This is a genomic window from Shinella sp. GW821-FHT11G07 (assembly GCF_058808115.1).
Genome location: NZ_JBXARJ010000014.1, coordinates 1 through 56,889, shown reverse-complemented (window position 1 = coordinate 56,889; position 56,889 = coordinate 1). Strand labels below are relative to the sequence as shown.

The 56,889-nt window shown below is 62.0% G+C and carries 53 protein-coding genes and 2 pseudogenes (1 of these 55 only partly in view); 26 read left to right on the top strand and 29 right to left on the bottom strand.

Annotated elements, in window-relative coordinates; translation table 11 throughout:
• From AC1RT2_RS24210 to AC1RT2_RS24185, 6 genes are all read left to right on the top strand, one after another.
• Positions 1-705: the 3' portion of an amino acid ABC transporter permease/ATP-binding protein gene (locus AC1RT2_RS24210; RefSeq protein ID WP_493106000.1), read on the top strand. It extends 1,074 nt beyond the left edge of the window; the window shows 705 of its 1,779 coding nt (coding positions 1,075-1,779); the start codon falls outside the window, past its left edge; its stop codon occupies positions 703-705.
• 79 nt (positions 706-784) lie between these two features.
• Positions 785-1,729: an ABC transporter substrate-binding protein gene (locus AC1RT2_RS24205; protein ID WP_493105998.1), complete on the top strand. Its 945-nt coding sequence runs from the start codon at positions 785-787 to the stop codon at positions 1,727-1,729.
• A gap of 73 nt (positions 1,730-1,802) precedes the next feature.
• Entirely contained in the window at positions 1,803-2,741 is a 939-nt protein-coding gene (locus AC1RT2_RS24200) for an ABC transporter substrate-binding protein (RefSeq protein ID WP_493105996.1), read from the top strand.
• Between the two features lie 15 nt (positions 2,742-2,756).
• Entirely contained in the window at positions 2,757-3,833 is a 1,077-nt protein-coding gene (locus AC1RT2_RS24195) for an LLM class flavin-dependent oxidoreductase (RefSeq protein ID WP_493105994.1), read from the top strand.
• Complete coding sequence (locus AC1RT2_RS24190) at positions 3,834-4,430, top strand: 2-hydroxychromene-2-carboxylate isomerase (RefSeq protein WP_493105992.1); 597 nt, start codon at positions 3,834-3,836, stop codon at positions 4,428-4,430.
• Positions 4,431-4,456: 26 nt separating this feature from the next.
• A complete protein-coding gene (locus AC1RT2_RS24185; protein ID WP_493105990.1) occupies positions 4,457-5,647 on the top strand; it encodes a cystathionine beta-lyase in 1,191 nt (396 codons plus the stop codon).
• Positions 5,648-5,726: 79 nt separating this feature from the next.
• Here AC1RT2_RS24185 and AC1RT2_RS24180 read toward each other — a convergent pair whose 3' ends face one another.
• A complete protein-coding gene (locus AC1RT2_RS24180; protein WP_493105988.1) occupies positions 5,727-6,047 on the bottom strand; it encodes a 4Fe-4S dicluster domain-containing protein in 321 nt (106 codons plus the stop codon).
• Positions 6,047-7,657: an FAD-dependent oxidoreductase gene (locus AC1RT2_RS24175; RefSeq protein ID WP_493105986.1), complete on the bottom strand. Its 1,611-nt coding sequence runs from the start codon at positions 7,655-7,657 to the stop codon at positions 6,047-6,049. Before AC1RT2_RS24175 ends, AC1RT2_RS24180 begins: the two co-directional genes overlap by 1 nt.
• A gap of 86 nt (positions 7,658-7,743) precedes the next feature.
• On the opposite strand from AC1RT2_RS24175, the gene AC1RT2_RS24170 reads away from it, so the two are divergent.
• Positions 7,744-8,550: a phosphate/phosphite/phosphonate ABC transporter substrate-binding protein gene (locus AC1RT2_RS24170; RefSeq protein ID WP_493105984.1), complete on the top strand. Its 807-nt coding sequence runs from the start codon at positions 7,744-7,746 to the stop codon at positions 8,548-8,550.
• Here AC1RT2_RS24170 and AC1RT2_RS24165 read toward each other — a convergent pair.
• Genes AC1RT2_RS24165 through AC1RT2_RS24145 form a run of 5 tightly spaced genes read right to left on the bottom strand, consistent with a single transcriptional unit; the run spans position 8,532 to position 13,877 of the window.
• Positions 8,532-9,485 carry an oligopeptide/dipeptide ABC transporter ATP-binding protein gene (locus AC1RT2_RS24165; RefSeq protein ID WP_493105982.1) on the bottom strand — a complete coding sequence of 318 codons (954 nt, stop codon included), beginning with the start codon at positions 9,483-9,485 and terminating at the stop codon, positions 8,532-8,534. The two genes, AC1RT2_RS24170 and AC1RT2_RS24165, sit on opposite strands and share 19 nt — an antisense overlap.
• The gene (locus tag AC1RT2_RS24160; RefSeq protein WP_493105980.1) at positions 9,485-10,459 is read right to left on the bottom strand and encodes an ABC transporter ATP-binding protein; all 975 of its coding nucleotides are present in this window, start codon (positions 10,457-10,459) and stop codon (positions 9,485-9,487) included. The genes AC1RT2_RS24165 and AC1RT2_RS24160 overlap by 1 nt, the downstream gene beginning before the upstream one ends.
• The gene (locus AC1RT2_RS24155) at positions 10,456-11,289 is read right to left on the bottom strand and encodes an ABC transporter permease (protein WP_493105978.1); all 834 of its coding nucleotides are present in this window, start codon (positions 11,287-11,289) and stop codon (positions 10,456-10,458) included. Before AC1RT2_RS24155 ends, AC1RT2_RS24160 begins: the two co-directional genes overlap by 4 nt.
• A gap of 2 nt (positions 11,290-11,291) precedes the next feature.
• On the bottom strand, positions 11,292-12,269 hold the full coding sequence (locus AC1RT2_RS24150) for an ABC transporter permease (RefSeq protein ID WP_493105976.1): 978 nt from the start codon (positions 12,267-12,269) through the stop codon (positions 11,292-11,294).
• A 42-nt stretch (positions 12,270-12,311) separates the two neighbouring features.
• On the bottom strand, positions 12,312-13,877 hold the full coding sequence (locus AC1RT2_RS24145) for an ABC transporter substrate-binding protein (RefSeq protein ID WP_493105974.1): 1,566 nt from the start codon (positions 13,875-13,877) through the stop codon (positions 12,312-12,314).
• A 244-nt stretch (positions 13,878-14,121) separates the two neighbouring features.
• Between AC1RT2_RS24145 and AC1RT2_RS24140 the strand changes: the two genes are divergently transcribed.
• Entirely contained in the window at positions 14,122-15,147 is a 1,026-nt protein-coding gene (locus AC1RT2_RS24140; protein WP_493105971.1) for a fatty acid desaturase, read from the top strand.
• 135 nt (positions 15,148-15,282) lie between these two features.
• On the opposite strand, the pseudogene AC1RT2_RS24135 reads toward AC1RT2_RS24140, so the two are convergent.
• The 8 genes and pseudogenes from AC1RT2_RS24135 to AC1RT2_RS24100 form a co-directional block, all read right to left on the bottom strand.
• Positions 15,283-15,396, bottom strand: a pseudogene (locus AC1RT2_RS24135) (arsenical resistance protein ArsH); the annotation flags it as partial.
• Between the two features lie 55 nt (positions 15,397-15,451).
• Complete coding sequence (gene arsC, locus AC1RT2_RS24130; RefSeq protein ID WP_493105969.1) at positions 15,452-15,832, bottom strand: arsenate reductase (glutaredoxin); 381 nt, start codon at positions 15,830-15,832, stop codon at positions 15,452-15,454.
• Between the two features lie 2 nt (positions 15,833-15,834).
• Positions 15,835-16,893 (bottom strand): annotated as a pseudogene (gene arsB / locus AC1RT2_RS24125) (ACR3 family arsenite efflux transporter).
• Entirely contained in the window at positions 16,893-17,420 is a 528-nt protein-coding gene (locus tag AC1RT2_RS24120; protein ID WP_493105967.1) for an arsenate reductase ArsC, read from the bottom strand. The pseudogene arsB and the gene AC1RT2_RS24120 overlap by 1 nt, the downstream one beginning before the upstream one ends.
• A 15-nt stretch (positions 17,421-17,435) precedes the next feature.
• The gene (locus tag AC1RT2_RS24115) at positions 17,436-17,738 is read right to left on the bottom strand and encodes a GNAT family N-acetyltransferase (RefSeq protein ID WP_493106209.1); all 303 of its coding nucleotides are present in this window, start codon (positions 17,736-17,738) and stop codon (positions 17,436-17,438) included.
• A gap of 135 nt (positions 17,739-17,873) precedes the next feature.
• Complete coding sequence (locus tag AC1RT2_RS24110) at positions 17,874-18,227, bottom strand: ArsR/SmtB family transcription factor (protein ID WP_493105965.1); 354 nt, start codon at positions 18,225-18,227, stop codon at positions 17,874-17,876.
• A gap of 294 nt (positions 18,228-18,521) precedes the next feature.
• Complete coding sequence (locus AC1RT2_RS24105; protein ID WP_493105963.1) at positions 18,522-20,333, bottom strand: SLC13 family permease; 1,812 nt, start codon at positions 20,331-20,333, stop codon at positions 18,522-18,524.
• Positions 20,334-20,455: 122 nt separating this feature from the next.
• Positions 20,456-20,977 (bottom strand): DUF1269 domain-containing protein, encoded by a 522-nt coding sequence (locus AC1RT2_RS24100; protein WP_493106207.1) that lies wholly within the window; start codon positions 20,975-20,977, stop codon positions 20,456-20,458.
• Positions 20,978-21,667: 690 nt separating this feature from the next.
• Between AC1RT2_RS24100 and AC1RT2_RS24095 the strand changes: the two genes are divergently transcribed.
• From AC1RT2_RS24095 to AC1RT2_RS24080, 4 genes are all read left to right on the top strand, one after another.
• On the top strand, positions 21,668-21,895 hold the full coding sequence (locus AC1RT2_RS24095; protein WP_493106224.1) for a hypothetical protein: 228 nt from the start codon (positions 21,668-21,670) through the stop codon (positions 21,893-21,895).
• 79 nt (positions 21,896-21,974) lie between these two features.
• Positions 21,975-23,159, top strand: coding sequence for a M14 family metallopeptidase (locus AC1RT2_RS24090; RefSeq protein ID WP_493105961.1), 1,185 nt, complete (start codon positions 21,975-21,977; stop codon positions 23,157-23,159).
• A 37-nt stretch (positions 23,160-23,196) separates the two neighbouring features.
• Positions 23,197-24,639 (top strand): metal-dependent hydrolase family protein, encoded by a 1,443-nt coding sequence (locus AC1RT2_RS24085; RefSeq protein ID WP_493105959.1) that lies wholly within the window; start codon positions 23,197-23,199, stop codon positions 24,637-24,639.
• Between the two features lie 18 nt (positions 24,640-24,657).
• On the top strand, positions 24,658-25,497 hold the full coding sequence (locus tag AC1RT2_RS24080) for an alpha/beta fold hydrolase (RefSeq protein ID WP_493105957.1): 840 nt from the start codon (positions 24,658-24,660) through the stop codon (positions 25,495-25,497).
• 15 nt (positions 25,498-25,512) lie between these two features.
• Here the strand turns inward: AC1RT2_RS24080 and AC1RT2_RS24075 are convergent, their stop codons facing one another.
• Positions 25,513-26,205 carry an META domain-containing protein gene (locus AC1RT2_RS24075; RefSeq protein WP_493105955.1) on the bottom strand — a complete coding sequence of 231 codons (693 nt, stop codon included), beginning with the start codon at positions 26,203-26,205 and terminating at the stop codon, positions 25,513-25,515.
• 344 nt (positions 26,206-26,549) lie between these two features.
• Between AC1RT2_RS24075 and AC1RT2_RS24070 the strand changes: the two genes are divergently transcribed.
• Entirely contained in the window at positions 26,550-27,611 is a 1,062-nt protein-coding gene (locus AC1RT2_RS24070) for a helix-turn-helix domain-containing protein (protein WP_493105953.1), read from the top strand.
• Between the two features lie 606 nt (positions 27,612-28,217).
• Complete coding sequence (locus AC1RT2_RS24065) at positions 28,218-29,267, top strand: helix-turn-helix domain-containing protein (protein WP_493105951.1); 1,050 nt, start codon at positions 28,218-28,220, stop codon at positions 29,265-29,267.
• Positions 29,268-29,331: 64 nt separating this feature from the next.
• Here AC1RT2_RS24065 and AC1RT2_RS24060 read toward each other — a convergent pair whose 3' ends face one another.
• Positions 29,332-29,505, bottom strand: a complete 174-nt coding sequence (locus AC1RT2_RS24060; RefSeq protein WP_493105949.1) for a hypothetical protein — start codon at positions 29,503-29,505, stop codon at positions 29,332-29,334.
• 23 nt (positions 29,506-29,528) lie between these two features.
• On the opposite strand from AC1RT2_RS24060, the gene AC1RT2_RS24055 reads away from it, so the two are divergent.
• Positions 29,529-30,659 carry an efflux RND transporter periplasmic adaptor subunit gene (locus AC1RT2_RS24055; RefSeq protein WP_493105947.1) on the top strand — a complete coding sequence of 377 codons (1,131 nt, stop codon included), beginning with the start codon at positions 29,529-29,531 and terminating at the stop codon, positions 30,657-30,659.
• Positions 30,656-33,802, top strand: a complete 3,147-nt coding sequence (locus tag AC1RT2_RS24050; protein ID WP_493105945.1) for an efflux RND transporter permease subunit — start codon at positions 30,656-30,658, stop codon at positions 33,800-33,802. Before AC1RT2_RS24055 ends, AC1RT2_RS24050 begins: the two co-directional genes overlap by 4 nt.
• Before the next feature lie 34 nt (positions 33,803-33,836).
• Here the strand turns inward: AC1RT2_RS24050 and AC1RT2_RS24045 are convergent, their stop codons facing one another.
• The 9 genes from AC1RT2_RS24045 to AC1RT2_RS24005 all read right to left on the bottom strand — a co-directional run bounded on the left by AC1RT2_RS24045 (position 33,837) and on the right by AC1RT2_RS24005 (position 41,785).
• The gene (locus tag AC1RT2_RS24045; protein ID WP_493105943.1) at positions 33,837-34,874 is read right to left on the bottom strand and encodes an urea transporter; all 1,038 of its coding nucleotides are present in this window, start codon (positions 34,872-34,874) and stop codon (positions 33,837-33,839) included.
• 107 nt (positions 34,875-34,981) lie between these two features.
• Positions 34,982-36,685, bottom strand: a complete 1,704-nt coding sequence (ureC, locus tag AC1RT2_RS24040; protein ID WP_493105941.1) for an urease subunit alpha — start codon at positions 36,683-36,685, stop codon at positions 34,982-34,984.
• 9 nt (positions 36,686-36,694) lie between these two features.
• A complete protein-coding gene (locus AC1RT2_RS24035) occupies positions 36,695-37,000 on the bottom strand; it encodes an urease subunit beta (protein ID WP_493105939.1) in 306 nt (101 codons plus the stop codon).
• Positions 37,001-37,010: 10 nt separating this feature from the next.
• Positions 37,011-37,313, bottom strand: coding sequence for an urease subunit gamma (gene ureA, locus AC1RT2_RS24030; RefSeq protein WP_493105937.1), 303 nt, complete (start codon positions 37,311-37,313; stop codon positions 37,011-37,013).
• Between the two features lie 23 nt (positions 37,314-37,336).
• On the bottom strand, positions 37,337-38,161 hold the full coding sequence (locus AC1RT2_RS24025) for an urease accessory protein UreD (protein ID WP_493105935.1): 825 nt from the start codon (positions 38,159-38,161) through the stop codon (positions 37,337-37,339).
• Between the two features lie 128 nt (positions 38,162-38,289).
• Entirely contained in the window at positions 38,290-38,808 is a 519-nt protein-coding gene (locus AC1RT2_RS24020) for a YqhA family protein (protein WP_069061875.1), read from the bottom strand.
• Positions 38,809-38,872: 64 nt separating this feature from the next.
• The gene (locus tag AC1RT2_RS24015; protein WP_493105933.1) at positions 38,873-39,556 is read right to left on the bottom strand and encodes an urease accessory protein UreF; all 684 of its coding nucleotides are present in this window, start codon (positions 39,554-39,556) and stop codon (positions 38,873-38,875) included.
• A gap of 83 nt (positions 39,557-39,639) precedes the next feature.
• Positions 39,640-40,218 (bottom strand): HupE/UreJ family protein, encoded by a 579-nt coding sequence (locus AC1RT2_RS24010; protein ID WP_493105931.1) that lies wholly within the window; start codon positions 40,216-40,218, stop codon positions 39,640-39,642.
• Positions 40,219-40,348: 130 nt separating this feature from the next.
• Positions 40,349-41,785: a GntP family permease gene (locus AC1RT2_RS24005; RefSeq protein WP_493105929.1), complete on the bottom strand. Its 1,437-nt coding sequence runs from the start codon at positions 41,783-41,785 to the stop codon at positions 40,349-40,351.
• Between the two features lie 631 nt (positions 41,786-42,416).
• Between AC1RT2_RS24005 and AC1RT2_RS24000 the strand changes: the two genes are divergently transcribed.
• Positions 42,417-43,415, top strand: coding sequence for an AraC family transcriptional regulator (locus tag AC1RT2_RS24000; protein WP_493105927.1), 999 nt, complete (start codon positions 42,417-42,419; stop codon positions 43,413-43,415).
• A gap of 587 nt (positions 43,416-44,002) precedes the next feature.
• Entirely contained in the window at positions 44,003-45,073 is a 1,071-nt protein-coding gene (locus AC1RT2_RS23995) for a helix-turn-helix domain-containing protein (protein WP_493105925.1), read from the top strand.
• An 89-nt stretch (positions 45,074-45,162) separates the two neighbouring features.
• On the opposite strand, the gene ureG is transcribed toward AC1RT2_RS23995, so the two are convergent.
• Entirely contained in the window at positions 45,163-45,774 is a 612-nt protein-coding gene (ureG, locus tag AC1RT2_RS23990; RefSeq protein ID WP_493105923.1) for an urease accessory protein UreG, read from the bottom strand.
• A gap of 253 nt (positions 45,775-46,027) precedes the next feature.
• Here ureG and AC1RT2_RS23985 point away from each other — a divergent pair, with 253 nt between their 5' ends.
• The 3 genes from AC1RT2_RS23985 to AC1RT2_RS23975 all read left to right on the top strand — a co-directional run bounded on the left by AC1RT2_RS23985 (position 46,028) and on the right by AC1RT2_RS23975 (position 50,387).
• Entirely contained in the window at positions 46,028-47,587 is a 1,560-nt protein-coding gene (locus AC1RT2_RS23985; protein WP_493105921.1) for a Do family serine endopeptidase, read from the top strand.
• Between the two features lie 548 nt (positions 47,588-48,135).
• Positions 48,136-48,666 carry an HdeD family acid-resistance protein gene (locus AC1RT2_RS23980; RefSeq protein WP_493105919.1) on the top strand — a complete coding sequence of 177 codons (531 nt, stop codon included), beginning with the start codon at positions 48,136-48,138 and terminating at the stop codon, positions 48,664-48,666.
• 41 nt (positions 48,667-48,707) lie between these two features.
• Positions 48,708-50,387 (top strand): alpha/beta hydrolase, encoded by a 1,680-nt coding sequence (locus AC1RT2_RS23975; protein WP_493105917.1) that lies wholly within the window; start codon positions 48,708-48,710, stop codon positions 50,385-50,387.
• Positions 50,388-50,404: 17 nt separating this feature from the next.
• Here AC1RT2_RS23975 and AC1RT2_RS23970 read toward each other — a convergent pair whose 3' ends face one another.
• Together AC1RT2_RS23970 and AC1RT2_RS23965 are read right to left on the bottom strand one after the other, a co-directional pair.
• A complete protein-coding gene (locus AC1RT2_RS23970) occupies positions 50,405-51,454 on the bottom strand; it encodes an AI-2E family transporter (RefSeq protein ID WP_493106205.1) in 1,050 nt (349 codons plus the stop codon).
• A gap of 233 nt (positions 51,455-51,687) precedes the next feature.
• Positions 51,688-51,945 carry a YMGG-like glycine zipper-containing protein gene (locus AC1RT2_RS23965; RefSeq protein ID WP_069061887.1) on the bottom strand — a complete coding sequence of 86 codons (258 nt, stop codon included), beginning with the start codon at positions 51,943-51,945 and terminating at the stop codon, positions 51,688-51,690.
• Between the two features lie 888 nt (positions 51,946-52,833).
• Between AC1RT2_RS23965 and AC1RT2_RS23960 the strand changes: the two genes are divergently transcribed.
• The 5 genes from AC1RT2_RS23960 to AC1RT2_RS23940 all read left to right on the top strand — a co-directional run bounded on the left by AC1RT2_RS23960 (position 52,834) and on the right by AC1RT2_RS23940 (position 56,805).
• Positions 52,834-53,208, top strand: coding sequence for a VOC family protein (locus tag AC1RT2_RS23960; protein ID WP_493105915.1), 375 nt, complete (start codon positions 52,834-52,836; stop codon positions 53,206-53,208).
• Positions 53,209-53,582: 374 nt separating this feature from the next.
• Positions 53,583-54,440, top strand: coding sequence for a LysR family transcriptional regulator (locus AC1RT2_RS23955; RefSeq protein ID WP_493105913.1), 858 nt, complete (start codon positions 53,583-53,585; stop codon positions 54,438-54,440).
• A gap of 211 nt (positions 54,441-54,651) precedes the next feature.
• On the top strand, positions 54,652-55,449 hold the full coding sequence (locus AC1RT2_RS23950) for a transporter substrate-binding domain-containing protein (protein WP_493105911.1): 798 nt from the start codon (positions 54,652-54,654) through the stop codon (positions 55,447-55,449).
• A gap of 43 nt (positions 55,450-55,492) precedes the next feature.
• The gene (locus tag AC1RT2_RS23945; protein ID WP_493105909.1) at positions 55,493-56,161 is read left to right on the top strand and encodes an amino acid ABC transporter permease; all 669 of its coding nucleotides are present in this window, start codon (positions 55,493-55,495) and stop codon (positions 56,159-56,161) included.
• On the top strand, positions 56,158-56,805 hold the full coding sequence (locus tag AC1RT2_RS23940; RefSeq protein ID WP_493105907.1) for an amino acid ABC transporter permease: 648 nt from the start codon (positions 56,158-56,160) through the stop codon (positions 56,803-56,805). Before AC1RT2_RS23945 ends, AC1RT2_RS23940 begins: the two co-directional genes overlap by 4 nt.
• Positions 56,806-56,889 lie beyond the last annotated feature (84 nt).

Genomic DNA, 56,889 nt, shown 5'->3' with positions numbered 1-56,889 from the left:
CTCGACAATGTCGACCTCATCCTGCCGGCCGGAAGCGTCACGGCCATTCTCGGCCCGTCCGGGTCCGGCAAATCGACGCTGCTGCGCACCATCAACCATCTCGAACGGGTCGACAGCGGGTTCATCGCCATCGATGGCGAGCTGGTCGGCTACAGCCAGAAAGGCGATACGCTCTATGAACTGAAGGAAAAGGACATCCTGAAGCGCCGCGCCGATATCGGCATGGTGTTCCAGAGCTTCAACCTCTTTCCGCATCTGACCGTGCTCGAAAACCTCATAGAGGCGCCGATCCAGGTGCGCGGAACGAGCCGAGAGGAGGCGATCCGCTTTGCCGGCGAGCTTCTCGCCCGCGTCGGCCTCAGCGACAAGATCAACGCCTACCCCCGCCAGCTCTCCGGCGGCCAGCAGCAGCGCGTCGCGATTGCCCGCGCGCTCGCCCTGAAACCCAAGGTGCTGCTCTTCGACGAGCCGACCTCCGCGCTCGATCCGGAACTCGTCGGCGAAGTGCTCGATGTTATCAAGGAACTGGCGCGCACTGGCACGACGCTTGTCATCGTCACCCACGAGGTCGGCTTTGCCCGCGAAGTCGCCGATACCGTCGTCTTCATGGAAGAGGGGCAGATTCTCGAAACCGGTACGCCGGCACACATCTTCAGCCGGGCCGACCACCCGCGAACACGCGAGTTCCTCGCAAAAGTCCTCTAGCAAAATTCCAGGGCCGGAAACGGCGACGGAATGGAATTGACCGCAAACACAACCACAGGATGAAAAAAGGAGACGGGACATGACATTTCTTCACAAGGCAAAACTTCTGATGGCAGGTGCGGTCGCGGTGACGGCGCTTGGTCTGGCGACGGCACAGGCGGCTGAAAAGTTCGACCTCAGCCCGGACACGTCCAACCGTGTGCGCGCGGAAAAGAACGAGGAAGCGATCAAGGCGCTCTCGCCCGACTTCAAGTTCGTGACCCCCGGCAAGTTCACCGTCGCCATCAATGCCTGGGATCCGCCGATTGCCACCTTTGCAAACGATGCGAAGACGATCGTCGGCGCCGATCCCGATCTCGCGACGCTCCTGGCGGATTCGCTGGGGCTGGAGGTCGAAATCGTCTCGGTCGCCTGGGCAGACTGGCCGCTCGGCGTGTCTTCCGGCAAGTACGACGCTGTGATCAGCAACGTCACGGTCACCGAAGAGCGCAAGGAGAAGTTCGATTTCTCCACCTACCGCAAGGACGTGCTCGGTTTCTACGTCAAGGCTGACAGCCCGATCACCGAGATCAAGGATCCGAAGGATGTCGCCGGCCTGAAGGTCATCACCGGTGCCGGCACCAACCAGGAGAAGATCATCCTGGAATGGGACCGCCAGAACGTCGCCGCTGGCCTGAAGCCGGTTGAAGTCCAGTATTTCGATGATCGCGCGGCCGCCGAGCTGGCGCTGTCGTCGGGCCGCGCGGATGTCGAGTTCAACCCCAATGCGACGCTGGCCTATGGCTCGGCCGTCAAGGGCCAGACCAAGCTCGTCGGCATCGTCAGCGGCGGCTGGCCGCTGACCGCCGAGATCGCCGTCACCACCCGCAAGGGCGCCGGCCTTGCCGATGCGATAACGGTCGCGATCAACGGCCTCGTCAAGAGCGGCAAGTATGGCGAGGTGCTGAAGCGCTGGAACCTCGAAGCAGAAGGCATCGACCAGTCCTTCACCAATCCGGCCGGCCTGCCGAAGAGCGGCTCCTGATCTCCCAAGCATCAGGACCGGCGCTGCTTGCGGCGCCGGTTCGAACGGCATTCCATAGCATGGAGACGATGACATGACATCCAGACCGGCTTTCCGCACGCTCGCGCTCAGCGCGCTTGCATCCATCTTCGCCCTGATCGGCCCGGCGCACGCCGAAGAGGCCTTCGACCTCAGCCCGCAGCAGGCTGGCCGTATCCATGTGGAGCGCAACGACAAGGCGATTGCCGCCATCGCCCAGGATTTCACCTTCGTCACGCCCGGAAAATTCACCGTTGCGGTGAGCCCCGGTGGCCCGCCGCTCGCAACCTATGCCATCGATGCCAGAACCGTCGTCGGTGCCGATCCGGACTATGCGTCCGCGGTGGCCGAGAGCCTCGGGCTGGAACTGGAGCTTGTACCTGTCGCCTGGATCGATTGGCCGCTCGGCCTGACATCCGGCAAATATGATGCCGTCATTTCCAATGTCGGCGTTACCGAGCAACGCAAGGAAAAATTCGATTTCTCCACCTACCGGCAGGGCCTGCACGGCTTCTTCGTAAAGTCCGACAGCCCCATCGCCGCGATTGCCGAGCCGAAGGATGCGGCGGGCCTCAGGATCATCGTTGGTGCCGGCACCAACCAGGAGCGCATCCTGCTGCGGTGGAACGATCAGAATGTCGCCGCCGGCCTGAAGCCGCTGGAGCTGCAATATTACGACGACGAAGCCGCAAGCCTGCTCGCTGTGTCCTCCGGCCGGGCGGATGTGATCGTGCAGCCGCATGCGCAGCTCGTCTACATCGCGGCTCGCGATCACAACATCAAGCGCGTCGGCACCCTGAGCGCTGGCTGGCCGGATCGTTCGGACGTTGCGATCGCAACGAAAAAGGACAGCGGACTGGCGGAAGCGTTGACCGTCGCCACCAACGGCCTGATCGACAGCGGCGTCTACGCCAAAATTCTCGATCGCTGGCAGCTGAGCGAGGAAGCGCTGCCCAAATCGGAGACCAATCCGCACGGCCTGCCGAAATCCTGAGCGAAAGACAATACGATGAGCCTCCCAAGACCCGCCATCCGCCATATCGGCTTTCTTTCGCCGGGCAATTATCCCGCTGATGATCCGCTGTCAGGGCTTGAGAAGACGCTGCAGCTCCTCGAATTCGGCGAGGCACTGGGTTTCGAAAGCGCGTGGGTCCGCCAGCGGCATCTGGAACCCGGCATTTCGTCAGCAACGGCGTTTCTCGCGGCCGCGACGCAGCGGACGAGCCGTATCCAGCTCGGAACGGCTGTCATTCCGATCGGCTATGAGAGCCCGTACCGGCTGGCCGAAGATCTTTCGATGGTCGATGTGCTCTCAGCCGGGCGCTTGAACGTAGGCTTGAGCGCCGGTCGCCCGCTGCATGCCGATCTCATCGGGCCGCTTGCGTTCGACGGAGACTGGGAGAGCTATGATTTCTCGCACGAACGGGTGCTGCGCTTCGTCGAAAACCTTCGCAGTCCCCTGATCGGCGACGATAGCACATTCATCAAGACGCCCTTCGGCCCCCAGCGGCCGCGGTTGCAGCCCCATGCCAGAGGGCTGACGGATCGTATCTGGTACGGCGGCGGTTCGCTGCGGTCTGCTGGCTGGGCGGGGCGGAACGGTTTCAACCTCCTGATCGGCAATGTCACGACGGGCGAAGACACCGATGACTTCTTCGTCGCACAGCTGCGCCAGCTTGAAACCTACAGGGCAGCGGCCGAGGGCGGCCGACGGGTTGCGCTCGGCCGCGTGATCGTGCCGCTGGATGGTGCCGACGCGAAAACGCGAAAGCGCTATCTCGACTATGCGGCGGGGCGCACCGAACGCACGCTGACCCCGCAGGGCGAGCGGCGAACGCTCTACGCCCAAGACCTCGTCGGCACGTCCGATCAGATCCTCGAGCGGCTGTTTGCCGACCCGATCCTACCGCATGTCAGCGAACTGCGGCTCGAGCTTCCCTATGAATTCGAGGACGAGGAATACCGCCAGATCGTGCACGATTTCGTCACGCGCATCGCCCCGGAACTCGGCTGGTCCAGGCGCCCGCCGGAGAGCGGCGTGAACAACAACAGGCCGCTGGTGCCTTCGCGAGCAGGGATTTTGTAAGTGACGAAAACAGTCGATTATTTCTTCTCCATCGGATCGCCCTGGTCTCACCTCGGCTTCGACACCTTTGTCGATCTCGCCGCCCGTAGCGGCACCCGGATCAGGCCCTATCTCACCACCGTCATAGAAGAGAACGGCGGCATCTTTTCCCGAAACCGCCCGGATATACGCCGGGCCTATGGTACACGCGATCTGCAGCGGTGGGCGCGCGCCCGCGGCAAGCCTCTGCTGCTCGATAACAGGCAGGACCTGAGCGACCCGACGCCGGCATCGTTGATCGTGATTGCCGCCCTGCTTGACGGGCAGGACTGGATCGCGCTGACAAGCGCCTTGCAACATGCTTTCTGGGCCGAGGCAAAGGACATCGGCAATCCGCATGTTCGCGAGGCCATCGCGAGCGCCTCGGGCTTTGACGGCTCGGTGTTGGGCCGGCGGGAAAGTGATGAAGACGTCAGGGCAAAATGGTCGGCTGATCGAAGCCATGCGGCTGCGAGTGGCGTCTTCGGTTTCCCGTCCTATCGCTATGATGGCGAACTCTATTGGGGACAGGACAACCTGCCTTTCCTGGAGCGCCATCTGGCCGGTGAGCGGCCCTGAAATCAAATGCCGAGGAGGGTATTTTCATGAACGACAAAGCAGACGCTGCCACGCAGCAAGGCCCACAAACGCGCCTGGTCAGGTCGGGATACGATTCCGTCAGTCAGCGTGCTTTCATCAATCCCCCGGTCGTGCACGGTTCAACCGTGCTGTTTCCCGATGCGCATACAATGGAGACGCACGGGCAGAAATATACCTACGGCACCCGCGGAACGCCGACGACGGATGCCCTTTGTGCGGCGATCAACGAACTGGAGGGTGCCGCGGGCACCATCCTCGTCCCGTCCGGTCTTGCCGCCGTCACGGTTCCGCTGCTTGCCTATCTCTCATCGGGTGACCATGCGCTGATCGTCGATTCCGTCTACGGCAATGTCCGAGAGTTCTGCGATTCCATGCTGCCGCGTTTCGGTATCGAGGTGGATTATTATGATCCGGCAATCGGGGCCGAAATCGAGGGCTTGTTCAAGCCCAACACGCGCCTCGTGCACACCGAGGCACCTGGATCCAACACGTTCGAAATACAGGATATTCCTGCGATCGTTGAAGCAGCCCATCGCCATGGCGCGATCGTGACCATGGACAATACCTGGGCGACGCCGCTTTACTTCAAGCCACTGGATTTCGGCGTCGACGTTTCCATTCAGGCTTCCACCAAATATCCCGCCGGTCACGCGGATATTCTGTTCGGGACGGTGTCTGCCAACGCCCGGCACTGGCCGCTTCTGAGAAAGGCGAACGGCTTGCTTGGCCTGTGTGCTGCACCTGATGATACCTATCAGGTCCTGCGTGGTTTGCGCACGCTCGGTGTTCGCCTCGATCGCCATCAGGCAAGCGCTCTCGACATTGCCAGATGGCTTGAAAGCCGCGCCGACGTCGCGCGTGTGCTGCACCCCGCGCTGCCGAGTTTCCCTGGCCACGATATCTGGAAGCGCGACTTCAAGGGTGCCAGCGGCGTCTTCTCCTTTGTTCTTCGCGTCGAGCATGAAGAGCAGTTCAAGGCGAAGGCCCAGGCTTTTTTGGACACGTTGTCCATCTTTGGCTTGGGGTATTCCTGGGGTGGGTTTGCGTCCCTGGCGCTTCACGTATCCCTGAACGAGCGCAGGGTGACGACGGCGCCGACCGATGGACCTGTGCTGCGCCTGCAGATCGGGTTGGAGGATACCGACGACCTCAAGGCGGATCTCGATCGGGCATTTGCAGCCGCTCGCGCCCTCTAGCCGGGCGGCCGATCCCGCTGGCAGCCCTTGATGGGCTTGCCGGCGGGCACTTGCAGCCTTTGTCCTGTCGTGCCGGCCGCTATTGCGGCAGACGGAAATGGTCGTCGATGTAGCGGCGGTCACGCGTCTCCTTGTGCCAGCCGATGGCTTTTCTGTAGCTGCCGAAGAGATTGCCGGCACGCACGCCTTCCACGGTCAATTTATGCACGGCCTCGGCATCCGGATCGACATAGAGCGCATCCACGGGGCAATAGAGTTCGCACATGAAACAGGTCTGGCAGGAGTCTTGCCGCAGGATCAGTGGCGGGCCGTCGGGCACCGCTTCGAAAACATTGGTCGGGCAGACCTGGACGCAGAGATTGCAGTCCGTGCAGGCATCGGTATCGAGAACTTCGATCATTACTCCGCTGCCTCCGCATATCCGGCAGATCGGATCGGTTCCGACCGCACCAAGATTGCCTCAAGACCGCTCAAGACCAGGCGGTGATGCTGTTGAGGGTCCTGCTGGGGAAAATCATCGCGCCGGTGCATGCCGCGCGTTTCGGTGCGCGCCAGGGCCGCGCGGTACATGAAGCGCGCCGTCGCCACCATCGCCTGGGCCTGACGCAATTGCAGGGCGGTCGCCTCGTCCGCCGTTGCCGTCGCAACATCCTCCCACAGGCCATCAAGCCGCTTGAGAGACGATGAAAGCCCGGCGTGAGTCCGGAAGTAGTTGATGTCGAGTGGAAAGACCTCGTCCTGGACCGCCTTGATGATGGCTTGTGGGTCTAGGGTGCTTGGGTGGCTTGCAACTGTTGAAGGGGTCCCCGCCGTTTTGTTGGCGGCGTTGGTGTTGCCGAGGGCAAAGGCTGCCGCCGACGCGCCGGCGAAGGTGCCGGAGGCGATTGCCCAGGCGGCGTTGTGGCTGCCGCCGCCGGTGAAGCCACCGCAGATCGGCTCGCGGGTGGCATTGTCGCCGGCGGCATAGAGGCCGGGGACGGTGGTGGCGCAGTCGAGTCCGGTCAGTCGAAGGCCGCCGGTGCCGCGAACGGTACCTTCGAGGCGCAGCTTCACCTCGAAGAACTCGGTGAAGGGGTCGATGCCGCGCCGGTCGAACGGCACGAAGAAATTCGGCTGCGCGCGCCGCAGAATCGCCCTGACCTCATCGGTATCCGTGAGATCGAGCCGGGCATAGACGGGTTCCGTGAGCAGCATGCGCGCGATGATCGAGCGCCCGCGGGCGGACCCTGCGCCTTCGATCAGGCTTCCGTCCTTGTGGTAGAATTGCGCGAAGCGATAGAGCGCCGTCTTGGTGATCGAGGCGAAGGCCGGCGATATGGCGTAGGCGGAGGAGAATTCCATGCCGGAGAGTTCGGCGCCCGCTTCCGCGCCCATCAGGTAGCCGTCGCCGGTCAACACGTCGCAGCCGAGCGCCTTGCTCATGAAGGCGCAGCCCCCGGCCGCAAGCACAACCGCCCCGGCGCGGACCGTCCAGTGCCCGCCCGCCTGCCGGCGCAGCCCGCTTGCGCCCACGACGTTTCCACGGTCCGTCAGCAGATGGGTGCCGGGATGGTGATCGAGAACGGTGACGCCGGCATTCTTCACCCGGCGCCGCAACAACCGCATATATTCCGGTCCCTGCACGGAGATGCGCTGCTGGTCGCCCTCCTCGTTGCGGGGGAAAGGATAACCCCAGTCCGCCAGGCGATTGACGCTTTCAAAGGTCTTGTCGAGGACGGGTACCATCCACGCGCGGTCGGAAAGATAGCCGCCCATTGCCTCGCGGCTTGCCATCGCCGTTTCGCGTTCTGCCGGGTTCGGCGGCACATACCAGATCTGGGTGCCGGCGGAAGCAGTGGCGCCGGAACTGCCGCAGTACCCCTTGTCGACCAGCACGACCCTTGCCTTGGCGCCGGCCGCTTCGAGGGCTGCCCAGCATCCCGCCGGGCCGCCGCCGATCACGAGCACGTCACAGGTGATCTCGGTTGCAGTTCCAGCGGTGGAGCCGGCGTCTTGCACGGGCAGCTTCATGGCAGAAATCCTTTCAGACAAGAAATTTTATTGCAGTTTAAATCTATGTATTGCATAGGTTTTTGAATTGTTTCCGGAGTTCGGTCATGCCCATTGCCAGCCTCGCCATGTATGTCAGCCCAGAGCCGGTCGCGCAGGCGACGCGGCTGTTCTGGGACGCTCTCGGCAAGCGCCTCCGGGACCTTGGGCTTGATGCGCCGGAGGCGCTTGACGACGATGTCCGCTACGACGAAGCGTGGCTTCGCCCGGACCTCCTGTTCGGCCAGACCTGCGGCTACCCCTACGTCCAGCATCTGCGCGGCAAGGTGCAGCTGGTCGCTTCGCCCGTGTATGGGCTTCCCGGCTGCGATGGCCCACTCAAATGCAGCTTCATCATCGTCAATGCAGCGTCCTCCGCACAGTCGATCGAGGATCTGAGGGGCGGGCGAGCCGCCATCAACGAGCCCGGCAGCAATTCCGGCTACAACCTCTTCCGCGCCTTTGTGGCGCCGCACGCGGTCGAAGGCCGGTTCTTCGCATCCGTGCTGGAGACCGGCGGCCATCGGGCGAGCATCGATGCTGTTTCGAGCGGGGCGGCCGATATCGCGGCGATCGACTGCGTGACCTTCGGCAACACCCTGCGTTTCGATCCCGAGCGCGTTGCGGGCGTGCGCATCCTGGCGGAAACGGCGAAGGGGCCGGGCCTGCCCTTCATCACGGCCGCGTCTACCCCGGCAAGGGACCTGGTGACCTTGCGCCGCGCGCTGGCGGAGACGATCGCCGATCCGGCACTTGCTGACGTTTGCGACACGCTTTCGCTGCGTGGCATCAGCCTGCTCGGCGATGCCGACTACGAGGTTTTGGCGGAGCTGGATCGATATGCTGCACGTCATGGCTACCCCGCCATCGCTTGAGGCAGGGCGGTCGGTTCCGCGGCGAGCGGAAAGTGGCAGGCGACACTGCGCCCATCTGTTCCCCCCTGAAGTACAGGCACCTCACCCGCGCATTTCGGCTGGGCAAGGGGACAGCGCTTGTGGAAGCGGCATCCGGACGGTGGATTGCTCGGGCTCGGCAATTCGCCCGACAGCACGATGCGCTCGCGTCGACGCTTGGGATCGAGCGTGAGGTTGGCGGCAAGCAGCGCCTGCGTATAGGGATGCGCGGGATCGCGAAACAGCGCGGCCGTCGGCCCGCTCTCGACGATCTGGCCCAGATACATCACGGCGACCCGATCGGTCACGCGCCCGACTACGTTGAGATTGTGGGAGATGAGCAGGTAGCTGAGCCCCAGCCGATCGCGGAGCGCCCGCAACAGATTGAGCAATTCCCCCTGGATGGAGATGTCGAGACCGGCCGTCGGTTCGTCGGCAACGATGATGGAAGGCTCGGCCGCAAGTGCGCGCACGAGCGCCACGCGCTGTGCCTGCCCGCCGCTCAGCTGGTGCGGATAGCGCGTGAAAAGCTGTTCGCCGAGGCCGATGCTGTCTGCGAGGGACGCGGTGCGTGCCCAACTCTCCGGCGTGTGCACCCCTTGGATTTTCAAGGGCTCGGCCAGGAGCGCACGCACGGTCATACGGGGCGAGAGCGAGGCGGCCGGGTCCTGAAACAGCAGCTGGATCCGGCGCTTGGTCGCGCTCTGGGGCAACGCCTCGCCTTCAACGATCAACGTGCCGCCTGCAAGCGGCTGGAGCCCGACGATGGCGCGCGCGACGGAGGATTTTCCACAGCCGCTTTCGCCGACGAGACCAAGCGTTTCGCCACGCTTGAGCTCCAGCGAAATGCCGTCGACGGCTGTCAGGCGATCGTAGCGGACCACAGCGTCCTTCAGGGTGAGAATGGGTGCTGCCATCACGCAGCCTCCAGCCAGCAGGCGAAAGCATGCTCGTTAGCGATCTGCCGGCGCGGTGGCTTTTCGCTGCAACGGTTGTGGCTTGCGGGACAGCGGCTGGCGAAGATGCAGCCTTCGGGCCGACGAGCCGGATCGGGCACGTTGCCGGGGATCGTCGCCAGGTCCTGCGCGGGATCGAACGCGGCGTAGGGGTCGATCTCGCAGGCCAGCAGCGCGCGGGTATAAGGGTGGCGCGGACGATGCAGAACATCGCGGACCGGGCCGCTTTCCACGACTGTTCCCGCATACATAACGATGACGCTGTCGCAGAGTTCGGCGATCAGCCCCATGCTATGGCTGACGATCAGCATGGAGGCGGCGGTGCGCTGTCTCAGCCGACGCAACACGTCGACGACCTGCGCTTCGATCGTCGCATCAAGCGCCGTCGTCGGCTCGTCGGCGATCAGCAGCTTCGGCTCGACCAGAAGCGCCATGGCGATCACCACACGCTGGCGCATGCCGCCGGAAAACTCGTGCGGGTAGCGGTGCATGCGCGCCGATGCATCCTGCACGCCGACATCGGCGAGTACGGTTTTGGCGCGCGCCCAGAGCGTACGCCGGTTATCCCTAGGAAACCGCCTGCGCTGGATATCGACGAGCTGGGTGCCGATGGTGAACATCGGGTTGAGCGCGGTCATCGGATCCTGGAAGATCATCGCGATGTCGGTGCCGCGCAGCGCCGTCGTCTCCTTGTCGGCGAAGGCCGTCTCGCGCCCGTCGAACAATGCCCGACGAGCGGAAACCTCGGCATTGTCGGCGAGCAGGCCGAGCATGGCGAAGGCCACGGTCGACTTGCCGCTGCCGCTTTCGCCGACCAGGCCGACGGATTGCCCGCGAGCGATCGTGATGTCGACGCCATCGAGGATGTGGGCCGCACGCCCGGCACCCCGGTACGACACGTTCAGGCCTTCGATGCTGACAAGCGGGTCCGTCACAGCACCCTCCTCAGCTTTGGGTCGAGTGTATCGCGCAAGGATTCGCCCAGCAGCGCGAAGCCGAGCGTGGCGAGGATCAGCGCCAGGCCGGAAAAGGTGGCAAGCCAGATCGAGCGGTCGAGATAGGTGTAGCCGTCGTTGAGCAGGTTGCCCCAGCTTGCCAGCGGCGGGCGCACGCCGAGGCCCAGAAAGCTCAAGCCCGCCTCGATGGTGATGACGACGGGGATGTCCATGCAGGCCAGCACGAAGATCGGGCCGATGATGTTCGGCGTGACGTGATGCAGCACCACCCGCCAGGCCTGTGCCCCGAGCACGCGCTCGGCCTCGATGAAGGGGCTGTTGCGGATCGCGATCGTCTGGGCGCGAGCGACCCGGCCAAAATGTGGAATGAAGACGATGCTGACGAGCAGCACGACGTTGCCGAGGCCGGGGCCGAAGACGGCGACCAGCGCCAGGGCCAGGATGATGCTTGGAAACGAAGTGACGATATCGAAGATGCCGACCACCACGAGGTCGATGGCGCGTGGCGAGAGCGCAGCCGCAATCCCGAGCGCCACACCGGTCGTCAGCGAGATGGCGATGACCGAGAGCGATATGCCGAGCGCGACGCGCGTGCCGTATATGATGCGGCTCAGGATATCACGGCCGAGATGGTCGGTTCCGAGCAGATGCTGGAACGACGGGTCCATCAGCCGGTTGGCCGGTGCGATGGCGTTCGGGCCATAGGGTGCGATGAGCGGTGCCGCGATCGCCACCAGACAGAGCAGCGTCACCGCAAGAAGCGCGAACGTGCCGCCGGGGCGACGGGAGAGATCTCGGAAGAGGTCCATTGTCATGCTCCTCTTCCGGAGACGAGGCGGGCGCGCTCGCGCGGATCGAGCAGGCTCTGCGAGAGGTCGGCAATGAGGTTCGTCAGCACATAGAGAAGCACGATGACGAAGACACCGCCTTGTACGACCGGGTAATTGCGCGTGCGGATGGCATCGTAGATCAACGAGCCGAGACCGGGCCGGTTGAAAATCACCTCGGCAAAGACCGCGCCGCCCAGAAGCTCGCCAAATCCCATGCCGAGCACCGCGACGGTGGGCAGGATCGCCGGCTTCAGCGCAAATTTCACGAGGATCTTCGTTTCGCTGACGCCATAGGCGCGCAGGGTGCGGATATGGTTTTCGCCGAGCACTTCCAGAAGCGAGGCGCGCAGAAGCCTGGCGATGTAGCCGATCCAGCCAGCGGCAAGGGCCGTGGTCGGAAGCACCAGATGCCACAGTTGGTCGCCGAGATCGCCGCTTTCGCCGGCCCCCAGTACGGGAAACCAGCGGAGCGTGACGGAGAAGGTCATCAACAGGAAAACCGAGACGACGAAACTCGGCGTCGAGATGAAGCCGACGCTCAGGAACGCGATCAGCCGATCCACCTTGCCGCCCGGCCAGCGGGCGGAGAGGAGGGCGAGCGGCACGCCCAAGGTAGTCGCGCAGAGCATGGCGGAGATCGCAAGGGCCGCGGTATTCGGCAGCGCGGATGAAACGAGGGTGAGCACCGATCGGCCGTTGAAAACATCTTCGCCGAGATCGCCGGATAGGAGTCGGCCGAAGAAGGCAAAGACTTGCTCGATCAGCGGTTTGTCGAGACCGATGCGGGCATTGAGGGCGGCGACGGCCTCGGGCGTGGCGCGCGAGCCGAGGATCACGGTGGCGGGGTCGCCGGGGATCAGGCGCGTCAGCGCCATCAAAAGAACGACGGAGCCAGCGACGGCGAGCATTGCCGTCGCCAGCTTGAAGGCGAGATGAATCTGGAGGGATACGCTTCTCATCGAAGCGCATCCCGATCCGTCAGTCCGGAAACAGCCACCGGATCAGGCCGTCGCTTCCGTGAAAGCGGTGTAGAGCCAGTTGTTGCCATTCGGCAGGACACCGGGCTTCAGCCACTGGCGCGAGGCGAAGGCGTTGAGGTTGTGGGTGATCCAGATGAAGGCGGCGGATTCGTCGAGCAACTTCTGTGCTTCGATATAGATCTGCTCGCGCTCGGCCGGGTCGACCGTCACGCCGCCCTTTTCATGCAGGGCGTCGAAATCGGCATTCTTCCAACGCTGCCAGTTCCACTGGCCCACCTGCGCGGAGGTGAACCACTGCGTCTGGAAGCCGGGATCGAACTTGCCGTTGTACTTGATCAGCGACAGTTCAAGATCCTTGCTGGCATCGTTTTCACCCAGCGCCCAATAGGCGGCGGATTCGAGCGCCTCGATCTCCACCTCGATGCCGACTTCGGCAAGATTGGCCTGGATGATCTGGGCAATCGCCTCGTAGCGCGCATTGGCCTCGATCGTCAGCTTCGTCTTGAAGCCGCCGGAATGGCCGGCCTCGGCGAGCAGAGCCTGCGCTTTTTCCAGGTCGCGGGCATGGACCGGTGCATCCTTCCAGTAACCGAGCAGCGTCGGCGCCAGGAGCGCGTTGGCGCGCGGATAGATGCCGGAATAGGCGCCCTGCAGGATCGCGTCGATATCGACGGCATGGCGGATCGCCTGGCGCACGCGGATGTCGTCGAACGGCGCCTTTTCGATGTTCGGGCCGAACCAGACATAATCGATGGCGGGAATTTCCGTCACGCTTGCATCCGGCAGGTCGGCGAGCGTCTTGCCGCTTTCAGGATCGATGGCGGTGAAGTCGATCTCACCCGACTGGAAGGCGATTTCTGCAGTCTTCTGCTCGCCGATCGGCTTGCCGACGATTTGCTGGAAATGCGGCTGGATCGGCCCCTTGTAGTCGGGGTTGATCTCGAGAATGAACTGTTCGCGCGGCGTCCACTCCTTCAGCACATAGGGGCCGCTACCGATCAGCTTCGTGGCGATCGCCTTTTCGCCGAGCGCTTCGAAAGCCTTTTTTGAAAGGATGCGGCCCGAGCCGTCTGCGAGCGCGATCGTATAGAGCGCCGGTGCCGGGTTCTTCAGGATGATGTGGCCTTCGAGCGGGCCGGTCACCTCGACGCGATCGAGCGCGGACCAGTCCTTGGCGTAGGTGACAGGCTTGCCTTCGGCATCCGGCTTGATGAAGCGCTCGAAAGAGAATTTCACATCTTCCGCCGTCAGGTCGCCGTAGCCGCCGGTAAAGGCAAGGCCGCCGCGTAGCTTGAAGCGGATTTCCGTATCCGACACCTGCTCCAGCTCTTCGGCGGCATCAAGCTCCCATTCGGTCGAGCCCGGCTTGAAGGAGATCAGGCCCTGTTGAACCGACCAGATGACGTTGAGATCGACGGGGCCGGAACGGTTGGCCGGATCCAGATTGGAAAGATCCTTGTCGACGCGCACGACGATCTTCGTGCGGTCCGCATTGGCAAAGGCGGGGTGAATGCCGCCGAGCGCCACGAGGGTTGCGATGGAAGCGCCGCCGACCAGCACCTGACGACGGGTGGGGTTGAATGTCATGGTTGTCCCTCCGGTATTGAGCAACCAGCCACGAGGCGGGGAGGGTGCTCGTCAATTTGATGGAGGGATTAGATCGAATATTCTATAAAATACATAGAATAAATATTTCACCACAATGCCGTTTTGCGCAACCCGTTTTTCCTTTTTCGCCTGTCTGCTGCAAAGCCATGCGGCGCGGCATCGGGCGCTCGGCTTTTATACTGACGCTTGAAATTGATCGCTTTTCTCCCGCCGGAACCAGTTCATGTCCAGCCGCCAGTCGCCTGATGCCCTTCCTTCGCAATCCACCCTATCCGCCATCACCCGCATCGAATGGCAAACGGTGGCGCTTGCTGTCGTGATCTATGGCGGCTTTTTCGCTGTGACGTGGTTCTGGCAATCGCTGCCCGTCGTGGCCGTGATCGCCCTCGGCGGCTGGCTGGTCGCCTGGCAGGGCTCGCTGCAGCACGAGGTCATCCACGGCCACCCCACCCGCAGCCGCGCCATAAATGACGCCATCGGCTGGCCGCCGCTCTCCCTCTGGCTGCCCTATGCGATCTATCGCGAAGGACACCTGACACATCATCGCGACGAACACCTGACCGACCCGATCGAAGATCCGGAATCCTCCTATTTCACCCAGGCGGCCTGGGAACGCATGGGCGGTATCGGTCGGCGCCTTGCCGCATGGAACACCACCTTGCTTGGACGGCTGACACTCGGCCCCCTCGTGATGATCGTGAACTTCCTCGTGCAGGAAGCGGCGGCCGTTATAAATGGCGACCGGCAGAAGGCGGCTCTCTGGGTGCGCCACGCAATCGGTATTGCCGCTGTCATGGTGTGGGTACTCGCCGTTTGCGATATGCCGCTCTGGCTCTATCTCTTCGGCTTCGTCTATGTCGGTGCAGCGCTTTCCAGGTTGCGGTCCTTTGCCGAACACCGCTACGCCGACCACCACGACGAGCGCACCGCAATCGTTGAAAACAGCCCGCTATTCGGCCTGTTGTTCCTTTACAACAATCTGCATGTGCTGCATCACAAGCGCCCTGGCATTCCATGGTACCGCATACCGCCGCTTTACCGTCGGCACAGGAGCGCGCTTATCGAGATCAACGGTGGCCTGGTCTACGATGGCTATCTCGACGTAGCCCGCCGTTTCCTGCTGAATCCGCACGATGAACCCCTTCACCCTCGCCACCAACTGTCCGATCGCGAGACTGTTGACGAAATGCCGGCGCGAGAAGAAACGCGGTTGGCCGACACCGGATTGGCAACGGCGCTGCGTGCCTGAAAGCGAGATACATCGCGATGGCCAGGTGGCGTCGGCGTAGTTCACGCGCCTTGCCGGTGGCAACCGCTGTGAGTGTGCGGATCGCGTGGGATCAGGCGATAGGGGGCCGCTGCCCATTCCCTGCGGCGGGGCCCCGGTATACGACACCTCACGCAAGGAGCCGTAAAGGATCAGGATACGGGGCTTGTGCGTCGAGACGACCGGGCGCAGGGCATCGAGATCGGTTGAGTGCACGTGCTGATCCTGCAAGGCGGGGAATGTGTCAGGCAATGCGCTTTCCTTCCTGGTCGAGGATCTGCTCGCCCTATTCCTTGAAGAACGGCGCCGTGAAGGTGTCGGGAAGGATGTCGAGTACGAGGTCGGAAGGTCGAGCGAGCCTGGTACCCAGCGGTGTCACGACGAACGGGCGGTTGATGAGGATCGGCGTCTCGATCATTGCGTCGAGCAGTTGCTCGTCGGTCACATCAGGATTGTCGAAACCGAGTTCGACATAGGGCGTGCCCTTCTCGCGGATCGCTTCCCGAACCGTCAGGCCGGCATCCGAGATCATCCTGGCGAGACGCTCGCGCGCCGGCGGGTCCTGGAGATACTCGATGACGGTGGGCTCGATCCCGGCGGCGCGGATCAGCGCCAGCGTATTGCGGGACGTCCCGCAGGACGGATTGTGGTAGACCGTGGCGTCCATGGTCAATGCCTTTCGGTGATGGTGGTTCGGGATACGGACGGCGCGGCCTCATACCAGTCCTTCGAGCGGTTCACGATCCAGACGACCGAGAGCATGACTGGAACCTCGATGAGCACGCCGACGACGGTCGCAAGCGCTGCGCCGGACTGGAAGCCGAACAGGCTGATGGCGGCCGCGACGGCCAACTCGAAGAAATTGGAGGCGCCGATAAGCGCCGACGGCCCGGCGACGCAATGGCGTTAGCCCGACATGCGGTTCAGGATGTAGGCGAGACCCGAATTGAAGTAGACCTGGATCAGGATCGGCACGGCGAGCAAGCGGATGATGGCCGGCTGGGCGATGATCTGCTCACCCTGGAACGCGAAGAGAAGAACCAGCGTCGCGAGGAGCGCCAACAGCGAGATCGGTTGGAGTTTTGCGAGCGTGCGGTCCAGCGCCCCCATCGTCCCGTCGGCGGTGAGGCGGTGCCTGATGATCTGCGCGATGACGACGGGCACGACGATGTAAAGGATGACCGAGAGAACAAGCGTATCCCAGGGCACGGTGATGGCGGAGAGACCGAGCAGTAGTCCGACGATCGGCGCGAAGGCCACGACCATGATCGCATCGTTAAGCGCAACCTGGGAGAGGGTGAACAGCGGCTCGCCGCGCGTCAAGTTGCTCCAGACGAACACCATTGCCGTGCAGGGGGCGGCGGCCAGAATGATCAGCCCGGGGATGCATGAGTCGATCTGGTCCGCGGGAAGATAGGGGCGGAACAGCCAGCCGATGAAGAGCCAGCCGAGCAGCGCCATGGAGAACGGCTTGACAGCCCAGTTGATGAACAATGTCACGCCGATGCCGCGCCAGTAGATGCCGACCTGCGCCAGTGAGCGGAAATCGATCTTCAGCAGCATCGGAATGATCATCAGCCAGATCAGGATCGCCACGGGGATGTTCACCTTGGCGACCTCGGCCGCGCCGACGATCTGGAAGACCCCGGGCATGAGATGGCCGAGAGCCACGCCGACGATGATGCAGAGGAAGACCCAGATGGTGAGATAGCGTTCAAAGGTGGACATCAGGCCGGCTTTCCTTCGGGGTTGGTCGACCCCTCCATCGCACCGATCTGGCGGAGCTTGGTTTCGAGCGCCATGCGGTCGATCGAGGTGAGCGGAAGATTGATGAAGGTCGCGATGCGGTTCTTGAGGAAGCGAGCTGCCTGTGCGAAGGCACGCTGGATCTCGACTTCAGTTCCAACGACGGCGGCCGCGTCCTCGACGCCCCAATGGGCCGTCATCGGATGACCGATCCAGACCGGGCAGGCTTCGCCCGCGGCGCTGTCGCAGACGGTGAAAATGAAGTCCATCTGCGGAGCACCTGGCTCCGCGAACACATCCCAGCTCTTCGACGAGAAGCCTGTCGATGGGTAGCCAAGAGCCTCAAGCTCCTTCAGGGCGTACGGATTGACCTCGCCCTTCGGCTGGCTGCCGGCGGAGAACGCTTTGAACTGTCCGCCGCCTTCCTTGTTGAGAATGGATTCGGCGAGAATAGAACGGGCAGAGTTGCCCGTGCAGAGGAACAGCACGTTGTAGGTCTTGTCGATCATGGCGTTGGTCCGTGGCTAGATCGGCGTCCGGTTGAGCCTCATGATGGTGGCTGACGATGGGCAGATGGAAGAAAGCTGGCGGGTATCGCGCACCGCGGCGGGCACGCTCTCCTGTTCGACTTCAGAAAACCCAAGTCTGCCGAAGAACGGCGCCGCACTTTTTGTTGCAAGAAACCCGTGGCTCGCGCGCGCAACGCTTGCCAAGGTCGCCTCGACGACAGCTTTGCCGAGGTCGCTTCCGCGCCGATCGGGGAGCACGACGACTGACCGGAGCAGATAGTCGTCATCGCAGCGATCGACACCCGAGAACCCGACAATCCGGCCATCCTCTGATAGGATCTTGAAGAAGGTTCGGCCATCGTTATCGATGGGCAGCTATCGGAAGGTGTGCTCCCATAAAGGCCGCCTTGAGGTCGGCATCGTTGCCCGCGATTCGTTCCAGCCTGATGTCGCTCATGACACCTTCGCCTCCGGGCTACAGCATGGCGTAAGCTCGGCGATAAGCGGGGTGCAAAGCTCCGTCGAACCGCCGCAGCAGTCCTTGAGCAGGAATAGCGTCAAGTCGCGCAGGCCGCTGAGGTCGGCGCGATAGATGATTGACCGGCTTTGCCGCTCGCTCGTGACCAGCCCCGCCCGCGAAAGCGTTGCAAGATGCGCCGACATGGTATTCTGTGGTACGTCAATGAGGCGCGCAAGTTCGCCTGCGGGTACGCCATCGGGCTCGTGCCGAACGAGAAGACGGAAGGTCTCCAGCCGTGTGGTCTGGGCCAAGGCGCCGAGCGCCGCAATTGCTGCTATATTATCCATATATCCAGAATATAGGATATGTTTTGGTTGTCAACTGAAGATGCCGTCGGCATCTTGCGATCAGTCGAGCACGAAATCGGGTCCTTCCAATGCTCCGCATTGAAAGAGCCTTTATAGGAACTCAATGGGCTCGCCGCGCGTTCTGAATCTATGACCATCGACATCCATTGAAGGGCCGACCTTAGCGGCCATCGGCTAATCCTCCATCATAGCATTCGCGAAACCAGTAAAGCCGACCCGATATCGGTGCTTTTGGCGTCAAATTCGGGACGTAAGATCAACTATGCCAAAGTGCTAGAGCGGCCAGATCAACGGGACGATAAAAACGGCCACGATGAAGAACCAGGCCATCAGGGGCGTACCGAGCTTCCAGTAATCGCCGAAGTGATAGCCACCCGGTCCCATCACCATCATGTTCGTCGTCGTGGCGATCGGCGTCATGAACGATGCAGAACCGGCGATGCAAAGGCTCATCAGAACCGGTTGCGGCGCGATGTGCATACCCGCCGCCGCGGCCATCGCAATCGGAATGACCAGCATCGTGGTCGCCGTATTGCTCATGACCTGCCCCAAAAATGCCGTGAGCAGGAAAAGCCCCGCAAGGAGCGCCGTCGGTCCGGCGGAACCGATTGCGGACACAAGCTGATCGGCCACGAAAGTCGCCGTGCCCGACTCCATCATCGCCGTCGAGATCGGCATCATCGCCCCGACCAGGATCACCGTCGTCCAGTGGACGGCACGGTAGGCCTGGTCAACTGTGACCACACCCGCCCCGACGAGGACACAGGCAGAGACAAGGCCTGCGACGGCCGGCGGCACGATGTTGAACGCCAGCATGACGACAAGCCCGAGGAGCGTGGCGACGGCGATCCCCGCCCCCGGTCCCATGGGCACGGCCTGCCGGCGGACGAGATCGGGCGAATCGACGACGAGCACATCAGGATCGTCCAGCCGCCGGTCGAGGGCCTCCCAGCTTCCTTCGAGAAGGATGGTGTCGCCCGCCTTCAGCTCCGGTTTTGAGTAATCGATTTCCTCGCCGCCCCGCTGCACCGCCAGGACGATCAGGTCACCATCTTCCGTCGCCAGGCCGGGATACATCGGCTGCCCGATCAGGCCGGAACGCGGCGGGATCATCACTTCGGCCAGCCCCGACCGGCGATTGAAGGCTGGGTTTCCGCCTTCCGACGAGGCGTCTTCGCGAACGGCCAGATGCAGGCGAGACGCCGCTTCCGCGACGGATTGCGCGGCACCGCGAACAAGCGGGTAATCTTCCGAGGTGATCGTGCGACCTCGAACCGGAAGACCGGACGCGGAGGTCTGCACGGCCATAACCTGCAGGTCGCCGGAGCCTGCCAGATCAATGTTCTCCGGTGACAGGCCGACAAGTGGGGAACTCTTTCTGACGCGCAGCCGAAACAGTCCATCGCTCAAACCGTAGTGCTCGACGAGGGTCTGGGCGTGCCGGCTGAAATCGGCGGGCAGCCGAGCACCGCTCTGGCTGGGCAGCAGGCGCTTGCCGAAAAGGAGGACGATGAGAACCGTCCCGGCAAGCAAGGGTACGCCAACAAGGGCAAATTCGGCGAAAGCGAACCCTTCCAGGCCCGCATCTTCCAGCGCCTCCGAGACAAGAAAGTTCTTCGGGGCACCGGTCAGAAGCAGGTTGGCCCCGGCATGCGCGGAAAAGGCCAGCGGCATGAGCAGTTGGCCGGGCGACTGGCCCATGCGCACCGCCGCTATCACCGCGACGGGCATCAGCGCCGCAACCGCACCGCTTCCGCTGACGAGCGACGTCAGACCGCCGACCGCGATCATGAGAATGAGGAGAAGCCGGGTGCTATTGTTCTCGCCTGTCCGTGCCATGAGGACTTGGCCTGCCCATGCTGTCACGCCTGTCTTTTCGAGCGCGGCACTCACCACGAAGAGACTGGCGATGAACAGGACGGCACGATCGCCGAACCCCGCGAAAGCCTGATCGAGGGTGACAAGGCCAGCGACCCACAGGGAAAGAGCCGCAAGGCAGGCGACGGCAATAGGCGGAAGCCTGTTCCACGCAAACAGCGCAATCGTGGCAAAGATGATGAGACCGGTGCTTTGAATTGCGGTCACACCTCGTCCCCCTGCTCGTGGTCCCAGGGCTCAACGACCCCTCGACCTGTTTCAGTCTCTGCAAACCGCGAGGAGACAGGAGGCTGGTACGCCCAGCCTCCGTCAACTGCGATTGGCTCCGGTCACGCGGCCGCTGCTGGAGCCGCCTCGACCTCGGCCTGGGCAGCGGACAGCGCTTCGCGCAGCGCGGCTTCCTTGGTCTCGTCGAACGATGTCTGCAAAAGCTCGCCGCCCACGCCCTTGAGATCGGCCAGAACTTTGTCGGTCGTCATCTTGCGAACCAGCAGAAAAAGACCCGCCGTACCCGGCTGAAGCGCGCCCGCCGCGTCCTTCATGAACCTGTCGTTGATACCGACATCACTAAGTTGGCCGCCGAGCGCACCGGAAGCCGCACCAAGCGCCGTTCCAACCAGCGGCATCAGGAAGATGGCGCCGATCAACGTGCCCCAAAGAGCGCCGGACACTGCGCCCCGCGCGGTAAGATTGACAAGCTGGTTCAGCTTGATCTGACCCTTCTCATTCTTGACGACGACAACGGCATCGCCAAGTTCGATCAGATATTCCCGTTGAAGCGACAGCACTTTCTGGCGCACTTCCTCTGCCTTGTCTTCCGTCGGAAATGCGATGAAAACCAGATCGCTCATGTCGAGATCCTCTAGTTGAAACTCATTGAGCCGCCAGCCTCGCTGGATGTCATGCACATGCCAACCCTCGCCTCCGGTCAGCAGGCGCGATGGGCCTCACATACAGGCCGCCACCAGAGACGCTAGCAATTGACGCGTCGACAAGGATGAGCGGTGAATCCCAAAATTACGCCGGTCGTCCCGTTTTAACCTCGGCACCTCCTTCCAAATCGGCCGGAGAATGTCTGTCTGGCGACTGCCGGCGATATCGAAGATCAGGATCGGGCGGTCATGACGAAGGTTGCGGCGGAACCGAGCGCATCCAGCGCCGTCCTCTGGCGCAACACCGACATCGGTGACAACCTGCCCGTCCAAAAAACCTGTCGCCGATCAGGCGCGCGACGTTGGGACTGGTGGCATAGAGAGCGTGATTGATCCGGTAGGACCCGTTGTCCAGATCGCGCTTGTCGTCGAGGAACCGCCCGCGCGACACTAGCGCGGACCGTCGGCACGGAACGCAGCGGTGATATCCTCCCGGCATTTGCGACAAAGTCTCGCTCGGGATTTCCGGGAACACGCCGCGGAAGCGGGCGTGTGCCCGCTTCACGCCACGGCATCTCTGGTGCCCGCGCCCGATTAAGACCGTGCGCCATAGAACAAATTGCCGCCCCGACTCCGGGACGGAATGTGCAGCTTCGGGACGCCAGGCTCATGACTTATCGCACTGCCGGGCTAATCTCGGGCGGTCGGACCGGGCTTCTCAAAGGAATAGCGGACACAGCGGCGGCCTTCCTGACACCGATCGCAACTCCAACGAACGTGATGGTCATGGGGCCTGGCGGGTACACGTTCAGCGAATACTGGAAGCTGGGCCTGCCGCTGCTGGCCTGGTTCTTCGTGGTTTCCGTCTTCGTCGTCCCGCTGATCTGGTCGTTCTAGACCGGTTGGGCGTGAAGGACCGAGAATTTCTCTACGCCGGCCGATGGCCGATGAAAAGACAGGATGGAGGAGTGCAGCGATGACCGATCAAGGCAATGAGGGACTGGATCGCCGCAGTTTCATGATCGCCTCGGTTGCCACGGTGGGGGCGGCCGGGCTCATGGCTACGACGTCGAGCGCCCAGACGTCCTCCAGCGACGCAACGGCGTCCGCACAAGGCACCGTCTATACCGGCGATGTCATTGACGGAAAGCGGGTCATAACTTCGCTCGACATTGCGGACCTCGAACCGGGAAAGACGCACAGGCTCTATTTCAAGGGCGTGCAGATGCCGACCGGTCAAACCTGGTATGTGTCGGTCATGGTGGCGAAGGGTGCTGCGCCCGGAAAGCGGCTCGGCCTGATCGGCGGTGTGCATGGCGACGAGATGAACCCGATCCACATGATCCAGACGGTGATGAACCAGCTCGATCCGGCCGCCATGTGCGGATCGGTGATGGCCGTCTTCGACGTGTCGCGTCCCGCCGTGGAGGGGATGGCGCGCCGGTGGCCGAATTCGGGCCGGGGCATCGACCTCATCGACATCAACAGGCTGTTTCCCGGCCGCGAGGACGGCCCTGACGCGCCGCTTCGTCATGCCGGCCTCGTCTTCAACCGCCTGCTTCGCCCCAATCTCGACTATGGGCTGGATTTCCACACCGCCGCGACCGGCATGGACGCGACCGCATTCCATCTGGCCCGAATGGATATTCCGGAGGTGCGCGCGATGGCGGAGCTCTACCCGATCGACCAGATCTTCGACAACAAGGCCGAGCCGGGCCTCCTCTCCAACGCGCTCATCGATGCCGGCATTCCGGCGCTCACGCCCGAAATCGGCCTGCCGCGTATCTTCGACCACGATATGATCGCCCTGTTCGTGGAGGGGACGATGAACGTGATCAAGCATCACGGCATTCTGCCGGGACCGATGGGTCGCACCGGCAAGGATTCGAATGTTTTCATCGCGGACGGCCTTTTCCCGGTGATTGCGACACACGGGGGGTTCATCGAGCTCCTGGTCAAGCTCAACCAAGCCGTGGAGATAGGCCAGAAGGTCGCGATCCAGAGAAACACATTCGGCGAGGTGGTGGCGGAATACGCCGCAGCGCGTAGCGGCAGGGTCGGCGCCAGACGCACGGATGCGACAGCCGAGCCCGGAACCCCGATCATCTTTCTCCTGTTCGACAGCGCGAGCGCCATCGGAGGGGATGTGGTGGTCGAGTAGGCCTGTCACGATTTGACGGAAGCAGAGAGGAAAGCCCATGTTGCGGATCGGAAAGAAGTATCGCCATCTTGTCCATGATGCCGGCTGCGGTTGCTTCAGTCCGGACCTGCAGAAGGCCTCTCGCCGGCTGGATGCCTTGTCGCGGCGCGGCTTTCTATCCGGGATGGCCGCGGCCGCCGTAGCCACCACCTTTCCCGCACAAGGCTTTGCCCAGGCGGTAGGCCAGCCGACCAGGACCCTGCTTCGCAAGGCGCGCCTTTTCGACAGCAAGGCCGGTTCAGTCACCGACAATATTCAGGTCCTCGTGGTCAACAACCAGGTCGCCGGGATCGACCGTAGCAATGCACCGCCGCCAGAAGACGCGACCGTTCTCGATTGCCGGAACGGCGTCATCATTCCCGGACTGATCGATGCGCACTGGCACACCATCTTTGCCGCGGTTCCGTTGAATCTCCTGCTCGGCGGGGATCCCGGCATCATCTATGCGGCCTCGACGGCCGAGGCCGACCGCACGCTGATGCGCGGCTTCACGACTGTTCGGGATCTCGGCGGGCCTGTCTTTTCGTTCAAGCAGGCCATCGACGCCGGCTTGATCCCGGGACCGCGGATCTATCCGTCCGGGGCCATGATCACTACGTCCGGAGGGCACGGAGACCTGCGTCTTCCGCACGAGATCCCAAGGGACGGCGGCAGGCTGAGCGGGGGCGAGATCCTGGGCGGTTCTGCGATCGCCGATGGTATCGACGATTTGAAGCTTCGCATCCGGGAGCAGTTTCTGCAGGGAGCCTCGCAGATCAAGCTTGTCGGCAGCGGCGGGGTGTCGTCCCCCCGCAGCCCGCTGGACATGACGACGTTCAGCGAGGAAGACCTGCGCGCGGCCGTCGGCGTCGTGGACGATTGGAACTCCTATATCGCGATCCATGCCTATACGCCACGCGCCGTGCAACGCGCCCTCAAGGCCGGCGTGACGTGCATCGAGCACGCGCACCTCATGGACGAGGAAACAGCCGTCATGATCGCCGAAAAGGGGGCGTGGCTCAGCATGCAGCCATTCCTGACGATGGCGGACGCGGCATCGCAAAGTGGGCCGGGTCTTGAACGCATACAGCAGCTCTTCGTCGGAACGCCGCGGACCTATCAGCTTGCGCGCAAGCACGGCATCAAGACGGCCTGGGGCTCGGACGTCCTCTTCTCACCGGAACTCGGCCCCCGCCAGAACATCATGCTGACACATCTGAGCAACTGGTATAGCAACGCCGAAGTGCTGCAAATGGCGACCTCCCGCAACGCGGAGCTGCTCGGGCTTTCCAATCTACGCAATCCCTATCCCGGCAAGATCGGGATCATCGAGGACGGTGCGTTCGCCGACCTTCTCGTGGTGGACGGCAATCCGGTCGACGACATCAAGCTCCTGGAAGATCCACAGAAGAATTTCACGGTGATCATGAAAGATGGCCGTGTGCACAAGAACACTCTCTGAGAACAACGAGGCGTTTGCGTGTTTCCACCGCGCCTGATCAAAAAACCGAAGAGCAGCAGCGCGACACGCCTGCTGGCGGGCTTTTTGCGGCGCCTGAAAACGGCGGTGTTTGCCTTGCCAGCGGTTTGTCTCGCGCTGGCCGCAGAACCTGCCATGGCGATAAATTCACATCATGGCGACCAGGAATGCGTCATCCTCGTGCATGGCCTCGCCCGCGGCTCAGGCTCGTTCTGGCTCTTGGAGAAGACACTCGCACAGCGCGGCTATCACGTCGTGAGTGCCGAATATCCATCGACTACTGCGAAGATATCAGAACTCGCGGACCATATGGGCGCGGCTGTGGAACGATGCGGATCGCGTCCTGTCCACTTCGTGACGCACTCGCTGGGCGGGATCCTCGTCCGCTACTGGCTCGCCGGTAATCCCCGGCCGGAACTGGGGCGGGTGGTGATGCTGGCGCCTCCGAACCACGGCTCGGAGATCGTCGACGTGTTCGGCGACCTGCCGCCGTTCGAATGGATCAATGGTCCGGCCGGACTTGAGCTCGGGACGGGATCCGATGCAATCCCGAACCTCCTGCCCATGCCCGACTACCCGGTCGGCATCATCGCGGGCGACATCTCTGTCAACCCCATCTTCAATTCGGTGCTGCCGGGGCCGAACGACGGCAAGGTTACCGTCGAATCGACCAAGCTCGAGGGTGCCGCCGATCATCTCGTCGTGCACGCGACACACACTTTCATGATGTACAATCCGATCGTCGTGGTCGAGGTGCTGAATTTTCTTCGCACCGGCGCCTTCGAGCATGGCCTTTCGTTCGCGGTGGCATCCAGACAGCTCGTGGCAATCTTCGAATGAAGGCCCCCGGCGGGTCTATTTCCGCAGGCTCACCAGCGCGCCGCTCGACCCGACGAGCTGTACTTGCGTCGGCGACAGGACCTCGAAGCGGGTCACGCCGTCGAAGGCAGCCAGAAGCGCGCGCTCCTGAGCCATCAGCGGTTGATCGCAAAGCATCATCGAGGCACCGGTCTCCGAGAGCTTCAAGCCCTCTCCCGATCGCGTGAAACCGCCGAAGAACCGGTTGCACGATCCATTGCCGTGAATGCGGCCGTCCGGTGCGAAGGTCAACGTCGGCTCGGATTTTTCGACGATCGCTTTTCCGCCGATGGCGTCGATTTTCCAGTCTCCGTGAAGCAGGCTTGCGGGATCGCCTCCACACCCAGCCAGGCGACGTTCGCCTACGACCAATGTCACCGTCTTCGGATAGGGCATTCCCGTCATCGTATCGGAGCAACCCTTGTCGGCAACCGTGAGGGCAAAAGCCTCTCCTCCGACAACGGCGGCATAAGTTGCGCCGTTGTCGGCCGCGACCGATGCCGGAACGGGTTCGATGGAAAAGGTCTCCCCATCCTGATCACGGAACGTGATTGCGTTTTCAGTGATCTCAAGCAGCCAACCCGGCTCGTTTCCACGGGCGCTGAACGTCGCCGCCTGCGCCACGCCAAGGCTCAAGGCGAGCACCGCACTCATGCAGAAGATGGAGTGGGTCGCAACAGTCTTGATCATTGTCAAAGCCTCCGGGCGAGCAATGGTGTTTCATGAACCATAGCCGGGGATTAGTCGACGCGACGCGACGGTTTATGTGCGCACGGGGCCTGAAATAGATACGCTGGTCCCGCAATTGGGATTCCTTGCTCACCTTCACCGCGATACGTTGTTTATTGACTGTGCCGTTCCGCACCCGCGGTTCACGGAGGTTAATTATTATTAATGACGTTCGCCCGCGATTTATTTCCAGTATAAAACCAGCATTGCAACCGCGAGGCGAATAAGCTTTTCTCTTGATTGGTCCATACGCGTAGACAGTGGCAGGCTTCGCGCCTGCCAACTCTTGAATTCGGGGAACTATCATGGACGCACGGGTGGAACGGAAACCGGCAGATCCTTTCCTGGACGAGCCTCTGCAATGCGCGATCGAATGTGATACGGCCTGTGCATCTGCGCCCGAACGCTTTGAGTTCTTTCGCAGCTGGCATTCGGACATTGTTGATGTCAGCCTGCGGTGTGGTGAAACCGTCACCTTCGAGGCACAGGAAAAGATCTGGCAACTCGGCGACTTCGCATTTGCCGCGATCGACTCCTCCCCGCATCATCTCCTCCGCTGGGAGCACAAGAGAAAACCGGCCGTCGACCATTGGCTCGTTACCGTGAAATCCTCTGCGGAAATCGACGCGGCCGATGAAAAATCCCGGCGAACGCTTCGCATGAAGAATCTGGCGGTACCCGATGTCTGCGAAACGGAAGGCAGCTTCACCGCCCTTTTCCTTCCCCACAGCGCAGTCGCGGCCCCGCTTCACCCCGAGATCACCGACAGCGCCGCCGAATTCCTCGCAGACTATTTGCTCCTGCTTCATCGCAATCTTGCCAATCTCAAGCAAAACAACGTTTCCGGGATCGTCGCCGCAACAACGCACATCGTCGCCGCAACGCTCACCCCTTGCCGCGAAAAGCTGGAGGAGGCGCAAGCTCCGATCGACGCCGTGATCATCACCCGCGCCATTCGCGTGATCGATGCAAGGCTCGCCGATCCGGAACTGACCCCGGACGATCTCTGCCGAAGCGTCGGCGTGTCCCGATCCCGCCTCTATCGAATCTTCGAGCCTGCCGGGGGTATCTCGAACTACATCCGCCGCAAGCGCCTGCTTGAGACGCGCCGCGCACTCGCGGACAGTGCGGACGCGCGCTCGGTCTCACATGTTGCCGAGAGCATGGGGTTCATGGACCCGTCGACCTATAGTCGCATGTTCAAACGGGAATTCGGCCTATCCCCAAAGGAAGCGCGGGCCCTCGGATGGCAGGGAGTACAGCATTCGACCTGGCTGAGTATAGACCAACCCGTAGGCAACGCCAGCACACTCAACAGCCTCCTCATCAACAACTCGCTGGGGCTATCGATAAACGCCAGTTGCTGAAAATGCAGCGCACCCGCCTGCAACGGGCAGGGCCGGGCGCCGCCTCGGCCAAGAATTGGACGTTACGCTGGTAATTGGGATTCCATGTATATGTTCAAATCCAATGGCAGGACTAATCTCGCTCGCAGTGTCCGACCCTAACGATCCAAACTCTCGATCTTTTCCTTTTTTCTTGAATTCGTTTTGCGCAGAGACGGCAAGATCGGTTTTCGGGACCCTGCTTGGTTGGCACTTTTTGAAGAGGCTCACACCGCACTAGGAGCTCGTCATGGACGCAAGCGAGCATTCGGCACTCTGCCTAGCGACCGGCGCATCTGCGTCCCGGCTGTCCAGTAATACCGAACCCGCCGGCGTTGTCGCTGGCGGCCTACGGCGCCAACGGTTGGCGAACGCCCACGGCATCCTGGCAAACAATTCTGACAGACGGACGATTTCAAGCAGCCGGATGTTAAACGTCTCTCCCGAGACCGCACGTAAACGCGGCCGGCAAGGTTCCAGATGCCCTGCGCGGCGCCCCATCCACGAAGCTTCCAAACTGTCGGGCCATCTTCTGATCAACATTCTCTTCGGCCGCTCGCTGGCGTCCAAACGGTAGGGTGGTTTTCCATGGAGAGCAGGGCTCAAACCGTCACCGAGGCCAGCGAACAAGCGCCCCTGAAGTGCGCCATCGACATTGACACGTCCGCGGCACCACCGGCCGAACAGTTCGATCTATACAGGACCTGGCACGCCAGCCTGGTAGACATCACGCTTCTGCGGGACAAGTTCGAAACCTTCGCTGCCCGCCAGCGGGTTTGGCAACTCGGCAATCTTGCCCTGCTGGCGTTGGAGTATCCCGGCACCGGTTATCGCCGACGCTGGAGCACCAAGAAGAGTCCGGTTTTCGATCACTGGGTCCTGAGCATCCCGTATACGCTTTCTTCAAACAGGGGGCCGAGACAAGTCGGGAAGCTGCGCTGGCATTGCCTTGCAGCACCGCATGAAGACCAGAGCAAGGACGATGGCTTCCTTGCACTTTTTCTTCCAAGGGATTTTGCATTCTCGCAGCCCTTCGATCTCGCCATCCGCCCGGAAATGGCAACCTTCATCACCGATTACATCCAGCTTCTCCATCACTCGCTTCCGGACAGAGCCGAGCGCGACACCGAATACATCGCTGTTGCGACGACCAGCCTGCTCACCGCCTGCATCACCCTATCCCACAATCATGTTTTCGAAGCGGAAGGACCGATCAATGCGGTAATCATGGCGCGGGCAAACAAGCTTATCGCTGCACAACTCACCGATCGCGATCTCTCGCCGGAAAGACTGTGCCGGGATCTGAACGTCTCGCGGTCCCGGCTGTACCGGATTTTCGAGCCGACCGGCGGTATCTCCAACTATATCCGGCGCCAACGTCTGCTGCGCACCAGGGACGTCCTCGCCGACGATACGGACAGGCGCTCGATCTCGGCGATCGCCGAAGAGTGGGGTTTCATGGACGCATCCACATACAGCCGGACCTTCCGGCGCGAATTCAACATGACGCCGAAGGAGGCTCGTGAGGCGGGCTGGCTCGGGATCAAGCATCCACGGATCCGGCCCGCGGATATGCACGGCAGCGCCCCGTCCTTGGACTCCCTCCTGATGAACAGCTACCTCGCTGGACACCCATAGCAGCCCCGGCGGAGCCTGCCGGGCCCAAGGATGTTGAGTGGCTCAATCGACGTCCCTGTGCAGTTTATCCCGGCTCCATGCACTGCATCCATTTTCCTCCCAATGAGGGCAAATCCCGGGATTTAAAGGCATTTTCCGCTTTCCGGCTCGCGCCATGCAGAAATATGCTTTGCAGTGCCGACACCCGGAACGCGACGGTCGTCTCCGGGTTTTCATTCCCGGCTTCGGCCGCGGACATTGACCTTTTCCGGAGTGGAACGGATGGGAATCCCCGATAGCTTTTCTGGCCTCCTCCTCGCCTCACTGGTCGCAGCCTCGCAGTTCATATCGGTCCCCGCACGCGCCGATGACGTGCCGAAGGTAGCAACGATCACCGTTGTACTGGAGGACGTTTCGCCGAAACACGAATTCGTGGGGCGCGTGGAAGCCCTCAATGCCGTCGACATCCGTTCCCGCATCGACGGTTTCATTGACGAACGGCTGTTCGAGGAAGGTTCCTCCGTCGAAAAAGACCAGGAGCTGTTCCGGATGGACAGCCGGGCGCTCGATATCGCGCTAGCCGACGCAAAGGCCTCCCTTGCGCGCGCCGAGGCAGCCTTGCTCGATGCCGACCGGCAACTTGCGCGCAACCGCTCCCTCAACCAGACGGTCGCCCGCGCGACGCTCGAGCAGAGTGAGACCGCGCGCGATACGGCCGCTGCAAGCGTTCTCTCCGCCGAGGCAGCGGTGCGTCAGGCCGAGCTCAATCTCAGCTACAGCCGCATCACCTCGCCCTTGAAGGGACGCATCGGGACGGCCGCTTTTGCGGCCGGGAGCTTCGTCAACTCCGCATCGGCCGCATTGGCGCGTGTCGTGCAGATGGACCCCGTTCGGGTCGTCTTCTCGGTGAGTGACCGCGCCCTGCTCGAACTGCGGGAGGCGGCCGGCGGGGTGAGCAAGGACGACCTTGCCAGCCGGTACGCGACGACGCTGAGGCTATCGACCGGACAGGCCTATGCGCACAAGGCGCCCATCGCGTTTTTGGGAAGCGAGGTCGATGAGCGAACCGGGACCCTCCCGGTGCGGACGCTGTTTCCCAACCCGGATTTCCTCCTGATCCCTGGCCAGTTCGTGACGGTCGTCGTCGCCGAAACCGCGCGGATCGAACGACCGACCGTCCCCTTCGGCGCAGTGCAGCAAGACCGGGAAGGCAAATACGTCATGCTGGTCGACGCAGACAAGAAAGTCGTCCAGCGCCGGATCACCGTATCCAAGCAGGCGCAAGGAAGCTGGATCATCGACACCGGGTTGGAAGGCGGTGAAAGCCTGATCGTCGACGGGCTTCAGAACATCACAGTCGGATCCCATGTCGAAGTCGTCGAGGAGATGTCCCAGCCGGCGGTGTCCAAATGAACATTTCCGCCCCCTTCATCGGCCGCCCGCGCTTCGCAATGGTCATCGCCGTCGTCATGCTGATTGCCGGCGTGGTCGCTCTGCTGCAGATTCCGGTGGCACAGTTTCCCCAGATCACGCCGCCGGAAGTCCAGGTCTCCGCGAGTTATCCAGGCGCCAACGCGACGGTGATGACCGACAGCGTCGGCGCACCGATCGAAGAACAGGTAAACGGCGTCGAAGGCATGATGTACATGTCATCGTCCAGCACCGACAATGGCACCTATAGCCTGACCGTGACCTTTGAGGCGGGGACGGACCCCGAGATGGCCCAGGTCAACGTCCAGAACCGCGTGGCTCTCGCAACGCCTCGCCTTCCAGCCGCCGTTACCCAGGCCGGGGTGACGGTCCGCAGCCGGTCGTCCAGCATGCTGCTCGGCTTGGCAATCTATTCGCCGAAAGGCACCCGGGACGAGGTCTTCATCAGTAACTACGCGTCTGTGAACATTCGCGATGCCCTCGCCCGCCTTCCCGGCGTCGGCGAAGCCGGCGTGTTCGGGCCGACCTACAGCATGCGCATCTGGATGAACCCGGACCGTATGGAGGCACTGGGCATCACGGCAGCGGACATCAGCGCTGCGATCCGGGCCCAGAATGCGCAGGCCTCGGCCGGCCAGATCGGCTCGCCTCCCGCGATGACAGGCCAGCAGCTGCAGCTTACGGTGACGGCGCGCGGGCGGCTCGCCAGCGAGACCGAATTCGGCAACATCATCGTCAGGAGCAACCGGGACGGCGGTGTCGTCCGGCTTCGGGACGTCGCGCGCGTGGAACTCGGTGCCCAGTCCTATGACACGGCTTCGACGCTCAACGGTCATCCAAGCGCGACCGTCGTCGTCTATCAGTCGTCCGACGCCAACGCGCTTGCAGTCTCGACCGCCGTGCTCGCCGAACTGGAGAGGCTTTCGACGCAGTTCCCGGATGATGTCGCCTATACGCTGGTCTTCGATACGACCTCCTTCGTGCGGGAGACCATCCGCGAGATTTTCGAGACGCTCGCAATAACCTTCGTGCTCGTCGTGGCCGTGGTCTTCGCGTTCCTGCAGGACTGGCGCGCAACCGTCATCCCGACCCTGACGATCCCGGTCTCGCTGATCGGCGGCTTTGCCGTTCTCTATGTGCTCGGTTATTCGGCAAACACGATCACGCTCTTCGCCGTTATTCTGGCGATCAGCCTCGTGGTGGATGACGCCATCATCGTCGTGGAGAATGTCCAGCGGCTGATGAACGAACAGGCCATGGACATTCGCACCGCGACCCTCACCACCATGCAGCAGGTCACGGGTCCGATCGTCGCGACGACGCTGGTTCTCGCCGCGCTCTTCGTTCCCGTCGCATTCCTGGCCGGCATCACCGGCGAACTCTACCGCCAGTTCGCGGTCACGATCCTGGTGACGATCGTCTTCTCGACGATCAATGCCCTCACCCTGAGCCCGGCGCTCTGCGTGCTCATCCTCAGGCCCGCCCCGGAACGCAAGACCGGGATCTTCGGCAAGCTGAACAGCGGCCTGGATGCGTCCCGTCGCTTTTATCTGCGGCTGTTCACGATCTTCGCGCGCCGTCTTGCGCTCGCCGGCATTCTCTTCGTCGCCGTCCTTGGCGGCATCTACGGCTTCTATCGCGTTCTGCCGACGGGCTTCGTCCCGGCCGAGGACCAGGGATACATGTTCATGAACGTGCAGCTTCCGAACGCTGCATCCCTGGAACGGACGCAGCAGACGATAGCGCAAGTCAGTTCCCTGCTTCAGCAAACACCAGGGATCGCCAACACGATCGGCATTGCCGGTATAAGCATCGTTGGCGGCGGCGGCTCGAACAGCGGCATGATCATTTCCGCGCTCGAGCCGTGGAGCGAGCGCGGAACCGACCAGAGCGTCTTTGCCCTGATCGACCGGCTGCGCCCCGAACTTGCAGCGATCTCGACAGCGTCGATCGTGCCCTTCAACCCGCCCGCCATCCCCGGGCTAGGCACGACCGGCGGCTTCGACTTCCGTCTCCAGGCCCGTGCCGGACAAAGCCAGCAGGAGCTCGCCGAGGTCATGCGCGACCTGATCATTCGCGCAAACCAGACGCCCGGACTTGCCGGCGTGTTCAGCACCTTCTCGGCCGATGTCCCGCAGCTCTATCTGGATATCGACCGAAAGCGGGCCGAACTCTACGGCGTTTCGCCCGCGGCGATCTTCAGTACGCTGCAGGCGCATCTCGGATCCGCCTATGTCGATGACTTCAACATCTTCTCCAGGGTGTACCAGGTCCGACTGCAGGACGAACCGGCCTTCCGCCAGCGCATCGAGGACATTCAGCGCCTGCGGGTGCGAAGCCAGTCCGGCGACCTCGTTCCGCTGCAGAGCATGGTTTCGATCTCGACGATCTACGGGCCGAGCGCGGTCAACCGGTACAATCTGTTTTCCTCCGCATCGATCAACGGACAGGCCGCAGCCGGCACCAGCACGGGTCAGGCGCTCGAGATCATGGGTGGATTGGCGGCGGAGGCGATGCCGTCCGGCTTCGGCTTCGAATGGACGGGGCTTGCGCTTCAGGAGAAACAGGCAGGCAACGAGACGGTACTCATCCTCATCATGGGGATCGTGTTCACCTACCTCTTCCTCGTCGCGCAATACGAAAGCTGGAGCGTGCCGGTCGCCGTCATGCTGTCGGTTACCGTCGCCGTCGTCGGTGCGTTAGGGGCTCTTGTCGTCGGAGGGATCGATCTCAACATCTACGCCCAGATCGGCCTCTTGCTGCTCATCGGGCTGGCGGCCAAGAATGCCATCCTGATCGTGGAATTCGCAAAGGAGCGCCGCGAGGAAGGCATGAGTATCCTCGAGGCGGCGACTGAAGGCACGTCCCAGCGCTTCAGACCCGTGCTGATGACGGCCCTCGCATCGATCCTGGGCGTGATTCCGCTGGTGATCGCGTCCGGTGCCGGAGCGGGCAGCCGCCAGGCAATCGGGGCCACAGTTCTCGGCGGCCTGCTGCTCGGCACCGTGCTTGGGCTGGTGGTGATCCCGGTCCTCTACATCGTCGTCCAGACGGCGAGAGAGGCGATCAAACAACGGCTTTTTGGCGTTGAACCGAGCGCAGCATCCGACGCCGCCGGAGATTAAGGCGTCATTGCCAGCTCCCCCCACGGAGCGGGGTTCACTCCGGCGTCTGCCGCGCAAGATAGCGCGCCCGGTTTTCCTCAGGCGTCGTGGATTCGGCCGGCGGCACCGGCACGAGCGCCTTGAACGCCCCCTGCCCCAGCAGCATGAGCCAAGTGACGAGAACGAAGGTGGACGTCAGGACCGGCATTCCGATCGGCTTGAGGAAGATGGCAACCGATGCCCAGAGCCAACTGGTGACGACAGCCCCGAAAACCGCATAAAGCAGGCTCCGCCAGGTGAGGACGAGGAAAACGCCGCCAAGCGCCATCGCGGTCAGCGCGGAGTTGTAGCCGAAGAGACCGTCCCGCACCGCCCCTTCGGGACCGCCATAGAGGGCAGCTACCGCCGTACCAACGATCGCGCCGAGGAGCCCCATCGCGGCACTGATGCGGGAGTTTAGCGCAATGGCGACAAGGATGACGTAGCCGGAGATCCAGTTGTCCTGGAAGAAGATCTGGCCGATCGACGTGCCTATCCCTTCGTACCAAGTCGAGAGAACATAGGGCACCGTTTCGGAAAACTGATCCGGCGAAATCGGCTTTGCCATCGGCCCCGCGTCGATCGCATCGAACTTCAAAACGGCAAAGAGAAACAGCCAGCCGATGAGCACAAAAGGCATCGTCAGCGGGGCAACTTTGTGCGGCCCCAGGACGGCACCCATGCTGGCAAAGGCCATGGTGGTGAAGGCGGCAGCGCAGATGAGATAGACCGCCATCGCGACGGATGGCATGGCCCCGATCCGGAAATCTTCGCTGGTGAAGGCAATGAGCGCCAGACCGACCAGCGCGCCGTTGAAACCATACAGCCCGTCCCGCATCATGCCCCTGTCGGCCTTGAGAAGAAGGGCAGTCGCCGTGCTCGATATGACACCGAGGATGCAGATCGCGGCGTAGATCCAGGAGTTCCAGGCGAGCGCGAGGAGGATCACCAGGCCAGACAGAGGATTGTTCTGGAAAACGACCTGCCCGACGCCTCGCAGGGACCAATCCACGAGGGACAAGGACGGATGGTCGCGAAATCGATCCAGTTGCATTGATCTCTGCTCCTCACGCAAGTTGGAGACCGGCATATGCGTGCGTCAATCCGGCCGGCTGCCGATGGAGGACCGGGCGCGGCATCCGCGTCCGGCCTTTTCAGCTCCTAGAACAGGAAGTAGCGCTGCGACATCGGCAGCACATCGGCCGGCTCGCAGGTAATCAGGTCCCCGTCGACGCGCACGTTGTAGTTCTGCGGATCGACCTCCAGCTTCGGTGTGCGGCTGTTGTGCACCATGTCCTTCTTGCGCACCGTCCGGGTGCCCTTGACGGCGACAAGCTGCTTGGACAGCCTCAGCCGCTCGCCGATCCCATCATCGAGCGCAGCCTGCGAGACGAAAGTCACGCCTGTCGAACCCAGCGCTCGGCCGAGCACCCCGTACATCGGCCGATAGTGCACCGGCTGCGGCGTGGAGATCGAGGCGTTGGGGTCGCCCATCGGCGCCATCGCGATCATGCCGCCGATCATCACCAACTGCGGCTTGACCCCGAAGAAGGCCGGTTTCCAGAGCACGAGATCGGCGCGCTTACCGACCTGGATGGAGCCGATCTCATGGGCAAAGCCGTGCGTCAGCGCCGGGTTGATCGTGTATTTGGCGACGTAGCGCTTGACGCGGAAGTTGTCGTTCCGCTCGCTGTCTTCCGGAAGCGGCCCGCGCTGCACCTTCATCTTGTGCGCGGTCTGCCAGCAGCGAAGCGTCGTCTCGCCGATGCGGCCCATCGCCTGGGAATCCGACGACATCATCGAGAAGACACCGAGATCGTGGAGGATATCTTCTGCGGCGATCGTTTCCCGCCGGATGCGCGACTCGGCAAAGGCGACATCCTCGGGGATTTGCGGGCTGAGATGGTGGCAGACCATCAGCATGTCGAGGTGCTCATCGACCGTGTTGATCGTATAGGGCCGTGTCGGGTTCGTTGACGAGGGCAGGATGTTCTCCTGCCCGGCCGCCGTTATGATGTCGGGCGCATGGCCACCGCCGGCGCCCTCGGTGTGGAAACTGTGAATAGTCCGGTCCTTCATGGCCGCGAATGTGTCCCGCACGAAACCGCTTTCGTTGAGCGTGTCCGTGTGGATCGCCACCTGGATATCCATCTCGTCAGCGACGTTAAGGCAATTATCGATCGCCGCAGGCGTCGTACCCCAGTCCTCGTGCAGCTTGAGACCAACGACGCCCGCGCGGATCTGCTCGCGCAACGGATCGGGAAGGCTGACATTGCCTTTGCCGAGCAGGCCGACATTGATCGGCAATCCTTCAACCGCCTCGAGCATCCGGTGGATTGCCCAGGGGCCGGCTGTCACGGTCGTCGCGAGCGTGCCGACGGTCGGGCCGATGCCACCACCGACGAGCGTGGTCGTCCCGCTTGCCAGCGCTTCCTCCGCCTGCTGAGGCGCGATGAAATGGATATGCGTGTCTATGCCGCCCGCGGTGAGAATCCGGCCTTCCCCTGCAATGACATCCGTTCCCCCGCCGACAACGATGGTTACGCCGGGCTGGATATCCGGATTACCGGCCTTGCCGATGGCAGAGATGCGGCCGTTCTTGATGCCGACATCGGCTTTGATGATACCCCAGTGGTCGATAATGATGACATTGGTGATGACCATGTCGGCGACCTCGGCCGCCGGGCGCTGGCCCTGGCCCATGCCGTCGCGGATCACCTTGCCGCCGCCGAAGGTCACTTCCTCCCCGTAGACGGTGCGATCTTCCTCAATCTCGATGACGAGTTCCGTGTCGGCCAACCGCATCCTGTCGCCCTTGGTGGGGCCGTAAAGATCGGCATAGGCCTGTCGTGTTATCGTTCCCATCCGTGCCTCCTACAGCTTGCCCATGACCTTGGCGTTGAACCCATAAACCTCGCGGTTGCCGTCGAGTGCCACGAGCTCCACGGTGCGTTCCTGGCCCGGTTCGAAACGGACGGCCGTTCCTGCCGGAATGTTGAGGCGGAAACCCCGCGTGGCTTCGCGGTCGAACAGCAGGGCATCATTCGTTTCATAGAAGTGGTAGTGCGAGCCGACCTGGATGGGCCTGTCGCCGGAGTTGGCGACGTCGATCTTGCATGTCTGCCGCCCTGCATTCAGCTCGATGGAGCCATCCTCGATAAAATATTCGCCGGGAATCATCATGGCCTCCTTACGGGACGGGGTTGTGAACGGTGACAAGCTTCGTGCCGTCCGGAAAGGTTGCTTCGACCTGGATGTCGTGGAGCATCTCGGGCACGCCCTCCATCACATCGTCACGGGTCAGCAGCGTCGCACCGTAGGACATGAGGTCGGCCACGGTTCGCCCCTCGCGGGCACCCTCCAGCAGGGTCGCGGAAATATAGGCCACGACCTCAGGATAGTTCAGCTTCAAGCCCTTTGCCTTGCGGCGTTCGGCGACCAGCCCTGCCGTAAAGATCAGGAGCTTGTCTTTTTCTCGCGGTAGCAGTTCCATGGCTTTGTCCTCATCGTTTCGGTTCACGTTGCCCAGATGCGCGGAGCAACGGCCTTCTTCATCAGGCCGCGTTCGCGAAGGATGCTCCACGCTTGCAGAAAGAGTGCCTTGCCTTCCGACATGCGCTGGCCGAGGTAGCGGCAGACGATCACGCGTTCGAGCTGGCTTATCGAGAAGACACCATGCGCCGCCGCGCCCAGGTGATCGCGGATGTGTTCGACCGTGTTCTCAAGCACCGGCCCCGCATAGACCAGCGTTCCCATGATGGGCCGGCCGGCAAAGATGAACGGCGCGTCCAGAACTTCCGGCGCGCGCGAAAACACCATCTGTTCGAACCAGATGGGCTCGCCGCCCCGGATTATTTCGACGCGCTGGCGGAGGCGCCCGCCCGCGAAGCGTTCACCCGCCGCCGGTCGGCCAAGGCTGAAGAAATCCCAACCGACATAAGAGGCATCCTCGCCAAGCGTGACACGCGTGCTGATCGAGGCATCGGCGCCGTCGAAGAGGATCGTCTCCTGCGGGAGATTTTCGCAAGCCCCGCCGGCCCCGACATCGATCTGGGTGCGCTGCACGCTCGCACCGCTTTCACTGCGATAAAACTTCGTCGCACCGGGCGTCGTAAGGACAGCGCGTGCCAGCGGTGCAAGATGGCAGGTGATCTCGAGGATATCACCGCCCGCAACGCCACCCGGCGGATGCAGGAGATAGACATGCGCTGAACCGTCGTCTTCAGGATGAAAGGCGCGCTGTACCGCAAGCGGCCCGAGGTGCCGCCGGCGCATCAGTCGCGTCTTCCCGTAGGAATTCGCAAACCACAGCTCCAGTTCGGCGTGCCAGCCACCTGCCATCGACGAAAATCCTCTCTTCTGATCCGTCCTTTTGACGGTCTTTTCTGTTCAAAAGCGTTTTACGCTCCCAAGAGCGAATGGCTTTCGGCCCGGCAGCTGGCGGGACGGGCGGATGTCCGAGCCAGCCGTCAAACCGGTCCCTTCGTTCGATCGTCGCCCTTGTCGCGACGCACTTCCTCCGACAGATGATGCGAGCTTGCGGTCAGTTTCATCGCGCCCGCCAGCAGGAGCGCGGATATCGGCAGCACGAGAGCTTCCCACTCCGGGGCCGTCTGCATCTCGCCCACCTGGGCTGCGAAATGCACGACCAGATAGAGGATGATCATCTGGAAGAAGAGGTTCTTCAGTTCCGCGACGGTATCGATAATCATCCATTGCGGCAGCCGGGATCGCTGTGCCTCGGGGATGTCGAGCGCAAAGCCAAGTGCGATACCGCAGCCGACAACCATCAGCACGATGCCCAGCAGAATCTTGTCGGTAGCGCGAAGAACCGAAACGATGACCGAAATATCCGGATCGAGCCGCACCATCCGGAAGCTCTGCCAAAGCATCAGGATCGCCTCCCAGAACATTAGGAAAGCGCCGAAAAGCACACCGGCTGCAGCTAGGATGAGAACGGACCGAAGGCCGAGAAACAAGGAAATCAAATCATCGCCCTCCTGGACTGGTTCGAAGGTCTGGCGCGATCCGCTCAAGGGTCCGAAAGGTAGCCTATGAGCGGAACAGCCGGCTGTACTGCGTCTCGTGCCATGCGCTGGCCATCGCCATTGCCGGTGCGGCATTGCCGATGTCGTCGTCCTCTATGGATTCAGCCCTCAGGGCTGCACGTTCGATGACGTCTCCTGCCGCGATGAGAAGACGCTGGCCGGCAGTGTGCCCCAGCGGCACAAGCCGGATGGCGGCGGATACCTGCCCCTCGATGGTGCTCCACAACAGTCCGCGTAGCGAATCCGCCGCCGCGATATTCCAGTGGGTGGCGGCAAGGGCGAAAGCCGCGGGGTAGCTCAGCCTGCACTCGGCGAAGGATCGAGCGGAGGCCACCTCGAGGTCCTGGAGAACCCGCAGCAGCGATTCCCCCATTTGCTTGTCCTCCAGCTCGATCTCCCGGCTTTCCCGTGCCGCCGACAGCCACGCATTGGCGCTCAGGAACGCCGCCCGATCGCCCGCATCGAGAGCCAGCATCATGCGCCAGAACAGGGCCGCATCGCAGACTGCGTAGCTGTGCTCGATGAGGCCGAATATCCAGCCGGACGCTGTGGCCTCGTCGCGAACGATCCCGTCGTGGACCGCCCATTCCAGACTACGGGAATAGGAAAACGCGCCAACTGGCTGGCTCGGGCTGACGAGCCTTAGAAGCTGGATGGGCAGGCTGCCGGGCGTTCGTTCTGACGTCACGTCTCTTCCCCAAAGCAGTTGACCCGAAGCCGGACAAGAACCGCGGCTTCGGGCTCCAGATGCACCGAAACCCGCTCGCCAGCTCAGCTGGCAAGCAGGAAGACACCACCGAGCGCGGTGGCGCCACCGGCAATCCGCAGGCCTGCCGAGCCATGCATCAAGCGACCGGCGGCAAGGCCAAGACCGATGCCCGCGGCATGAAGGACGATTGTCGCAAGCGCAAAACCCGCACCGAAGGACAGGGCGCTGTCGCCGGCCATCTCAGCACCGTGCGCATGCCCGTGGAAAAAGGCGAACACGCCGACAATCGCCGCTGCGGCCCCAACCGGAACAGGCTGAGCGATAGCGACCAGAAGGCCAATGACAACAATAGAGGCGAGGATGACAGGCTCGACGAAGGGCACCGGCAGGCCGGTGAGCGCTGCGACAAAACCGAGGAGCATGACGCCGACAAAGGTGGCGGGAACGGCGATGAGCGCGCGCCCCCCAAGTGTCGCCGCCCAAAGACCAACCGCGACCATTGCCAGAACATGGTCCAGGCCCGAGAGCGGGTGCAGGAACCCGGCCATGAAGGAACCATGTTCGGCATGGCCGACATGCGCGAAGGCCGGCGTGCTCATCACCAGCAACGGTGCAAGGGTCAGAACGGACAATTTTTTCATCGTACCACCTCCGTAGTGTTGATCGAATGAAGAGAGCGCTCGAAAGCCGACGGGCACCTTCCGTTTTCCGGCAGCTCCGCCGCAACCATGCTCACCAAACCGGCCCCGTCTTCCGCTCGCCACGGCCTGTTCAGAACGAACCGAACATCGACCCCAGCACGAAGACCGCGACCAGGGAGATGATGACGCCGACAATGACGGTCATCACCATGTCGAAGTAACTTCCGGCATGCGTCTGTTTGCTGATCTGCAGGAGCAGGAGTACCGTGCCATTGTGCGGCAGGGCATCGAGCGTACCGGCGCTGATGGTCGTCAGGCGGTGCATCAGCGCGGGATCGATGCCGTATTCTGCTGCCATGCGCATATATTCACTGCCGAGCGCATTGAGAGCGATCGCCATGCCGCCCGAGGCCGTACCCGTCAGCCCGGCCAGCGCGTTCATCGCGACGACCAGCGAAACGAGTGGACCGCCCGGCATCTGCAGGACCGCATCCCGCACGACGTTGAAGGCCGGCATGGCCGCAACGACCGCACCGAAGCCAACGAGGCTCGCTACCGTCAAGATCGGCAGGACAGCGGAGTTGGCGCCGGCATCCAGGCTTTCGCGCAGCTTCCCGAGCCGCCCATAATTGACGGCGATGACAGTGATGATCGCGGCCGCCAAGGCGATGAGAACCGCCCAGACGCCGAGCGTCGAGGATATATTGAGGCCAAGAGCCGCTTCAGCGGCAGAAAAATCGATCCGGGGCAGCACCACCAGCGCCATGAGAAAGTTGACGGTGATGACGACGATCAGCGGCAGCACCGCAAACAGGAAGGACGGGCCGCTGTCGCTCCGCTCACCGTGGGTCAGTTCAATCGGATCGAAGTCGCCGGCGGTCGTCGCCTGCTCGCGCACCTTTTCGCTGATGACGACGGCAGCGCCATCCTCCGTGTAGCCTTCCCCGGCAGCGCGTGCCTTCGCCTCGATGCGCGCCAGCCACCACATCCCGAAAGCAAAGGTGATGATCGATGCGATGATGCCGAGGCCAGGGGCGGCGAAGGTCGTCGTGCCGAAGTACGGCATGGGAATGGCATTGTTGGTCGAGGGGGTGCCGGGCATGGCCGACATGGTGAAGGTGAACGCGCCTAGACCGATTGCAGCGGGCATCAGCCGCGCCGGGATGTTCGCCGCGCGGAACATTTCGCGGGTCATCGGCACCAGCACGAAGAATGCGACGAAGACGCTGACGCCGCCATAGGTGACGACGGCAGAGGCAAGAACCACCGAGAGCATGGTCCGCTTGACGCCGAGCCGCTCCGTCAGGTAGCGGGCGATCGAGGTGATCGAACCGCTGTCATCCATCATCTTGCCGAAGATACCGCCCAACAGGAACATCGGGAACCATTGCGCGACGAAACGCGCCGTGCCGTTCATGAAGGTCGCGGTCCAGTGCGGCAGAAGCGGCTCGCCCGAAATAAGCGCAACCACAAGGGCTGCGGCGGGTGCGAGCAGCAGCACGCTCCACCCGCGGTAGGCAAACCACATCAGCAGACCGAGCCCTAGCAGAATTCCAAACAGCCCCATGCTCTGCCTCTCATCCTGATCTGTTCCGTCACAGCGCATCGCGATCCGCCACATGATCGCGAGCAACCCGGCTGAGGGAGAGGAACGGCAGATTGCACCATCCCAGCTCCACCGTGATTTTCATGAACCAGGCTTGGCGATTAGTCGATCAGCCGCGCCTGCAAAGTCTTCGATAAGGACAAGAAATGGACGCCATGCGCATTTATGGGATTCTGCTACCCTATCGAGATAGGCATCAGACTGGATCGTCTGACCGCAAGCCCAGCGCACTGTATTGATTGGCACCGAGAACTGACCGCGCGCCAAGAGCGTTTTGTCGACAAGACTGCAAGCTCAACGGAAACCTGAAAAGAAGCCAAACAGCGTGGATGACGAGCACCGGCGAAAACTGGTGGTTTTATAGGTGACGGTCGGCGGGGGTTGGATATTTCATCTACAATCCGTGTCCATTGGCGATGAATCGCCCTATCGCGCAGACATGTGCTGCATTAAAATATCACTCGCATGACGGGAGTCACGGCGGGCGCGGGGATGTGTCCGAGCAGGCAAACAGCGTGAAAACCGAGGCTGAGTTGGGTGGAAACGATCGCATCCGGTATCTCCCTGGCCGGGCGACACATTATTGGGAGCCATGATGCTGGAGGCGCCGACTTGGTACGCGCGCAAATACAACTCCGTTGCGGCCCGAACCGGCGAGTCCGATCCCGATGCGGAATTCCATATCCAACAGATCGGTGCGCAGAGCCATGCATCGCACTTGGCGACTATCGACTACGGTGATGCATTCGTCCTCGCCTTGCAGGACAAAGGCGGCATTGCGATGTCGGGAGCAATCAATGACGATGCGTTGACAGCGGTATTCCTCTGGGGTGAAGGCACCACCTTCAACGGGCAACGGAGTGAAGTACCGCAGTTGCGGGTCGTCAGCCCGGGAACGGAATTCAACCTCGAAATGCCTGGCCGCTATCAGCTCATGAGGATCGGCCTGCGCGGGGCGGCCCTCGATCCGTTGCGCATGGCACCGGCCTCCCATCTGAACGGGCGAAGCTGGCTTACGCCCGGAGTGCACAAGCCGCGCTTCGCCCCGGGGGCCGAGCTGGAGCTTCAGCAGAAGCTGCTGCGGACTGCCCGCTTCGCCGAAACTGCCGCGCGGCGCGGCCACGACCTGCGTGCCGCTCTGGCGGTTGCAGCCAGCGAGGCCGGCGGCGCACTCGCGCGTTTGCTCTCAAGCACGGAGGAACTGCCCACCCGCAGCCTTGGATCGCGCGATCGGCACAATCTCGTCGATGTCACGCTCGCCATCCTCGATGCAAGCCCACACAGCCCGGTTTCGGTCAGTGCCGTCTGCAGCGCCCTGGGTATAGGAGAGCGCACGCTGGAGCGTGCTTTTCAGGAACTTCTGGGGATCAGCCCCCGCGCCTATGAGCGGGAGCGACGGCTGCGGGGCGCGCACGGCCTGATCCTGACAGAGGGTGACCGCCTCTCGATCACCGACATCGCCATGAGCTTCAGCTTCTGGCACCTCGGTCGCTTCGCTGCAGCCTATGCGGCGCTGTTCGGTTGTTCCCCCAGCGAGACGCGTCGGCGCATCTGGGAAGATGCACAGCCCATGACCTATGAGCATTGCTGAGCCTGCCGTGCGCAGGTGACTTGCGCGCAACCCGCGCCATCCCATCAACGGTGCTTTGAAAATATCGGGGCTCGTGCTGGCCCACTAGTGATCGACCTGATCCTGCGATGGCGGCATTCCCTGTCTTTTGAGACTACCGACGCTTCGTTGCATCTGCGGATGGTCCGCTTGCTCCGATTCCCCAGCGGCAGAGCACCGGCGTTGAGTTCCCATCAACCGCTCTGCGTGTCGGAAAGTGGATAGAGATTTCCCGGCACTCGGCAGACTCTGATGAGGCGACCTCATCGCCGCATCGATTCCAGAGCGGCTTTGGCTCTCGAGCGTGCCCATGAGATCGGAATTGAAGGACCGGCGGGATCGCTCGGCAAACGGCGGCGCATTTCCAACGAAGCCGGTGTTCGCCGCGAATACCAAAAGGGCAGAGTGATGTTTGATCGACCGTCCAGGCACAGCAACCATGCCAGTCTAAGCACACCCCGAAGCCGGTGCGCCAGCGTCGTCCCAACCATGCAACCAGTAGCTGGAGACACGCGACGTAGCAGACGCTCTACGCGGGCCTGCCCGAAGCCGGCGGAATAAGATTCGCCATGGACACAAGAGTACGCTCAGTCGGCATTCCTTTTGATCCTTTCGCCCATGATCCTCTGCGTTGCGCGATCGATATGGACACCTCGTCACAGATGCCTGGCGAACAGTTCGACTTTTTTCAGACCTGGCTCGAAGGACTGGCTGAAATCGAGCTTCTCCGAGCTGCGGAACCCTCATTTCCGGCCCGTCAGCAGGTATGGCAACTGGGGAATCTGGCATTGAGCGCCACGAGGCTTCCAGGCGCCGGCTACGATATTCGATGGGCGCACAAGAAACGCCCCATGCTTGACCATTGGATGCTATACGTCCCGTTCTCTCGAACTCCTGACGGCGTGATGAACCCGGGAAGGCCCGCACTGACATGCCTGGCATCACCCCATGAGCGGGTGACCAACGACGACCTGCTAATCACGCTGTTTCTGCCGCGCGCATGGCTGGCGACACACCCGTCAAGGATCGAAGTCAGCGACGCCACTTTAAACTTCCTGGCCCATTACGCCGTTCTGCTCCACCGTTCTCTCCCCGATCTGAAGGAAGGGGATTTGCCCCACATTGTTGCGGCAACGTCCAATATTTTTTCGGCAGCTCTCACCCGGTGTGACAACCATGTCGTAGCAGCACAGGGACCGATGGACGCCATTGCCGCTGCGCGGATCACCAGGGTCATTGCAGAAAAACTGGCCGACCGCCGTTTAACTCCAGACAAGCTCTGCCGTGCGATCGGCGTCTCGCGGTCTCGTCTCTATCGGATTTTCGAGCCGGCGGGCGGAGTGTCCAACTACATCCGCCGTAAACGGCTGCTCCGGACGCGCGATATCCTGGCTGATCGTTCGGATCAAAGGACAATCTCAAGCATTGCAGAGGAGTGGGGCTTCCCCGAAGCCTCGGTCTACAGCCGGATGTTCAAGAAAGAGTTTGGCATGTCTCCTACCGAGGCACGCGACCTGGGTTGGCAGGGTGTCAAACACGCCTCCTGGCTAAACATCGACCAGCACGGTGATCACGTCTGCGTCCTCAGCGACCTTCTGATCAACAATTCTCTGGGTCTATCCCGCTCTCCTGCGCGGTGAGTTAACGCCTGTAGGACAAGGCCCAACAGTGAGCGACTCCGGCTGAGAGGTCTGTGGGGCTATGCCCCCTTTAACTGCGCTTCGTGCTGTCACAGCCCGCCTTGCACCCGCAGAAAATCGACAATGCGGTCAACGCCATCACCGCGCTTCATATCGGAAAAGACGAAGGGACGCTCCGCGCGCATGCGCCCGGCATCCCGCTCCATCACCTCGAGATCGGCGCCAACATGCGGTGCCAGGTCCTTCTTGTTGATGACGAGCAGGTCCGAGCGCGTGATGCCCGGCCCACCCTTGCGCGGGATTTCCTCGCCCTGGCAGACGGAAATGACGTAGATCGTCAGGTCCGCAAGGTCGGGCGAGAAGGTCGCCGCCAGATTGTCGCCGCCTGATTCGATAAAGACCACGTCCAGTTCCGGGAAACGCCGGTTGAGATCGGCAATGGCCTGAAGATTGATCGACGCATCCTCGCGAATCGCGGTGTGCGGGCAGCCGCCGGTCTCGACGCCGACGATGCGGTCCGAAGACAGCGCCTGCATGCGCACCAGCGCCTCGGCATCCTCCTTCGTGTAAATATCGTTGGTGACGACGGCGACTGAGTAGTGCTCGCGCATCGCCTTGCAGAGCTTTTCGGTGAGCGCCGTCTTTCCAGAGCCCACGGGGCCGCCGATACCGACGCGCAGGGGACCGTTGTGTGATGTCATCTAAACCTCCGGAAAATATGGAGCACTGCGCCATAGACAGCATCGTGGCGGGCTTGCAGGTGAGCAGTTCGCCATTCGCATGTCAATCGGCCCATTGACTGCGAATGGGTGCCAACGCCGGGAAGCTCTCCTCAACGCGCATTACCAATGTTTCACCCTTCCTCCATGCGGACGTAACCTGGATTCGCCCATACCTTTCTCATTCGCCGGAGCAATCCCGGCTCGAGCCAGCTTGAAAGGACGGTTCATCAACATGCGCACGCCCATCCGCCCCTCCCTGAAAACCGTATTGCAAACCACGTCCGTTGCCGGCCTTGCGGCGGTCATGCTTGCCACCGGCATTCCGGCACAGGTCGCGCAATCCTTCGCCGCCCCTGTCGCCGTCACCCCATCGCAGGCACCGAGCTTTGCCGATGTCGTCTCTTCGGTTTCGCCCGCCGTGGTCTCCATCCGCGTCAAGTCGGATGTTCAGCTCGCCTCCAGCGATGCCGGCGACTTCTCCAACAATTTCGGCGGCGGCAACTTCGACCAGCTTCCCGACGATCATCCGCTGAAGCGTTTCTTCCGCGAGTTTGGCGGCTCTGCCCAGCAAGACAAAGGAACCGAAAAGCAGGCTGACGGTGGCGCGAAGAAGGACGGCACTCGCCCCCGCCACCTTCGCCCGACGGCGCAAGGGTCCGGCTTCTTCATCTCGGAAGACGGCTATGTCGTCACCAACAACCACGTCGTCGCCGACGGCTTGGCCTATACGGTGGTGCTGAACAACGGCACGGAGCTTGATGCCAAACTGATCGGCAAGGACAGCCGCACCGACCTCGCCGTGCTGAAGGTCGATGACAAGCGCAAGTTCACCTACGTGCAGTTCGCAGACGATTCCAAGGTTCGCGTCGGCGACTGGGTCGTGGCTGTCGGCAACCCGTTCGGCCTCGGCGGTACGGTGACGGCCGGCATCATTTCGGCGCGCGGCCGCGACATCGGCTCCGGTCCCTATGACGACTACCTCCAGGTGGATGCTGCCGTGAACCGCGGCAACTCGGGCGGCCCGACCTTCAACCTTTCCGGCGAAGTCGTGGGCATCAACACCGCGATCTTCTCTCCGTCCGGCGGCAATGTCGGTATCGCCTTCGCGATTCCCGCCTCCACGGCCAAGGATGTGGTCGCCAACCTGATCAAGGACGGCAAGGTCGAGCGCGGCTGGCTCGGCGTGCAGATCCAGCCCGTTGACCAGGACATCGCCGACTCGCTCGGCCTGAAGGACGCTGCCGGCGCGCTCGTTGTCGCCCCCCAGGAAGGTTCGCCTGGCCAGAAGGCCGGCATCAAGGAAGGCGACGTAATCACGGCCGTCAACGGCCAGCCGCTCAAGGATGCCCGCGACCTGTCGCGCCGTATTGCGGCCTTCGGCCCGAAGGCAAAGGTGGACGTCGCCCTGCTACGTGATGGCAAAGCCCAGATCATAACGGTCACGCTCGGCGAAACGGCAAGCGACGACGTCGCCGCGAACGCTGAGCAGTCAGGCGGCCGGGCGGCACCAGCCGAGACGGCCGAACTGACGGCGCTCGGCCTCACCGTCGCTCCGTCCGACGACAAGTCCGGCCTCGTCGTGACGAATGTCGATCCGGACAGCTATGCGGCCGACCAGGGCTTCAAAGGCGGCGAAAAGATCGTCTCGATCAACAACCGGAAAGTCACCAGCGCAACCGACGTCGAGAGTGTTCTCGACGACGCCCGCAAGGATGGCCGCAAGCGCGCGCTCTTCCAGCTGGAGACCGACGGCAGCAGCCGGTTCGTGGCCCTGCCGATCGATCAGGCCTGACAGCAAGAAGACCGAAAGCAGCATAGGGCGCCGGGCAACCGGCGCCTTTTTCGCAGGCCCACAGGCTTTTGCCCGGCAATGGCGCTTTGATTAAATCGTCCACGAAGTAGGCACTACGTCCCTAAAGCACGCGCCCTCCCCAACCGCTTCTTGACAAGATACCGCACGCGGAACCTATCGTCGCAAAGCTTCTGGTTGATGGAGGAAGAAGATGCGCAAAAATATGTGGCCGGCCTTTGCTCTCGCACTCAGCCTCATGCTGCCTGTATCGGTGCCAGTGCCGGCTTATGCGGTATCGGTGAACATTCATGTCGGCTCCAACCTCAACTTTGGACGCGCGATCACCTGCAGGCAGGGCCAGCAACTCATTCAGAACCGTGGCTTCCGGAGTGTCCGCCGGGTCGACTGCAGGGGCCGGACATTCATCTATCACGCACGGCGTGGAAACAGCCATTTCGAGATTGCTCTCAGCTCCCGTACCGGCCGCGTCATCGATGTTCGTCGACTTCGCCGATAGGTAAAAAAATCAGCGGGTTAAGGGGCAGATAATGACGAGCCAATCCAGCGCAGACCGTCCCGGATCGTCGCGATGGGGCAATTCGGCCATCGGCGTCGCCCTGGTCCTTGCCGGTGCCTTCGTCCTCGCGGACGTCGCTCTGGCAACGGTCGTGAGTGCCGTCATTCTCGCAATCGCCGTAATCTGCGCCGGTATCGTGGAGATCGGGCTCTCGGTCATTGCTGGCGGATGGCGCGGGTTCCTCTGGCAGATCGCGCTTGGCGTTCTCTATATAGCCTTTGGCCTGGTACTCCTGAGCCTGCCGAGCTTCGGTTCGCAGTTCCTGACATGGGCGCTCGGTGTCATCTTGCTGCTCTCGGGCGTTGCCCGGGTCTTCATCGGCGTGAACTACCTGCGGAGTGGCAAGCGAACGATGTTTTTCTCCGGCCTGCTCGGCGTGATTGCCGGCTTCCTGATCCTGGCAGGATATCCTTCGACCAGCGGCTGGGTGATCGGCGCGTTCCTGGGGATCGATCTGATCGTGCATGGCGTCGGCTGGCTTAACGCAGATCGGGGGGCCTGATCCGTGGTGATGGCGGCCATCGAAGGCACATCGCTGCCGCCATGCTGACCTTTGTGAAGCGACAGATCCTGGTTGGCGTCATCCTGCGGTTCCTGCGATCCCTGTCGGCAGGCGGCGTCGTGCTCGGCACGATATTTTTTGCCGCATCGCTTACGCCGACCCTCATTCCGCGAACCTTCCTCATACAGGGCGCTCTTTCCGGTGGATGTTTCGCCATCGGCTACGCGATTGGCGTCGGCTGGCGCTGGCTGTGGCGCTACATGCAGTTGCCCGAACCGCGCGGCCGTCTGGAGAGATGGCTCAAGATCGTCGTTCTCGGTCTTTGCCTGATCCTGGCCGTCGCATTTCTCCTGAAGACCACCGCGTGGCAGAACTCGATCCACGCGCTCATGGCAATCGAGCCTGTCAGCAGTGCCCATCCTCTCGAGGTCAGCCTGATCGCCATCCTGACCTTCCTGGCCCTCGTCATGCTGGCCCGGCTGTTCATGGTTGTCGTTCATCTGATTTCGAAAGGCGCCGACCGTGTCGTCCCGCCAAGGGTTTCACGCGTGATCGGCTTTTCGCTCGGGATCATCCTGTTCTGGTCCGTGGCAAACGGCCTGCTGGTCCGCTACACGCTGCATGTCCTCGATTCGTCCTTTGCTGCCTTCGACGCCCTCTTCGAGCCGGATCGCGACCAGCCCACATCCCCGCTTCAGACCGGAAGCGCGGCCTCGCTCATGGCCTGGGAGGAGCTTGGAAGGACCGGGCGGCGATTTGTTTCCTCCGGCCCGAGTGGGCAAGACATCGCGGAATTCACGGGCCAACCGGCGTTGGAGCCGATCCGTGTCTATGCAAGCCTTCGCGCCGGCGACACCGCCACCGAACGGGCAAAACTGGCTTTCGACGAGCTGAAACGGGTCGGCGGGTTCGAGCGCTCGACCCTCGTCGTGATCACGCCGACGGGCACGGGCTGGGTCGATCCCGCGGCGATCGACACCGTCGAATATCTCCACCGCGGGGATATCGCCAGCGTGGCGCTGCAGTATTCCTATCTTTCGAGCCCGCTCTCCCTGCTGGTCGAGCCCGACTATGGCATGGAGGCGGCTCAGGCCCTCTTTGCGCAGGTCTATGGCTACTGGACGACCTTGCCGCGGGACCACCGGCCGAAACTCTATCTGCACGGGCTCAGTCTTGGAGCCCTGAACTCGGAGCGATCCACGGACATCTTCGAGATCCTCGGCGACCCGATCCAGGGGGCGGTCTGGAGCGGGCCGCCTTTTGCAAGCAGGATCTGGCGTCAGGTAACGGAAGCGCGCAATGTCGGATCACCAATGTGGCTGCCCGAATTTCGCGATGGTGCGACATTCCGTTTCATGAACCAGGACGGCCCGACGGTGCCGGCGCAAACGCCATGGGGGCCGATGCGGATCGTCTACCTCCAATACGCCAGCGACGCGATCACCTTCTTCGACTACCGCGACCTCTATCGCCGGCCCGACTGGATGAATGCGCCGCGCGGTCCGGACGTGTCACCGCATCTGCAGTGGTTTCCGATCGTGACCATGCTGCAGCTTGCCGTCGATATGGCCGTGGCCAATGCCACGCCCATGGGGTACGGCCACGTTTTCGCGCCGGAACACTATCTCAAGGCATGGCTGGCGGTAACCGATCCGCAGGGCTGGAGCCCTGAAGACATCGGCAGGCTCTCACGCTGTCTGGCGGAACGCGGGCGTCGATAGCGGTTCAAAAGCAGAGCTTATCGCGAAGGCTCGGTTTCCGGCGTGGTGGGTGCGCCAAAGATCTCCGCGATCCATCGCGTCGACGGGAACTGCGCACAGAAGGTCAGGATCGCAATCGTGATCGGCACGCCGATGAACGCGCCGAACAGACCCCATATGTATGACCAGAAGAAAACCGAGAAGAGAACCAGGAAGGGCGACATCGCAAGCGCATACCCTGCCACTCTTGGCTCGATATAACTTCCAATGACGAACTGGATGATGTTGAGGCCGGTAAAGATGAGGACGGCCGCCTCCGGCGATCCGAACTGCGCCAGCGCATAGGCGCTTGGCAGGAGCGTCGCAACAAACGGCCCCATGAAGGGGATGTAGTTGAGAGTAAAGGCAATGACGCCCCACTCGGCGGCGAACCGGAGCCCGAACGCCGCGGAAAGAGCCCAGACCAATGTGCCGGTGGCAAGGCTCATGACCGTCCTGACGAGCATGTAGCGCCGCAGCTTGGATGCCGTGAGTGTGCCGCCACCGATCACGGCGCTGGCGGTTTCACCGGAGAGGGCCCTGCGGATGTTCCGGGCGATGGCCTCCGTATCGAGCAGGCCGAGCAGCACATAGACGACAACGACGATCCAGAACGAGATCGTGGTGTTCAGCCGGGCCGTCACGCCTTGCAGCATCCGCAGCAACCATCCGACGTTGAAATGCTCGGCCCACGCACCGGCGATGACAATGCCATGTCCTTCGAGCCAGTCGGCAAGCTGACCGTAAAGCGCCTGGAATCGCGCACCATCGGCAACCACGGAGCGGCCTATGCGCCCAAATCCCCAGGCGGCGATCGACGTCAGCACGACGAAGACAAGGACGATAACCGCGACCACCAGCGCAAGGGCCAAAAGCTTCGGCAGAAGACGCTGCAGGTTCTTCTGGAATGGCCATACTAGCGCGATGATGAAGAGCGCACCGGCCACCGGGGCAAAGACAGCGGCCGCCAGTTGCAAGGCAGATACGAGCGCAATGGCCGCGATGATGACGAGGGGGGCAACCAGCGCTTGGCTGTTCATGGCAACGATATTCCCTGGGAGCGCCGACGGCGCACCGCGGTGGCCAAGGGCAATGTTATTGCAACCTACAACTGCCCTCTGCGCACGACAATCGGGAATGTCTCGTGTTGCGCATGACCACCGTCACCATCACGAAAGATTTCGACCGCTATAGGCAAAGGCCAATCGACATCTCATTCACGCCCATGGACTGGACTGAATGTCGATTGCTCCTAGCCTTCATCGGTTAGCATGGCCGTATGTCAGCAACGGACCCTCACGCGATTGCCCCACCGGTCACGTCCCCAGCACTCGCGAGGATTGGTGGCTACGCCCACCATTGCGCCCGTCGCGCCACCGATTGCAGTACCGACCAGAGCACCACGGCCTCCATTGGCAATACCACCGATCACGGCGCCGGTGGCAGCACCGGCGACAGTCGTTCCCGCCACGCGCTGTTCGTTCGAGGTGCAACCTGCGACAAGCATGGCGCAGACCGCAGCAAAGGCGATTTTTCGCATTTTCTCTCTCCGAAATAAACTCTTTCCCCCTGCGGGGCCGCAGCATTGCGACGCACCATCTTTGCAAATATCCCCGAGCGAACAATTAGTTGCCTGTCCCAAAACCATGCGGTGCGTCTCTAATCGTGCCCCGTAGACACAGCCCCGCGCCAAAGCCGAACAACACTAGCGACGCCCGGGCCGCCACTCTCGGAAGGGTGATGTCAGATTACGCCTGTGAAGACCGCTCTGATCTCCAGAAGCTGGATCGTTTTGATTAGAGCTTTTCGCGCTAGATTCCCGGCTGGGGACAGAAGCGGAAACGATAAAGACATCGAATTTTTGGAACACGCAGAAGGTGTTTATGTGAAACAAGGCGACGATGGCGCGACGGTGGCAGTGATTTGCCGAAAGGCCGGAATCCGCCAGACCGCCTATTTCGGCTGGTGCAAGAAATAGGCGGTCTGCTGGCCGACGAGATGCGCCGCTTGTAGGCTTTGCAAGACGAGAACGACCGTCTGAAGAGGATCGTTGGCGATCTCACATTGGATCGTGAGACGCTGTGAAGCATGTCATACGCCGAAAGCTTTAAGGCCTGCACGCAAGCGCAAGCTGGCTGGCGGGATTTAGGCGGATTGGGGTGTATCGATTAGGTAGGAGGCCGCAAGGTCCGGGCGGGTGACGCCACGTCGGCTTGGCTCGCCAACGAGATGGTGGCTGATTTCGTGATTTTTGTTGTGGGGCTGTAGCGCTATCGCGCTTTTTTCACAATTCGGAGCGAAAAGGTCCGTCGTAAATTTGTTACCGTGGTGAAAGCCCTCGCCAACGAGCACGGTGAAGATGATATCGAAGGCCATCGAATTTCGACGCCCAGGGCATACGAGACAGGCCGACATTTGAGGAGAAGCCATGTTTGATCACGTCAAATTCGGAGTCAGCGACTACGCAGCAAGCAAAGCGTTTTTCCTCAAGGCACTCGAGCCGCTCGGCGTCGCTGTCGTAGCGGAGGGGTCGCCAACATACGGTATCGAGCTTAGCGCAAAGGGCAAAGCTTCATTGTGCCTATTCCAGACCGAAGAGAGGCCGGCGCATCTTCACTTGGCGTTTACGGCCGAAAATCGTGAGCAGGTCGACGCTTTCTACCGGGCGGCTCTGGAGGCCGGTGGCAAAGACAATGGCGCGCCCGGCCTGCGCCCCCGCTACCACGCGAACTACTATGCGGCGTTCGTCATTGGTCCGGACGGACACAACATTGAAGCGGTTTGCCATGAACCCGGTGCCTAAAAGTTTGTTGAGAATGAACGTTTTGCGAGCCCATTGAACGTGAGGCGCGTGGCAGCGATATGGATCACCGTTTCGGATGTCTGCGCGCGATATTCATAGTCGTTGGTGAGACTGCATTTGCGTCACCGAGCGAAGCCGTGCCGACGATCTTGAAGACCCGTTGAAGCCGTTTGAATATCTGTGATCACCAATTTTGCTGCTCCGCCAGTGGGTGAGTGAGTTTCTTGCTCTCATGTTCGGCGTCGGTGATGGCTGGGAAGATCGCGTCGATCACCGCGAGCTTTTTTCCTCTCCTTTGGGGGATCCTGTTTGCTATGGTGGAATGATCAAGGGTTGCTGCGCACACCAGCACGCTGTCATGAAGCCGGGTTTGAATGATTGATCTCGATTCCCACTTGCTCAGAGCATTTCTGGCCGTCGCAGAGATCGGGACCGTCAGTGGTGCTGCCGCGAGCCTGAACCGGACCCAGGCGGCCGTCAGCATGCAGCTTCGAAAGCTGGAGGATCTTGTCGGCGTCAGGCTGTTTTCGCGATCGTCGAAAGGTCTCTCGCTGACGGAACATGGTCAGATCATGCTTCCTTATGCCCGCGAAATCGTCACCCTTGGCGATGAGGCGGGCAAAAGGCTGACCGGAAAAACCATTCGAGACCGCATTCGCCTCGGCGTCGTCGAGGATTTCGCGGCGGGTCACCTCATCGAAATCCTGCGCAATTTTCGAGATCAGAACCCGGATATCGAGATCGATATCATCATCGAGCCCAATCGTCGCCTTGCAGATCTGTTCAGCGAAGGCGCGCTGGACGTGGCCGTTTGCGACATTACCTGCTTGTCGCGCAAACCGACATTGATCTGGACCGAATACCTGATGTGGACGGTCAGGTCCGACTTTGTCGTCGATGCGGGCAAGCCGCTGCCCATCATCATGTTCGAGGAGGGGTGTCCTTGGAAGACCCCGACGACAGGCGTGCTATCCCAGCGTAACATCAAGTGGAAAACGGCATGCGTGGCGTCTACGCTCGTCGCGATGGCGACGGCCGTGCGGGTCGGCATCGGCATCGGGCCGATGATCTCCAGCACGCAACCGGAAGGGTGCCGGACGCTGGACAAATCGTCTGACCTGCCCGGTCCGATCCGTATTGAGATTGGTTTGTACAATCAGCCGGAAATCGCGGAGGGCGCCCGTTACCTCGTCGAATTCATTGCCCGGCATGCTGCCATGCTTCCCGCCTGAAGTGCGCCCGCCTGTCGTGCCTATCGTCCGCCGTCTCTCGATAAGCCCCGCGTTCGACTATCACGATTTCTTATAGCCCCTCGCGAATTTTCGGGCTTCCAAGCGGTGCATTCGCCGCCAATGATGGAGGACAAACAGAGAGGATAGGGAGCAGCTACCGCCGAACCCGGCCTCGAAAGAAATGACGCAAAAACAAAACAAGGGGAATAGCATGAAAATCACACGAAAGCTGACATCTGTGCTGAGCGCCGCGATCGCGGTCGTCGGCGTTTTCGCCGGCACTGCCTTCGCTGACGCGCTTGAGGACATCAAGGGTGCCGGAACGATCGACGTCGGCATCTTCTCCGACTTCCCGCCGTTTTCCTCGGCGAGCGCCGACATGAGCATCAAGGGCTATGATGTGGATGTCGCGCAGAAGATCGCCGATGCCCTCGGTGTAAAACTCAATCTCGTGGGCATTACCGGCCAGAACCGCATCGCCTATCTCAACGACGATCGCGTCGATATCCTGATGAGCGTCGGCTACTCCAAGGAGCGGGCGGAAGCGATCGACTTTGCCGCCGCCTATGCGCCTTACTACATCGCCGTCATCGGACCAGCTGCCCTGAAGGTCGCGGGTAAGGATGACCTCGCCGACAAGACGATCGCCGTTAATCGCGGCACGCTGGAAGACACCTCGCTGACCGAAGCGGCGCCTGCTTCCGCCACGATCCAGCGGTTCGAAAACTACAATGCAGTGATCCAGGCCTTCATTTCGGGCCAGACCCAGCTGATGGTCGTCGGCAACGACGTCGGCGCGCAGGTGCTCGCCCGCCAGGACGAGTTGAAGCCCGAGCAGAAGTTCCAGCTTTTGACCTCCCCCTCGCATATTGCCGTGCGCAAAGGCGAGGACGGGCTGAAGAAGGCAATCGACGATGTCGTCGCCAAGATGGTGACCGATGGCACGCTCGATGCAAGTTCGCAGGCCTGGCTCAAGACGCCGCTCAATCCCGACAACCTGAAGGATTGACGGGACCTTTTCGGAACTCGGTTTGGATTTCCAAGAGGTCATCATGAAATACGTTCTGGATTTCAGTTGGCTCTGGGGCAGCTTGGGGGCCCTGGCCTCCGGCGCGGGCGTGACGCTGCTGCTGATTGCCTGCACCACTGTCTTCGGCCTCACGCTCAGCATTCTCGGCGCCGCCGCGCGCCGGGGACGGTATCTGTGGCTACGCAAGCTGGTGGGCGCCTACGTGGAGGTCATCCGCAACACGCCCTTTCTCGTGCAGTTGTTCTTCATCTTCTTCGGACTGCCGAGCATCGGCGTGCGGCTTGATCCGATGGTTGCTGCGATCCTGGCCATGACCCTCAACATGGCCGCCTATACGATCGAAGTGGTCGGCGCCGGCCTCGACGCCGTTCCAAAGGGGCAGGGAGAGGCGGCGACAGCCTTGGGCATGCGGCCCCGGCTGGCCTTCATCAAGGTTGTCCTTCCGCAGGCGCTCACCATCATCTATCCAGCGCTGACCAGTCAGATCATCATCATGATGCTGGAATCGGCCGTCGTTTCGCAAATATCGGTTCGCGAACTCGCCCAGGAGGCCGACCTGCTCCAGGCACGCACCTTCCGCGCCTTCGAAACCTATCTGGTCGTGACACTCATCTACCTCGCTTTGTCTGTTGCGGTTCGCCGCGGAATGATCCTGTTTGGGCGACGCATGCTGGGAGCCGGCATCAAATGATCGAGTTCACCTTCTGGGACATTGTCAGGAACCTTGTATTCGCCACGCGCTGGACGGTCCTTCTGTCTGCGGCGGCATTCGCCGGCGGCGCGATCGTGGGTGTCGCAATCCTCTTCGCGCGGATTTCAAAGGCACCGTGGGCCCGGCGGTTCGGTTCGGGCTATATCGCGCTGTTTCAGGGCACGCCCTTGCTGATGCAACTGTTCCTGATGTTCTTCGGGCTGCCGATGCTCGGGCTGCGTATCGAACCCTGGACGGCCGCCGTCTGCGGGCTGACCCTTTACGCCAGCGCCTACCTTGCGGAAATCTGGCGCAGCGGTGTCGAGGCGCTGCCGCGTGGACAGTCGGAAGCAGCCTCGAGCCTCGGTCTGCATCGGTTCCAGGAACTGCGTCTCATCATCCTGCCGCAGGCCTTCCGGATAACCCGTGCGCCGGTCGTCGGTTTCCTGGTGCAGCTCATCAAGAGCACGGCGCTCGCCTCCATTCTCGGCTTCGAAGAGCTGATGAAAACGGCCAACGCCATCAACAACGCGACGTTCGAGCCGTTCAAGGTCTACGGCCTTGTCGCGGTTATCTTTTTCCTCCTGTGCTACCCGCTGACGCAATATGCACGGTTTCTCGAAGCAAAGGCCGCCGCTCGTTGAGCGCCACAAAAGATAACTGAGAGGAAACAACAATGGCCAACCAAGCCCAGGCGCAAAAGCTGGCGGTCTCCACGACGGACGTCG

Excerpts from the sequence above, each read along its gene's own strand:
- AC1RT2_RS24120 (WP_493105967.1), bottom strand. The coding sequence starts at position 17,420 with ATGATCGACAAGACCTACAACGTGCTGTTCCTCTGCACGGGCAACTCT.
- AC1RT2_RS23975 (WP_493105917.1), top strand. The coding sequence starts at position 48,708 with ATGCTGACCTTTGTGAAGCGACAGATCCTGGTTGGCGTCATCCTGCGG.
- AC1RT2_RS23995 (WP_493105925.1), top strand. The coding sequence starts at position 44,003 with ATGGACACAAGAGTACGCTCAGTCGGCATTCCTTTTGATCCTTTCGCC.
- AC1RT2_RS24175 (WP_493105986.1), bottom strand. The coding sequence starts at position 7,657 with ATGAAGCTGCCCGTGCAAGACGCCGGCTCCACCGCTGGAACTGCAACC.
- AC1RT2_RS24155 (WP_493105978.1), bottom strand. The coding sequence starts at position 11,289 with ATGGACCTCTTCCGAGATCTCTCCCGTCGCCCCGGCGGCACGTTCGCG.
- arsC (WP_493105969.1), bottom strand. The coding sequence starts at position 15,832 with ATGGACGCCACGGTCTACCACAATCCGTCCTGCGGGACGTCCCGCAAT.
- AC1RT2_RS24055 (WP_493105947.1), top strand. The coding sequence starts at position 29,529 with ATGGGAATCCCCGATAGCTTTTCTGGCCTCCTCCTCGCCTCACTGGTC.
- AC1RT2_RS24070 (WP_493105953.1), top strand. The coding sequence starts at position 26,550 with ATGGACGCACGGGTGGAACGGAAACCGGCAGATCCTTTCCTGGACGAG.
- AC1RT2_RS24085 (WP_493105959.1), top strand. The coding sequence starts at position 23,197 with ATGTTGCGGATCGGAAAGAAGTATCGCCATCTTGTCCATGATGCCGGC.
- AC1RT2_RS23945 (WP_493105909.1), top strand. The coding sequence starts at position 55,493 with ATGAAATACGTTCTGGATTTCAGTTGGCTCTGGGGCAGCTTGGGGGCC.
- ureC (WP_493105941.1), bottom strand. The coding sequence starts at position 36,685 with ATGGGAACGATAACACGACAGGCCTATGCCGATCTTTACGGCCCCACC.
- AC1RT2_RS23950 (WP_493105911.1), top strand. The coding sequence starts at position 54,652 with ATGAAAATCACACGAAAGCTGACATCTGTGCTGAGCGCCGCGATCGCG.
- AC1RT2_RS23965 (WP_069061887.1), bottom strand. The coding sequence starts at position 51,945 with ATGCGAAAAATCGCCTTTGCTGCGGTCTGCGCCATGCTTGTCGCAGGT.
- AC1RT2_RS24075 (WP_493105955.1), bottom strand. The coding sequence starts at position 26,205 with ATGATCAAGACTGTTGCGACCCACTCCATCTTCTGCATGAGTGCGGTG.
- AC1RT2_RS24000 (WP_493105927.1), top strand. The coding sequence starts at position 42,417 with ATGATGCTGGAGGCGCCGACTTGGTACGCGCGCAAATACAACTCCGTT.
- AC1RT2_RS24100 (WP_493106207.1), bottom strand. The coding sequence starts at position 20,977 with ATGAGCGATCTGGTTTTCATCGCATTTCCGACGGAAGACAAGGCAGAG.
- AC1RT2_RS23960 (WP_493105915.1), top strand. The coding sequence starts at position 52,834 with ATGTTTGATCACGTCAAATTCGGAGTCAGCGACTACGCAGCAAGCAAA.
- AC1RT2_RS24180 (WP_493105988.1), bottom strand. The coding sequence starts at position 6,047 with ATGATCGAAGTTCTCGATACCGATGCCTGCACGGACTGCAATCTCTGC.
- AC1RT2_RS24165 (WP_493105982.1), bottom strand. The coding sequence starts at position 9,485 with ATGGCAGCACCCATTCTCACCCTGAAGGACGCTGTGGTCCGCTACGAT.
- AC1RT2_RS23940 (WP_493105907.1), top strand. The coding sequence starts at position 56,158 with ATGATCGAGTTCACCTTCTGGGACATTGTCAGGAACCTTGTATTCGCC.
- AC1RT2_RS24205 (WP_493105998.1), top strand. The coding sequence starts at position 785 with ATGACATTTCTTCACAAGGCAAAACTTCTGATGGCAGGTGCGGTCGCG.
- AC1RT2_RS24060 (WP_493105949.1), bottom strand. The coding sequence starts at position 29,505 with ATGTCCGCGGCCGAAGCCGGGAATGAAAACCCGGAGACGACCGTCGCG.
- AC1RT2_RS24065 (WP_493105951.1), top strand. The coding sequence starts at position 28,218 with ATGGAGAGCAGGGCTCAAACCGTCACCGAGGCCAGCGAACAAGCGCCC.
- AC1RT2_RS24005 (WP_493105929.1), bottom strand. The coding sequence starts at position 41,785 with ATGGGGCTGTTTGGAATTCTGCTAGGGCTCGGTCTGCTGATGTGGTTT.
- AC1RT2_RS24150 (WP_493105976.1), bottom strand. The coding sequence starts at position 12,269 with ATGAGAAGCGTATCCCTCCAGATTCATCTCGCCTTCAAGCTGGCGACG.
- AC1RT2_RS24095 (WP_493106224.1), top strand. The coding sequence starts at position 21,668 with ATGACTTATCGCACTGCCGGGCTAATCTCGGGCGGTCGGACCGGGCTT.
- AC1RT2_RS24140 (WP_493105971.1), top strand. The coding sequence starts at position 14,122 with ATGTCCAGCCGCCAGTCGCCTGATGCCCTTCCTTCGCAATCCACCCTA.
- AC1RT2_RS24025 (WP_493105935.1), bottom strand. The coding sequence starts at position 38,161 with ATGGCAGGTGGCTGGCACGCCGAACTGGAGCTGTGGTTTGCGAATTCC.
- AC1RT2_RS24110 (WP_493105965.1), bottom strand. The coding sequence starts at position 18,227 with ATGGATAATATAGCAGCAATTGCGGCGCTCGGCGCCTTGGCCCAGACC.
- AC1RT2_RS24090 (WP_493105961.1), top strand. The coding sequence starts at position 21,975 with ATGACCGATCAAGGCAATGAGGGACTGGATCGCCGCAGTTTCATGATC.
- ureA (WP_493105937.1), bottom strand. The coding sequence starts at position 37,313 with ATGGAACTGCTACCGCGAGAAAAAGACAAGCTCCTGATCTTTACGGCA.
- AC1RT2_RS23980 (WP_493105919.1), top strand. The coding sequence starts at position 48,136 with ATGACGAGCCAATCCAGCGCAGACCGTCCCGGATCGTCGCGATGGGGC.
- ureG (WP_493105923.1), bottom strand. The coding sequence starts at position 45,774 with ATGACATCACACAACGGTCCCCTGCGCGTCGGTATCGGCGGCCCCGTG.
- AC1RT2_RS24170 (WP_493105984.1), top strand. The coding sequence starts at position 7,744 with ATGCCCATTGCCAGCCTCGCCATGTATGTCAGCCCAGAGCCGGTCGCG.
- AC1RT2_RS24010 (WP_493105931.1), bottom strand. The coding sequence starts at position 40,218 with ATGAAAAAATTGTCCGTTCTGACCCTTGCACCGTTGCTGGTGATGAGC.
- AC1RT2_RS24200 (WP_493105996.1), top strand. The coding sequence starts at position 1,803 with ATGACATCCAGACCGGCTTTCCGCACGCTCGCGCTCAGCGCGCTTGCA.
- AC1RT2_RS24185 (WP_493105990.1), top strand. The coding sequence starts at position 4,457 with ATGAACGACAAAGCAGACGCTGCCACGCAGCAAGGCCCACAAACGCGC.
- AC1RT2_RS24050 (WP_493105945.1), top strand. The coding sequence starts at position 30,656 with ATGAACATTTCCGCCCCCTTCATCGGCCGCCCGCGCTTCGCAATGGTC.
- AC1RT2_RS24045 (WP_493105943.1), bottom strand. The coding sequence starts at position 34,874 with ATGCAACTGGATCGATTTCGCGACCATCCGTCCTTGTCCCTCGTGGAT.
- AC1RT2_RS23985 (WP_493105921.1), top strand. The coding sequence starts at position 46,028 with ATGCGCACGCCCATCCGCCCCTCCCTGAAAACCGTATTGCAAACCACG.
- AC1RT2_RS24145 (WP_493105974.1), bottom strand. The coding sequence starts at position 13,877 with ATGACATTCAACCCCACCCGTCGTCAGGTGCTGGTCGGCGGCGCTTCC.
- AC1RT2_RS24195 (WP_493105994.1), top strand. The coding sequence starts at position 2,757 with ATGAGCCTCCCAAGACCCGCCATCCGCCATATCGGCTTTCTTTCGCCG.
- AC1RT2_RS23955 (WP_493105913.1), top strand. The coding sequence starts at position 53,583 with ATGATTGATCTCGATTCCCACTTGCTCAGAGCATTTCTGGCCGTCGCA.
- AC1RT2_RS24035 (WP_493105939.1), bottom strand. The coding sequence starts at position 37,000 with ATGATTCCCGGCGAATATTTTATCGAGGATGGCTCCATCGAGCTGAAT.